This window comes from Nitrospirales bacterium (assembly GCA_031315865.1).
Lineage (GTDB): Bacteria > Nitrospirota > Nitrospiria > Nitrospirales > UBA8639 > JAGQKC01.
In genome coordinates, this window is the sequence record JALDRJ010000002.1 from 2,702,963 (window position 1) to 2,759,661 (window position 56,699).

Here is a 56,699-nt window from a genome sequence, read left to right on the forward strand (position 1 = left end):
GATAGCGAGGGATCATTCTTTCACACCGAGTTCTGTTCTCCACTCGAGGGATTGAAACCAGTACTTATGAGCGGAGGCTAACCAGGTATCGGCTTCACGTGCCGTAATCCACGCATTCAAAAAATTAATGAAATCAGCATCGCCTTTATTGATGGCAAAGCCCGCTTTCGTGGTCAGGAGGGGTTTGGATAACGGTTGATCGACTTTCCCTGGATAATCTATGGTGAGGAAGGTTGGGAGTGGCTCATGTTCGATATATCCATGGACCGTTCCCTTGGTCACCGCGTTTTTCGCCTGTTCGCTCGTCGTAAATGTCTGAACGTTCGCTTTCGGGAAGATCCGACGGGCTAACTCATCAGCCACTGTCCCCGTGACCGCGGCGAGGGTGACCTGTGAGCGGTTCAGGTCTTTGATATGAGAAAATGACCTGGTTAATTCAATATTCGTGGCCAGTCCGATTCCCGATTCGACGTAGGGTTGACTGAAATTCACTTTGAGCGCTCTTGCGGGGGTAATGACCATTCCGGCGATAATGATGTCTATTTTCCTGTGCAGGAGGGCCGGTAGAATGTCTTCCCAATCAAGGACGTGAAATTTTGGCTGAACGCCTAAGTCCTTGGCCAATTGTTTGGCGACGTCAATATCGAAGCCAACGAGCTCTCCTTTCGCGTCTCGTAACGTCCAGGGCGTGAATAACGAGACGCCAATTTCCAATGTGCCCTGTTTGAGCACATTTTTTAGGATACTGTTCGGCTCCTGTGCGTGATTCTCCGCATACGTCATCGGCGGGGTACGAACCACGACACAACATATGGCCAAAAGAAGCAATACGAGAGCGGTTTTCCAGGCTATTCGAAGAATGTTCATGATGTCCTTCATTTCATGATAAGAAGATGGGTAATGGTTGAATGTATACCATAATCGATCGCGGTGCGGCAGCGAGAGATAACGACGCCCCTGATTGAAACGTGAACGTGATGGTCCATCCTGGAGCAAACGATTGTCAATGAATGAACAGCAAAATACCAAAATCCGGGCACGAGCCTTCGCGATATTAGGGACCGGCTCGGATGTCGGGAAAAGTCTTGTCACAGCCGGCCTATGTCGTCTGTTCTTTCGCGCCGGCGTGCGGGTTGCGCCCTTTAAGGCTCAAAATATGGCATTAAACTCCTTTGTCACTCCTGAAGGCGGTGAGATGGGACGAGCGCAAGTGCTGCAAGCCCAAGCCTGCGGGCTGAAGCCCCATGTCGATATGAATCCTATTTTGCTGAAGCCAGAAGCGGATTGCCGCTCACAGGTGATCGTGCAAGGAAAAGTGTGGAACACACAAGATGCGCAAACATACTTCCGGAAGAAGTCAGATCTGATGAAGATCGTGGAGGAGAGTTACGAACGGTTAGCCCGGCGCTATGAAGTCCTCATGATTGAAGGAGCCGGGAGTGCGGCCGAGATGAATCTTCGAGAACGGGATCTCGTCAATTGGCCAGTCGTGAACATGGCCGATGCGTCGGTGATTCTCGTGGCTGACATTGATCGTGGCGGCGTGTTCGCACAAATCATCGGAACGATGGATTTGCTTGCTTCAGAGGAACGCCGCCGGGTTATCGGGTTTGTCATCAATAAATTCCGGGGCGATGTCACGTTATTTGAAGACGGCGTGAGAATGATCGAAGAACGGACTGGTGTTCCTGTCCTGGGTGTGCTTCCGTATCTGAAAGGACTTGACCTCGATCAAGAAGACAGCGTTGTCGTAGATCGGTATGCCTCATCACCATTTGGTTCCGACATGGTCAATGTGGCCGTGTTGCTGTTGCCGCATATGAGTAACTTTACGGATTTTAACCCGCTCGCGGCGGAGCCGGATGTCGTCCTTCGTTATGTCCGTCATCCCAAAGACCTTGATGGGGCCGATGTCGTCATTCTTCCCGGTTCCAAAACCACCATGACCGATTTTGCGTATGTACAGCAGGAGGGCTTTCAGGAAGCTATCGCCAAGAGACTTTCCCATGGCGTGGAAGTCGTGGGTATTTGCGGAGGGTTTCAGATGCTGGGGCAACAGATACGCGACCCTCAAGGAGTCGAAGGCGGTGGCACGATAGACGGTTTCGGTCTTTTGGATCTGACGACTGAACTCCTTCCTGAGAAAAAGACGATTCAGGTCACCGCACGACCGTTGCATGACAACATCGGGGGAGCGTGTGTGGTGGAGGGGTATGAAATCCATATGGGGGTGACGACGGGAGCCTGTCTTCGATCATGTTTCCACGTCACTTCCAGGAATGAATCCCAATTTGATGGGTATATGCGGGATGACGGCCTTGTTTGGGGAACCTATATCCATGGCCTGTTTGACCGGCCAGGCTTTCGCCGGCTGTGGCTGAACCGGATACGAGTACGTAAGAACCTGCAAGAGCTTGATATCACGATTTCGGAGGCGGTCTCTCAAAGATTATCTCAAGAGATAGATCGCTGGGCCGATCATGTGGAAACGCACCTTAATGTTGATCCACTCTTTTCTCATATGAAGCTCAAACCGCAATGCGTCATTGAATGCGGGCTGAGTCGGAAAGGATGTTCTCATGGCGAGGTTTGAAATACTTCCAGACTTGATGTTCGTCGACCGTCAGGGGTGGGGAGCCAAAAACTCTTTTCCAAGGCTGGGGCACCGTGTTCCTCGAACAAAGCGGACACATGTGATTATTCATCATACGGTGGTCACCGATCGAAGCGATACTTCACCCGTCGTGTGGGAAACGCTACGGGAAGTGTACCGAAATATGCGTCGATTGCAGACGATTCGTCCGGACTTGGGGAACGATGTGCCTTATAACTTCGTCGTCTATTTGATGGCCAAGAAGAAGGGAATGGTGATCTGCGAAGGGCGGGGCGAGGATCGATCCGGCGCTCACACCAAAGGCCATAATACCGAGGGTATTGGTGTGGCATTCGCTGGTGATTTCGAGGATGAAACGGTGGCTGGAATTGAAGTGAGCAGACGCTTGTTCTTGCTCTCCGGGTTTCTCGGGTGGCTCAAGCATGATCCTAGTCATCCGGATTATGGGATGTATCCTGCGATGAAAAACCTTGGCGTGATGCGTCCATCTGACCGGGCTGTGTATTTTCACCAGGACTTTAAGAGCACGGCCTGTCCCGGGAAGCGCGCGATTCCCCATCTCGCGCAGTTGGCATTTATCAACCCAAAAGATTTTTAATGTCTATTCTCGAGGATCTAGGTGTGAAGCAAGGCCTGCATTCAGTCTCCTGTCTGAGTGGAAGGCGTCACACAGCGAATGCTGTGCGGTCCAAAACATACGTTGCGCATAAAGTCTCCAGAGGGTTGATATTCGGGGAATTGGGTCCGTAGGTTACAGTGTAACTCCGATGATAATTCGTCTTCATCGTTGGAATTGTTGAAAATGTGGGGAATACACAATATGCAAGAATATAGAACCTTTCTGCTGTGCCTCGTTTGTCTATTATGTACCGGAGCGGTTTTGGCTGGAAGTGATGCCGATCGACAGATCGAAAATGTTTTGGCCGACATTGATCGTTACGAGAAGCAATTCGAGGGGAAGCCGGACGTGAATCTCAATACGGTCAAGCGAACCTTGAAACTGCTTGACCTGACTCGTCAACGTCTCGATGGTGTGGCTGATCAATCGACTCCGGCCTGGAAGGAAGCCGATGCCCGGTACAAGGCTTTTTATGAACAGTTGAATGGATTAGCGCAACCAGGCAGTGCTCAGAAATCTCGCCCAGTCTCACAGGACCATACTTCTTCCTCTCCCAAACAGGCGACGAAGCCATTGGGGTCATCCAAGCCGCAAGAAATGCTTTCACAGCATCAAATTCGAGTCAAAAAAATCAAGAGGGACGTCGAGAGCGTGTTTGAGACGATGGATAAAAGTGGCGTAAAACCGTTTCAAGATCCCAAGTATGTTCAGAAATACCAGGAATCGTTGGATCGGTCTAAACAGGCTCTCAAGAAATACGAAGCGTTTTCTTCTCATCCGACGGTCGTGTCCGCTCAAGAGTCCATCGACAAGCTTGAAAACATGATCAATTTCGGAAAACAGCAGGCCGCCAAGGATTTGGAGACTCTCGGTGACGTGCAGTCTCGTTTGCGGGCGATTCACGAGACGACGAAAAAGCTCAATGTTCCACCAGCGCCTCGGATTCCATTAGAAAAAGGGGAGATTGCCGCGTGGCTTGCCGTCCTGAGCGCTGCCCGTCAAGCGGCCATCCAGACCTATCAGCCTCTTCCACAGATCAAGCAACTGGCGTATTTGCCGAACACTCGTTTAACGGTTGAACAGTCTGGAGTCTATGAAATGGATGATGTGGAAAGGTTAGACCGTTCCTTACGTGGGATCGTGGCGCAGGTAGATTCTGGATTAACGCAATTCAACGAGTATCTGCACGTGAATGTCGCGGAAGTCGGGAAATCGTTGAGTCTCTATCAAGGGTACGACCCCACAAAAGAAGAGGATCGACTCAAACATTTTCTGTATGAAGGACGCGCGAAGCAGATCAAGCGTCGTCTGGCTGCCCATCATACTCTTGTGAGTGAAGCCATTATCTTTTCCCGGCAGCTCAAGACGAAGGATTTGGAAGCACGGGTGAATCTGCTTGCACAGATCGAGCAGGTCACGAAACAATATGAATCCAACTTTCACAAAGCGCTCAGCTTGGCAAGAATGCCGAAATCCGTGTCAACTGATGCCGAATTGCTGGACATCGCACGCAAAGCCCTAAAAAGTCCCATGACAACCGGTTACGACGCAGTCGGTGACATCAAGCGAATCGTGATTACATCCCAAAAGGTGCATCGTGCGAATGATGTCACCCATGAAACCTTCGATGATATCGATATTTCAAGCAGTGGAAACATCACGATGAGCGGCACGGCGATTACCAATCATTTCGAGTGGGATGAATTTAAAGTCGCGAGTGCGGAGGCGGTCGGGGACAAACATTATATTTTTTACAATTCACTGGCGTACTACACGCAGGGTGGGCAGAAGACGCCATTGAACCGTTGGGTGATAACTAATCGTTTAAAGGGCGCTGAAATTCAGGAAGAACATATACATGCTGAATAGGATGTTCCACTGTATGGCCACCAGCCAGAGGTGTAGGCGCGTGAGGGGACGTCTTGCGAAAACATCACGAACTTACGTGGGACATGAGGAAGGAGCCGATCGGTCCAGCCAAAAGGGGACCAAGGATGACGCCAATTTGCGGTAATTGTTCTCCCAACGTAATCGAAAAATGATTGTCGTGCAGCCAACGTTGTGGGTCTTGAATGGTCCCGGCTTGTCTGGCTCGTTCGGCAAAGTCTCGAGCTTGAAAACTCAGGTAACTCGCAGCCGGTCCATACGTTGTGATGAGCATGAGTGTGAAGGTCGTCCCCCAAAACATCGTGATGGCAAGGGCGGCGCCGGCATAAGCCGACTGGACGTTTGAATCGAGGACTAGCCCTGTTGGCCACCTCAGCCAAGCGTGCATGTTGAGGGTCCCGCCAACGAGAATAGCCGAACCAATATTTAACACGCCCCTGAGGTGACGCATTTGTATCGTGAGATGGGCGAGGTGATCCTGGGTCTTGTCGACGGGTGGTGCGAGAGTGCTGGACGCGGCGAGTAAGACGAGGCAGGGCACGATGACGGCTAAGGCGTTGGCCAGTGCCAGTAACGCGTCAATATGACCAAGAAATGTGGGACCATAGTATTTTGTGTGTTCAAGCGTATGAAAACTGAAATAATAGATGAGCTGAAACATCATATTTTTGGTCATCGCACTATAAATCAAACTTCCGATGCCCGCGATAACCAAGACCAGGCCAATCGCCTTCATCAGCATTAAGCGTCTGACGGAATGTGATCGGTAGATGATCGTGCCGCACAATACCGCGGCATAGAGACAGACCGTAAAATTTACGACGGTTGTGGCAAACCACATGTATCGAACCTTCATTTCAGTAAGCTGAAAGGACAAGGTGGTGAGATTTTGCGAAGCGATCAATGCCCCGATTTTGCTAGGCAGATCCCCTGAACGGTTTGTAGCGCTCAGTTCGAAAAGGACTGTTGCGACGAGATAGACGAAGATTGGCGGCAACATGAGCAGAAGATAGCCATGTTTCATTTGATATGTAGAGAATGCTCTTCGCATGAGATGGCATAGGGTGAAGGAATTCGTCGTTGAGGTCAAGTCAGGCGACGTGCGGCAGGGCCATGGCTCATGGGTTGGACATCGCAGGTGGGCTTGCCCACGTGACGGGATGGTTGCACGGGACATGCACTCAGGCGACGTGCGGTAGAGCTATGGCTCTTGGGTAGGACATCGCAGGTGGGCAAGTTGACAATGCTTTTGTTGCTGACCTACAGTCGAGCTTAACATATATTCGGAATGCATGGAGGGAAGCGGGTGTGAATCCCGCACGGTCCCGCCGCTGTAACTAGGCTATAGCCGCTTCCGATAACTTTCACAGCTTGAAGTATTTTATGACGCTGCGTCAGTTTAGGTGAGCTGACTGAGAAGTTCATTGGATTCGCTATAGTCCAGAAGTCAGAATACTTCTTCATTCTATGACCGTCTTTCCTTCGTGGGCTGAGGAAAAGGGTGAGGATGATGATACGGGTGCAATCCTCAAGGTCCGTCAGGCCTTGGGGATTTTTTATTTTGCGAACGATCCGGTGTCAGCGAAGTTTTTCCAAGGGCCTTCTTTATTTGACGGCTCTGTGTCTTATTGGATGTTTGCAACATGCTCTCTTGACACCCCTGTTTGCGGGAGACGGTGAATCCATGAACAAACGTCGCCAACAAGGAATTTTGACTGGCATGCCGTTTATGGCGAATGTGGCGCCCCGGACGTTTATTGACGACATGGGCCGGAAGCTGTTTCTGGCCAAGCATCCCAAGCGGATTATTTCTCTTGCCCCCAGTATTACCGAGATGTTGTATGCCATTGGGTCCGGTGGGGAAATTGTTGGCGTGACGGAATTTTGCAATTTTCCTGAGGAAGTCAAAACGAAGCCCAAAGTGGGGTATGCTCAGCCGAATATTGAATCGATAGTCTCGCTCCAACCCGATTTGATCTTAGCCCCAAAATCGTTCGTGCGCGTCGATCTTTTAAAGAAATTAGAGCAACTGAAGATTCCGACTTTTATCCTTGAAGCTCATACGGTTGAAGAGATCATGGCGCATATCAAGCTGTTGGGACGGATGGTGGGACGCTCCGATGCGGCAAATGAGCAAACGACGGCCTTGCGTAAACAAATATCTGAACTTTCTGACCGTCTGAAAGGACGAACGCGGCCTCGAATACTCTATGTATTGAACTCTGACCCGCTGATCACGGTCGGACCAGGAAGCTTCATCCACCATTTGATTGAATTAGCCGGTGGGCAAAATGTCGCCGAGCGGACGGCGACACCGTATCCGCGCCTCGCGATGGAAGAAGTCTTGCGGCAAAACCCTGAAGTCCTGTTGTTCCCTGTCGGTCGATTTGAGGGCATTCCACCAGCCGAACAAGATCAATGGAAACGCTGGACCACCCTCACGGCCGTCAAAGAGGGAAAGCTTTTTCAAGTCGAGAGCGACTTGCTGAATCGTCCGGGGCCGCGAATCATTCAAGCGTTAAGGCAATTGGTCAGCTTGCTCCACCCCGATGTGTTACAGGACGATCGGGTGGCCGTTGAGAGATGAGTGCCGGGCCAGGCGATCAGGTTTTTCATGAACATGACTCTCGCAACGAATTGAATAACCTCCTGTGAAATCTACCATCGATAGGCCTCCATTGCCTTCTTCTCATTCTTCAATGGGTCGTGTGGAGTTGGCCTCTTGCCCCTCTCGCAGTCATCCCACTCCGACGAGTTTTCGCCCACTTACGCTCAGCCGTTGGAGTTTCTGGGTCAGCCTATTTTGTCTGATTACGCTAGGGGTATTGATGGCTTGTCTTCGGTATGGCACGCAAGTCATCGAGTTCTCGACCATCGTGAAGGTCTTCACGCAGGTTATACTAGATCGTGCGGTGAGTAGTGGGGAAACTGACCTGACACAGACGATTCTGCTGGATGTTCGGCTCCCCCGTCTTCTCTTAGCCTTTTGTGTCGGGGGAAGTCTGGCGGCCGTTGGCGTCTCGCTTCAGGCTCTTCTGCGAAACCCGTTGGCAGATCCGTCGGTGCTCGGTATTTCCAGTGGGGCGGCCCTGGGGGCAGCGGTGGCCCTCCTGTTCGGAGCGGGTGCCTCGGTGTGGAGTTTATCATCTCTTCCCATTTGCGCCTTTCTTGGAGCTGTGGTAGCACTCTTGATCATTTATCGGATTGCCGCGACACACTATGGATTTTCGATTTATACCCTATTGTTGGCAGGCGTCGTCCTGAGCATGATTTTTTCTGCGCTCATTACGTTTCTCACCAGTATCGCTGACCCGAATCGCGCATTCGGCATGATGGCCTGGTTGCTGGGCTCACTGACCGGGCCTGATTATCCGACTCTTATGGTTTTGATCTTGTATCTTGGCGTTGGCCTCTGTGTGCTGGGTTCTCAGGCTCAGTCATTGAATCTCTTAACCCTCGGCGAGGAAGCCGCACGCTCTCTCGGAGTCGAAGTGGAACGAGTCAAGAAACTGGTGTTCTTCGCGACGGCCTTGATGACTGGAGCTGTCGTGGCTTTTAGCGGTGTCATCGGATTTGTGGGGCTCATTGTCCCACATGCCGTACGTTTGGCAATCGGGGCCGATCATCGTTTATTGCTCCCAATCGCCAGTTTGACAGGCGGAACCTTTCTCATGGTGGTTGATACGGTGGCCAGAACGGTCTTGAGCCCTGCGGAAATTCCAGTAGGCGTGGTCACTGCGCTCGTGGGGGGGCCGGTGTTTTTATATCTGTTAATGAATCGCCGGGCACAATTGATCACATGAGAAATAGAGAAAACGTCAGAACCATGCCGGCGATGTCCGTCTCGAATCTCACGTTTCGGTATCCCTCTCGGTTTGTGAAGAATCCTGAAATGGTCTTGACCGGCATAAACCTGAGTATTGAGGCCGGGACCATCCTCGGTATTCTTGGTCCCAACGGTTCCGGGAAAAGTACCTTACTCAAATTGCTAGCTCGAGTATTCTCTCTTCAAGAAGGATGTATTGAATTCTACGGTCAAGACATGCAGGGGCTCTCGCAAGCCTCCATCGCCAAAACCGTGGCCTTTGTGCCACAGGAAACACAGCAAATTTTCCCCTTTACCATCGGCGAAATGGTCTTGATGGGCCGTTTTCCGCATCATGCCGGGTGGGGTGGCTGGCACTGGGAAGATTCTGAAGATCAGAAGATTGCGGAACGTGCGATGGAGGATCTTGATGTGGCGCATCTCGCTGATCGGCTCATCACCGATGTCTCGGGTGGTGAACGCCAGCGTGCGATTATCGCGCGGGCTCTCACTCAAGAACCCAGAATTTTACTCTTGGATGAACCGACGGCGTTTTTGGATCTGCATCATCAATTGGATATCGCGAGAATTCTTCGGCGATTCAATCAAGACCGTGGGCTCACGGTCGTTCTGGTTTCACATGATCTCAACTTAGCGAGTCAATACTGTGATCAATTGCTGCTTTTGGATCGGGGACAGATCGTGACAACAGGGACGCCGGAGGACGTGATTCGGCCTGAGGTCTTGGAACAGGTCTATGGGTGTGAGGTGTTAATCGATCGGCATCCGCAATCTGGAATGCCAAGGGTTTCGTTGCCAATGTAGCGTATCGATGTTTGTTGTTCGCGATCCGTCTCTCGATTGCTTGTCCTGCGAGTGTCGAGTGACGAGATGCGTTGTGATGTAACCTTAAACATAAGGAGGAGGGGAATTTAAGGAGCAACGCTGGTTGTGACGGGGAAGCTGGTGTGAATCCAGCACGGTGCCGCCACTGTATGCGGGAAGCGACTCTGCAACAAGGTCACTGTGGATGAATCGTCCATGGGAAGGCGCAGGGAAGTGATGATCCGCGAGTCAGGAGACCCAACGGCCAGATCATTCCATAACACCCTTCGTGCCAAAGGGAGGTCGGTGCATGTGGTTGCGTGATGATCAAATTCGTGTGGTTTTACGGTTTTTCTGGGTTCTTCCTGCCTGTGTATTTTTTCCGTGCATGGTCTTTGCCGCGTCTGAGCCTGACCCCGAGGTGATTCAGAAGCTTGAGCCGGTTGTGGTAACCGACACAAAGACCCCGACGCCTATCAGTGAAGTCACGAGCGCAGTGGAGATGATCACAGAAGAGGACATTCGTCGACGGAATGATCGAACGCTGGTTGATGCGCTTGGGTTGAGTCAAGGTGCCGCGATCTTCTCCACGGGAGGATACGGGGGCACATCAACGTTTCGGATTCGCGGCGGAGCGTCTGGGCAAACCCTGGTCTTGATCGATGGCGCTATCATTAATAGCGCAACATTGGGTGAAGCCAATTTCGGGACGTTGACGACCGACAATATTGAATCCATTACCGTGCTCCGTGGCGCTCAAAGCATGTTGTATGGTTCGGACGCCATGGGAGGCGTAGTCGATATCCGGACGAAGCGAGGGGAAGGGGCGCCAGTCGCACGGATTTTCTCAGAGTATGGCTCGTTTAATTCTCTGCGTGAAGGAGGCAGTTTTTCAGGTCAGATGGGGCCAGTCGATATGTCGATTGCCTTATCCCGTTGGGATATGGCGAAGTTTTCTTCAATCAATTATCGGCGTGGGGCAGGCGAGCGTGATGCGTTTCGAAATTGGCAGGGATCTTCCCTCATCGGCATGAATCTGCCATGGAAGGGGCGATTGGAGTTGGCCTTCCGGTGGGTGAATCAAGATATCGATATCGATAATCCGAGTACCTTTGGCGGACCCTTTGATGTGTACAAAGCGAAGTCAACGAGCCGTCAGTATATCTACAGTGGTACCTATCATCAGCCAATGACCGATTGGTGGGACCAAAAAATTACATTGTCACAAGCTCGCGAAACCGGCATTAATCAAGCCGGGACGAATCAAATGAGCATCGCGACCGGGGCGATGAGTGTCCCGCCCGATTTCGGAAATTCTGATATTCGAACGAAAAGTAATCGCATTGAATGGCAAAGTAATTTTTATATTGGAAAACCAGTTATCGTAACGGTCGGGTATCAATTCCGTGAACAACTCGGCAAAAATAAAGGAAATTTTTCTGAGCATGTCATCTCCAGTCATGCCGGGTTCGCCCAGATGCAAGTGAAATTGTTCGACCGGCTATTCGGCACGGCCGGGTTTCGTCAAGACTCTCATAATACGGCCGGGTCGAAAACGACATACCGATTCACGGGCGGCTATTTGCTCAAAGAAACCGGGACCAAGGTTCGGGGAAGCTACGCAACCGGGTTTCGCACGCCTGATATCAATGAGCTCTACTTCCCAAATTTTGGGAATCCGACATTAGTGCCTGAAACCAGCAAAAATTTCGATGTAGCGGTCGATCAGACCTTCTTGAACAAGCGTGTCACGATAAGCGCCGGATATTTTTGGAGCCGGTATAAACAGTTGATCGTGACGGCGTTCGATCCGGTAGGCTGCGCGCCATTTACGATCTTTGGATTTTGTGCTCAGAATGTGGGGAAAGCCAGAGCCAAAGGTGTCGAGACGAGCCTCAAGATTCTTCTCATTCGAGAATTGCCGTTCCTGAAGCGGCTTGATTTCGATGGACAATATACCTATACCTCGACGCGTGATCTTGAGACCGGAACGCGATTGGCCCGATGGCCGGTGCATCAAGCGAGTGCGACGTTGACCTATCAACCGGTCGAACCGCTCAGAGTGACGGGAACCTTCCGATACGTTGGTTCGCGATTCAGTACGACGGGGAACCAAAGCCCGTTACCTCATTTTTACCTGTTTAATCTTGCGGCGACCTATCAGGTGAATAGCCACCTCGAAGTCTATACTCGTGTAGAAAATCTTGCAGACCGCAAATACGAAGAGGTCCTGTTTTTTGGCACGCCAGGTCGCTCGATCTGGGGGGGGGTGCGTGTCAACTTTGAAATACCGGTGTCGTCCGAGTCAGATACGAACGAATAATTTATTCGAGTGTCCATGAAAATCGAAGGATATAACACAGTGTACGTCAAAGGAGTTCCTTTGGATGTCTGACCAAGATCATCAGTCACGAATGCAACGACTAAAAGCCTCAGTTGATCGGCGGATTGAAGCCGCGCAAGAAGAAAAGGGCTTGCTGATCGTGTATACGGGAGCGGGGAAAGGCAAAACCACTGCTGCACTCGGTATGGCCATGCGAAGCGTGGGGCATGGGATGCGTGTTGCCGTCGTGCAGTTTATCAAAGGGGCGATCGATACGGCGGAAGAACGCATTTTGAAAGGTTTTGGTGAACGAGTCACGTTTCTCCGCATGGGAGAAGGCTATACATGGGAAACGCAGGACCGGGAACGCGACAAGCAATTTGCGCAAGAGGCATGGAGAACCGTTCTCACAATCTTGCATGATGAGCGGTATGGCATGGTCATTCTCGATGAATTGAACATTGCCATCCATCACGAGTACGTCACTCTTCAGCAAGTGTTGGATGGCCTCAATGAACGTCCTCCGATGATGCATGTCGTGATTACCGGGCGTGGGGCGAAGAATGAGCTGATCGAAGCGGCTGACCTTGTCTCGGAAATGAAGATGATCAAGCATCCGTTTCGAAAGGGAGTGAAAGCACAGAAAGGTGTGGAGTTTTAATAGTTTCTCTGGATAACAGGACTTTGGATAACCAAAGACAGAAATCGTGCAGTCGATGTGGAGCCACGTTTGAGTGTCTGTCCGGCCATGGATGTTGGTGTCAGGATGTGTCGTTGACGTGCGAACACCTTCGATGGATTGAATCACACTATGACAATTGTCTCTGCCCGGCATGTTTGAAGGCCGTGGGGCAGGAGCAAGGCAGCGGTGTTGACGGAAACACGGTGGTAGTTCCAGATGAATAAGCATATGTTTTCCACGATAGAACGTGATGCAGTCTATCGCGCGATCTTTGAACGTCGTGATGTCCGACGAGACTTTCTCTCGAAATCCATACCCAAAACGACATTACACAGAATTCTCAACGCGTCTCATCATGCGGGCTCCGTCGGGTTCATGCAGCCGTGGGATTTTCTCGTGATTCGCGACTCAGGCACCAAACAAGCGGTCAAGCGATTGTTTCTGCAGGCGAATGAAGAGGCGGCGCGGCGGTATCGTGGAGCGAAAGCCACATTGTACCGTGGCCTCAATCTGGAAGGTATCGAGGAAGCCCCTATCAATCTTTGTGTGACCTGCACCAGGCAGCGCGGCGGTCCGCACGTGCTGGGACGATCAACCATCCGTGAGACCGATTTGTACAGCACGTGCTGTGCCATTCAAAACCTCTGGTTGGCGGCCAGGGCCGAGGGAATCGGAATCGGCTGGGTGAGTATCTTGGATTATGAGGCATTAAAAAAACTGGTGGGTATTCCACGGCCCGTCAAGCTCGTAGCTTATTTGTGCATGGGGTATGTCAAAGAATTTTCTTCTCATCCAGAATTGGAGAAGGCCGGCTGGCGAAAACGATTGCCGCTCGACCAATTAGTGCATTATGAGACGTGGGGCCGAACATATAGCAATGGCAATGGAAAGAGAGCTGCGAAACGGTCATGAGCCCTCACGATGATCGTCTTTTACGTTGAGGAGTCGAGCCAAGCCGTAAATTTGGACCGGGGCCATGGCTTATCCATCCATGAGGTATCAGGAAGCGGGCGTTTCATGGCTTCGTTGACCGAGAGCCAACCCGAGGGAATATCGAGGCAGGCAGTCGTACCTTTACGCGTGATCCACCGGAAAGCTTTGTGTTGTTCGCTCGATTCGGCGATGTCCAGGGTCAGGCGGCAGTCTTGAGCCACGTAGTCTAAGACCTGTCCATGCTGGCCGTCTTTCCATAATTGCGGAGCGACGGAACCATCGATATTTTCTGGCTTACTGAGCCCTATGGCTTTCGCGGCGGCGTTCAGCCCCACGCCAAAGCCCTTTTCGCAGAAAATATGAAACAACATATCAACGTGGGTTCGTGCCAAATGCCGGCAGTCATCCCAACGATTGGATTCTTCGGCGAGAACATCGAAGTCAAAGCCTAATCCGTTCAGTGTGAGGATGGTGTACCCGTTGGCGGTTTGGGAAAGAAGAAAGTCGACGAATGCGGATAAATCCTGTTGGGTCATTTGCCCATCCGGAGTGCCGTCAGGCTTTTTCGAGTAGAAAAGGGCGGGCGATTGGTTGTGGCTGGCCCATGTGGCGGCACAACAAATGCCTAGCGGGCGGTGCGCGAGTAATTCCCCAAAGTCCGGGGGCAGAATTTTCGCGGTTTCGATATCAAACGCTAGATATTTTCGATCCATGCTGATCGTTCACCTGTCAGAATGGTCAGCATTGTAATGCACTCTGGTAGGATGTGTCATTCAGCTCGATTCATACGGAATGTTTGGAGAATATTGAGGTGAGGAGGCGATGATGAGGATATCGAAGGTCTATACACGAACAGGAGATGCCGGAAAAACGCGTTTGGCCGGAGGCCAGGAGATCTGGAAGGACTCCTTGCGAGTCGAAGTGTATGGGACGGTCGATGAGTTGAATGCTGTCGTGGGGTTAGCCCGTGTGTTTCATGAAGCAGAAGAGGCGGGCGAGAATTCGGCGATGCGTTTGGAATGGGCACTTCGCTGGATTCAGAATACGTTGTTTGATCTGGGAGGAATCCTGGCTACGGCCCCAGGAGACGCGTTCAATAATATGCCGTCGATCACGGCTGAGCACGTTCAGTATTTAGAAAATCTCATCGATGATTGCCAGACAGACCTCCAGCCATTAAAGGAATTCATCCTGCCCGGCGGCGGAAAAGTCGCTGGTTTCCTGCATCTTGCGCGTACAACGTGCCGTCGTGCCGAGCGACTGTGTGTGAAACTCGCACGAGAAGAGCCAGTGGATGAACATCTTGTGAAATTCTTGAACCGGCTCAGCGATGCGTTCTTCGTACTGGCCAGGTGGGTGGCTCACACGCGAAATGAGCCAGAATATTTGTGGGAACGGGAGACGGGAGCAGACCGGAACAAACCGGAAAAAACGTGATGGATAAGAGATTGAGTTATTCGATAATCGTCGTGTGGCAAGTCAAATGACAAAGTTTGTCGAACCAAAACGCTCTTCGAAGAAACGCTCTGTGCAAGGCGGACGAAAAAATGAGTTCATCTTCATACTGGGAGGAGCGCGATCGGGGAAAAGCGACCTGGCGCTTCAACTCTGCCGGTCGTTTACGCCGCGGGCATTTGTCGCGACGGCGGAGCCTTTAGATCAGGAAATGGAGAGCCGCATTCGGACGCATCAACGCCATCGTCGTGGAAAGTGGGATACGGTCGAGATTCCGGTGGAACTAAGCGCCTGGTTTCGAACCCAGGGAAGAAACTATGAAGGCGTTGTGGTCGATTGCCTGACATTGTGGCTGAACAATGTTCTTGGAGAGAAGACCCTTCGAAAAAAAATCCCTTCTTTGCTGAAGGATTGGCTGCAATCTGTTCGTGAAGTCCCTGGCCGAGTCATCGTGGTCAGCAATGAAGTGGGGCTTGGCATCGTTCCTGGTGAGCCTCTCGCTCGAAACTTTCGGGATGTGGCCGGTCGCATGAATCAACAAGTCGCCTCAGTGGCCGATGAAGTCTACTTTGTGGTAAGCGGCATTCCTCTTCGTCTTAAATAATGAAAGCGATCACGATGAAGACGATTCTTCCGATAGACCCACGACTCATCACCCGAGCGCAAGCCCGGTTGGATCGGTTGACGAAACCACTGGGCAGTCTGGGGCGTTTGGAACACCTGGCCGCACTCTATTCGGCCATTTCTCAAGAGGAAAAGCCTCAATGTCCACGGGGGAGAGTGTTGACGTTAGCCGGTGATCATGGAGTCGTTACGGAGGGCGTCAGCGTGTATCCCAGTTCTGTGACCGCCCAGATGGTCGTGAATTTTCTGCATGGTGGTGCGGCCATTAATGTGTTGGCTCGTCAAATGGGAGTAGAGGTCCAAATCGTGGATATGGGTGTGGCGAGTGACCTTGATCACCTTGATGGCCTCGTTGTGCGAAAAATCGGCCCAGGCACAAAAAATATGGTTTTGGGACCAGCCATGACTCGCGATGAGGCTATTCGATCTGTCGAAACCGGCATTGAATTAGTCGAACAGGCCTTTTCGGATGGCGTGCGTCTGGTGGCTACCGGGGAAATGGGTATTGGCAATACCACATCGAGTGCAGCCATCACGGCGGTGATGACGGGACAACCCATTTCCCGTGTCACGGGACGGGGCGCCGGTTTGGACGACGATGGATTGCGTCGGAAAAGACATGTGATCGAACAGGCTCTGCGAGTCAATGATCCTCAAGCCGGCGATGCCTTTGATGTGCTGAGCAAGGTTGGCGGGTATGAAATTGGCGGGCTGGTCGGTGTCATACTTGGCGGGGCGAGTTGCCGCATACCCGTGATCTTGGATGGGTTCATTGCCGGAGCGGCGGCTCTCCTTGCGGTGACGCTTTCACCGACGTGCCGGGAGTATCTGATCGCCTCTCATCGCTCGGCAGAAGACGGTCACCAACTGGTGTTGGAACATTTGCGACTGGATCCGCTCCTCGATCTTCAGCTTCGTCTAGGCGAGGGGACAGGAGCATGTCTGGCGATTGGGTTGCTGCAATCGAGCATTTTGCTCATGACGCAAATGGCCACTTTTGATGATGCCGGTGTCGATCAGGCTTCGTAAGAGGCGAATCGTCGATGCGAAACCTGTGGATGTCATTTTCGTTGGCCTGGAATTTTCTCACCATTCTTCCTTGGCCATGGGGGACGCAGGCCCACGTTTCAACCTCACAGTTGGCTCAGTCGATGAGATGGTATCCGTTCGTCGGCTTTCTTCTTGGAGGCATGCTGGCTGTGAGTGATTCAATTCTCCTGTCGGCGTTCTCTGAATCAGTGGCGAACATGATGGTGATCGTGATTCTGGTGTGTATAACCGGAGCGCTTCATCAGGACGGATTGGCCGATACGATTGACGCGCTGGTTGGAGGTAAAGAGAAAACGCAACGCTTGACCATACTTCGGGATAGTCACATCGGTGCCATCGGGGCCACCGGACTCATGTTGGCGCTCGGGCTTCGGTATGCTGGTCTGGTGAGTCTTCCTTCGGGGAGCCGGGAGTGGGTACTCCTGTGTTTTCCTGCCCTTGGCCGTTGGGCCATGGTGATCGGAACATGGAAGGTTTTTTATGCTCGGCCTGACGGAGGTGTTGCGGCCGCTTTTATCGAATACCTTTCGATACGGGATGTCATCGTGGCCACGCTCATCCTCGCTGCAGGCATGTTCTGGTCACTTGATCCCTTAAGAGCTATCTTTCTTTTACTGAGTATCGTGGTGGTCGTACGAATCATCGTATGGGGAGCGACGCGTCTCTTTGGAGGGATGACTGGTGATATTCTTGGTACGATCAACGAGATTGTCGAAATCGGATTTCTTCTCTCGGCGCCATTTTTAGTGCGGAATGTGTAAGGCCAGCGAGGATGTCATGAAACGAAGACTCCCCAAGACCTGTGAGCGATGTCACCGGACCTTTGTCTGCGGTCTGTTCGGGTGTTGGTGTCGTGAATTACCAATCACAGATCAGCAGTATGTGGAGATCACCGAACGGTACCACGATTGTCTCTGTCCCTCATGTCTTGCCGAATGGTCGGGGAAACCTCTCAACGCAGACCTGCTAAAGCTGAGCTCTCCCGCTTCCGAGTCATGACCCTTGCCTTGAAAGTTCTGGCGGTCAGCGGTCTGGATTTGCTGGCAGGCGATCCACGATGGATTCCCCACCCGGTACGATTCATGGGGCGGATGATCGCTGGATATGAACGAGTCGTATTGCAACGGACGCAAGGCCGGATAAGTCGCTATGTGGCTGGAGGCATACTCGCACTGGGTCTTCCCTGCCTGTTTTATGCCGGTGCAGCATGGCTCATTGAAGCCGTGACCCAACTGCATCCATGGGCCGGTCATGCGGCATGGATAGTTCTTGGGTACACGACGCTGGCTGCCCGGGACCTTGCAGATCATGCGAGTGAAGTCTACAGGAGGTTACAAGACGGAACGTTCGAGGAGGCGCGAAGAGCCGTTTCTCAGATTGTCGGACGGGATACTGCCAGCCTCTCTGAACAAGACATTGTTAAGGCAACCGTAGAATCAGTGGCCGAAAGTACTTCTGATGGCGTGATCGCACCTTTGTTCTACCTGGCCATTGGAGGGCCTCCATTGGCTCTTGCATATAAAGCGGTCAACACCTTGGACTCCATGATTGGGCATCGAACAGAGGACTATCAGTATTTCGGGTGGGCTGCGGCACGCTGTGATGACGTCATGAATTGGGTTCCAGCCCGGCTCAGCGGCCTTTATCTCGTCGTGGCCTCGGCATTGTGTTTGAAAAGCGGTCGAACGGCAGCGCGGGTTTTGCTGCGTGATGCCCGTAAACATTCGAGTCCTAACAGTGGATGGCCGGAGGCCGCCATGGCTGGCGGACTTCGAGTTCAGCTTGGGGGAGTAAATGAGTATGATGGCAGAAGTCTTGAGCGACCCTTCCTCGGTGATGCGATACGCATCTTGAAACCACAGCAGATTCCACGCGCTATTCAGTTGATGTACACGGCATCGGGATTGATGCTGCTTACGGTCCTTGGGGTTGTTGCCTGGTGAGTGCAGAGGTTTTGCATGGAGGACAAGTACATCAGGCTTCGCTAAAACGAGGTAAAGCACTCGACAAAATTCTTGACTTTAGCGCGAGTATCAACCCATTGGGGCTCTCTTTGGCCGTCCGTCGAGCCATCCACGGCGCGGTTCCTTCCCTTGTGCATTATCCAGATATCGAGGCGACAGTCTTAAGGCAAACGATCGCTGAGACTTATCGAATTTCTGAAGACATGATCCTGGTCGGCAATGGATCTGCCGAGCTGATTTCTGTCTTGCCCCGTGCGCTCGGTAGCCAGCACGGTGTAATCGTAGGGCCGACTTTCATGGAATTTGAGCGGGCGCTGATCGTCGCTGGAGCTTCTTGTTCCTACGTTCATGCCCGGCGCGCGACACAATACCGTCCACCTATTGATGCTGCCTGCCGCCAATTGTCGAAGGCAAGAAAGCGTCCTTCCCAACATAAAACGTCCCGCTCAGGGAGCCTTAGCCCTCCGGTCGATATGGTGTATTTGTGCAATCCCAATAGTCCAACAGGGCAACATTGTTCGCGACGCCAAATCCTTCAATTGTTAGGCATGACTGAGAAGGCAAATATCTATCTGGTTGTCGATGAGGCGTTTATTGAGTTCTGTGCACGTGGCTCTGTCCTGAATGAAGTCAAGAAGTATCAACGATTGATCGTGCTGAGGAGCCTCACGAAATTTTATGCAATGCCGGGAATACGAGTGGGATTTTTAGCGGGGTCACCAGGGATCGTTCAACGGCTGGCGGAGTATTTGCCTCTTTGGTCGGTGAATACTGTAGCCCAAGTAGCCGCGCGAGCTGCACTTGTTGATGAGACATTCCGTGTTCGTTCCCGTGAATTCATGAAACGGGAGCGAAAACGATTCTCCCAGCGTTTAACGCATTTGCCGAACGTGCGAGTCTATCCATCCGTTGCAAACTTCGTGATGGTCGAGCTTTCGTCCTACGAGCAGGTTCGAGTGATAAAGGCTGGCCTTCTCGAGCGCGGCATCTTGATTCGGGATTGCCAAAATTTTTCGGGTATCAAGGCTCCGACGATACGTCTTGCGGTTCGAAAACCGAGAGACAACGATCGACTCATTAAGGCTCTCCACTCTCTTTTGATATGACCTCAACATCGACGATCGATGCGTCCAGAACTTCCTTGCGATCGTTGATACTACGGAAGATGCCCCACGCCTACAGGTGACCAAATATCGGGTCTTAAGTGTACGGGAAACCCTACACTTGCGTTGAATAATAAAGGCAAAAATTATCCCATTTCATCGCGACAGTGTTGTTTTCAATCAACAAGTTACCAGGAACTCATGAACGGGAAACTCTACAAGGCATAAATTGTGCTGTTCATATAAGTTGGTGAACGTTTATCTCTGACCAAGGAATGCTCAATACGCGGGGCATGTGCTTGCAAGGGTTGGGGCGGCCAACTCTTTTCTTTGTCATGATCTTAGATTTGGAGGGGGCTCTATGCACAAGAGATCGCTTTTCATGTATGCGACGGTTTTTTTCGCGGTTCTTACTATCATTGGAATGGGTTCCGTGCCTGTTCAATCAGAGATGTCCTCGTCAGAGGCGTATGTTGATAAAAACATAGGTGCGAAAGAGATTTTCGTTGTGAAGCCAATTCTGGTCAAAGAAGAGCCGATTTGTAGTCCGAATAAACGACCGCATATCGATGCTGTCGAACCAGATGAGGTCAAGCCCGGTGATAAGATGATCGTGACTGGCCGTTTTTTTGGAGAGAAAAAAGAGTGCCTCTACAAGGTCATTATTGGGTCGGAAGAAGCCAAAAACCTGACCTACATTAACGAGCAAAAGGTTGAGGTCATTGTTCCAGATTCGGCGAGACCAGGGATGACTTTTTTAAACATTCAATCGGGTGGCGGAGCGGCACGTTCTGCCATACTCGTACAGCGTGCTCAGTAAATGCCGGGTCGAGTATGCTAACAATATTGACGTCGTCGATATCAAAAACGACATAAAAGCTTCACTTCTTATTGACTGACGCTATGGCGGTCGGCGGCTACGTTCCTTCTCTGCGAGCCGCCAACTTCCACAGTTTTTCTTTCCCGCTTCGTTTCATTACAATTCTCAACACGCTCCTTCCTGGGCAGGACGAGTTTTCGCACTGAAATCTATATAGGTTTTCCTCTACATTTTTAGCTATGGTTCAACGTCGTACCGCGCGGGGTTTGTCGTCTGTATCGATTGGAACTTATTAGGATTCCCTGTAAAAGTTGAAATCTCAATCTTGGGGTTTCTCTTCGTGATCTAGCTCCATGCAACTCGAACACGTCGTTCCCTTCGGGCGGTCGTTGAATGAATATCGGGCGATGTTCGATCTGTCACAGGATGATTTAGGCAGAAAGATTCTTGGGGTGGGCGATGGTCCTGCCAGTTTTAACACAGAAATGCGTGAACGGGGGCACAGCGTGATATCCGTCGATCCGCTCTATTCGTTCACGGGGAAAGAAATTCAACGGCAGTTCGATAAGGTCGTTAACGATGTATTCGAACAAGTAAAGTGTACTCCATCGGATTGGGTTTGGACGTATCACAAGAGCGTCGATGACCTGCGAATGCATCGAGTCTCCACTCTAGAAATGTTTTTGTCTGATTATGAAATCGGGAAAGAACAGAAACGGTACCGGATCGGGGAATTACCGCGTTTGCCTGAATTGTCCGATCACGTGTTCGATCTCGCGTTGTGCTCACATTTTCTCTTTTTGTTCTCCGAGCATTTTGATGCGCAATTTCATGTCACATCCATGATGGAGATGTGGCGAGTCGCCAAGGAGGTGAGAGTTTTTCCACTGTTGACATTGGGGGGGGACTCGATCAGCACATGTTGGTCCAGTGATTCAGGAGTCAACACAACGAGGGTATGCCGTTGAGGTCAAACATGTGCCCTATGAATTGTAACGCGGTGGGAATGAGATGCTCGTAGTTCGACACCGTGAATGATCTTCTCAGGACCACGATCTTTACGGATTGGGGTATCGCCTGATATAGAGAGTACACGTCATGTCAAAACCACTTCTCTTCGCCATCGCTCTTCTCGCATTTGGGGTGCTGTGGGTGTTTTCCACTCAGCCACCCAAGGGGCCTCAACTTCCCGATGATCCAAAAGCCCTCGAAGCCTTAGAACGAGTCAAGACCCATCAATCACGTGACTCAAGCACGATTGAACAGGCCTTGGAGCACGTCATTGCAGATATCAAGGCGCTTGGACATCCGATCCGTGTCGGGAATTGGCGCGTGGCCGTCGCCGGCGATCCATCGAAAGAAACCTACGTGGTCAGCCGGTTGATTCGAGAAAAGGGGGAGACCGGGTGGATCGAACGAGATTTCGCCTGGCGAGTCAACTTGAAAGAAAAGTGGATAAAGGTCGTGACCCTGGCCGCGAGCAGCGTGATGCCGTTGCATGAATTGGCCCCGCTGCCGCACTCCGACGAGATATCTTAGGAATTGTGTTGTTCAGTGGCTGGAAGCAAGACCTGTATCTGTCCATCCGATTCACGGACTTCGTACCGTTTGACTCTCCACGAATCGATCGGGTTCTTCATGCAAGTCCCTGTCGGAATATCAAATTTCCATCCATGCCAGGGGCATGCGACAAGCTGACCCTCAATCGTGCCTTCCCCGAGCGGCCCGCCCGCATGAGGACATGTGTTGTCCAGCGCGTAGATCGTACCGTCGAGGTTGAACAGCGCGAGACTTCTCTCTTGTAACTCGACAGACCGGCAACTTCCGGGTGCGATTTCTTCAGTTTTGGCCACAGTGATAAATCGTGTAGTCATGAATGGAAGGGGATGATCAGCCGGGAAACGAATAGTGTAGCAAGGGGATAGCCTAGCATCAAGACGATCAATTGGCCTGTTGATTCCTCACTGTGGAGGGTGCTATAGAAATATTATGTGTCATTCGGGTCGGTGATAGTTTTTGACTCTCATTAGTTACCCCCATGGAAATGACCTTACTCCTCAATGCTACCTATGAACCACTGCGGGTAGTCGATTGGCAAAAAGCCATTACGCTCCTGTGGCAGGGAAAGGTGGAAGTCCTTGAGTTTCACGACCGTGATATCAGGGGCGTGTCAATTAGTCTGAAACTGCCTTCGGTCATGCGGCTCCTCAAGGTTGTCAAACTCCGTGGCAACTATCATGCGGTAAAGTTTTCCCGCATTAATATTTTTACCCGCGATAATTACACCTGCCAATATTGCTGCAAACGGTTTCGGACCGAAGAATTGACCTTTGACCATGTCAGGCCTATCGCGCAAGGCGGGAAGAAAACCTGGGAAAATATTGTCACGGCCTGTTGGCGGTGTAATAACCGTAAGAGTGGGCGCTTGCCGCATGAGGCAAACATGAAGTTATTGAAAAAACCTGTCAAGCCCCGGTGGACGCCCCGCCTTACGTTAATGATCGGCATCCGTCATGCCCCGGAAAGCTGGCGGGATTATCTCTATTGGAATATGGAGTTGGATGCTGAGGGTTAGCGATTTGCTTCATCCTTTCTTCAATTTTGTTTCTTCTTGTTTTTCATCATCTCGTTTTCATCGTTGATTCACATTTCTTTATATTGACGTTCAGGTTTTCGAATTATTTCGTCCCACGCGAGTTCTCTGTTCGCTGGAAGAACCCGTCACAGGCTTCGATCGCTTGTAAATGGGGCGGCTGAAGGAAAGCTTCGAGGCATGGAGATCCTCGAAGCAAGGATGGGCAATGGATGAGCATTACGGTGTTGGCTCGGAATGAATCACAGCGAATGGGTACGGCCTGTTCCAACATGCAATAGACGCGATGTTTGAAAATCTACCATTTCGGTAATCATCCTGATTGCGTAATAGATATGCAGCCTGGGGTTAGGTCCGAACGAGTGGGTTTGGCGTCTGTTCTGCTTGCTTTCGACGACCACAATTAATACACACAAAAACCATTAAAGCCATGCCTGCTTCCATGTCAACTTCGCGATCGAGAATCATCGTGCCGTCACATTTTTCGCAACTTCGCATCAAACTGTTCCTTTCCTGACTTGAATAAATGAAAAAATGAAAAACAGGTAATCATGCGACAGAGAACAATAAAAACTGCTTTTCGTCTTGCGCACAATAAAGTGCTGACACGCTAACACAGTCCGATGCCCTTACGCTATAGTGCCAATGAGCCGTACGTCGAGGCTGTCAGGATGCGTGATCAGTTCTGTATGAGTCCACGGTGGAGTAGATCACGATGATGTCGTTTTTGAGGTTGTGGGGCATGAGACCGGTATCGTCATTGAGAAGAATGCCGGATGTACGGGATGTGTCGGGCGTAATTGCATGACTGTGATGAATCGAAAGGCCAGCGCTTGCGAGCGAGAGTCGGTGGCGACGGCGAGGGAAGAGAGCACCGTCATCGAACCGGAATGGGCCGAATGGTCCGATAGGCAACTCTTGGAGTTGCGTCTCTGTGATCTTCATGTTCAAATCAAAGGTACATCTCTCGCCAAACAGATCAAGCAACTTCATAGAGAACTCGCAACGCAAAAATTACTGTTTCGTCCGCACTGTTGGCTGTCGGATGACTGGTACTGCCCGGACGGCATCCCGGGTATCGCCATACCGTTTTACATGGGGCATCCACGGTTAGCCAAGTTGGAGCACAGTCAAATGCTTGAGGTTGAAGGAGGGACTGCAGAGTGGTGCATGCGCATTCTTCGACATGAGGCCGGGCATGCGATTGAAAATGCGTTTCGATTGCGACGGCGTACCCGGAGGCAGCAGCTCTTTGGCAAAACGTCCGAGCCGTATCCGGAGAATTATCTGCCAAAACCCTACAGTAAAAGCTTTGTCTTACATTTAGACACCTGGTATGCGCAGAGTCATCCCGATGAAGATTTTGCTGAAACTTTCGCGGTGTGGCTGACTCCCGGTTCGGATTGGAAAGAACGATATAAGGGGTGGCCAGCGCTCCGGAAGTTGAACTACATGGATAGTCTGATGAAGGAGTTGGCTGGCGTGCCTCCTCCCGTCACGAACAAGCAACGTCTGGATCCATTGCCGGCGCTCTGTAAGACACTTGGGGAACATTACCGACAAAAGCGTGAACGCTACGGCCTCGACTATCCGAATTTTTACGAACGAGATGTGCGACGATTGTTTTCAGACTCGAAGGAATACCAGGGGCAGCCGACCGCTGTGAGCTTCATTCGGCGGTTTCGAAAAGAAGTCCGGCGAAAAGTGGCTGATTGGACCGGGGAATATCAATATACCATCGATCAGGTCCTGGAAGACATCGTGAACTATTGTCGCGATCGACAGCTCCGCCTTACCATTCCTGAAGATCAGGCGAAACTCGACTTTACGATCCTGCTTACGGTTCAAACGATGAACTATCTTCATGGAGGAGGCCATCGGGTCGTGTTATGAGAAAACTTCGCGTTCTGGCGCTCATGCATGAAGCCCTAGTTCCCCCAGACAATCCGGGGGACGTGGATTTGGCGACCGTGGAGTGGAAAACGGAATTTGATGTCACCACAACCCTTCGGGATATGGGACATGAAGTGCGGAGTGTGGGCGTACGAGATGATTTGGAGGGTATTCAAAAAGCCATTCAAGAATTCAAACCGCACATTGCCTTTAATTTACTCGAAGAATTTAACGGACTTGGAAGTTTTGATCAGAATGTCGTGTCATACCTGGAACTGCTGGGGGTCCGGTACACCGGGTGTAATCCTCGCGGGTTGGTGCTCACACGCGACAAGGGATGGTCCAAAAAAATCCTGACCTACCACGGGATTCTCTGTCCGGAATTCGTGGTGTTTCCACATGGTCGGGCCGTGAAGTGGAATAATGATATCCCGTTTCCAGTCATCGTGAAATCAATATCAGAAGAAGCCTCGCTCGGGATCTCGCAGGCCTCTATCGTGAATGATGCCGAAAAGCTCGAAGAGCGGGTCAAGTTCATTCACGACAGTGTCGGTAGCAGTGCGATCGTCGAACAGTTTATCGAAGGACGAGAGCTGTACGTGGGAGTGTTGGGGAACAAGCGGTTGCAGGTGTTTCCAGTTTGGGAACTTATCTTGAATAATCTTCCGGAGGATGTCCATCGAGTGGCGACACAACGAGTCAAGTGGAGCGTTAAATATCAAAAGAAGTACGGCATTACGTCACAGGAGGCTAAGGATCTCACCAAGTCGATGATGCAGAAGATGAAACGGTTGGCCAAACGCGCGTATGGAATTTTGGGGTTGAATGGCTATGCGCGATTGGATTTTCGATTGGACAAGGATGGAAACCTGTATTTTTTGGAAGCCAATCCCAACGCGCAAATCGCCTATGGCGAAGATTTAGCGGAATCGGCTGAACATGCTGGCATGTCGTATGAGCAGTTGTTGCAATGCATCGTGAACCTGGGGCTGCGCTGGAAACCGGAGCATGTTCGTTAGTGATGGCATGGACTCCGAATGCACGACCGTAGAATTTGTCGAACTGGAATGGTTGTCGTTCATGAACGTACACATTTTTTTGAAAGCCCGATGAATGGTTCGCATACCGATTGGTATTTATTGATCGTGTGCCTATTGGTTATTGGTGCTGGGACCTATATCGTATCTATGGATGAAGTGGTATTTACGTTGACACACACGTCCACTGGTGGTTACCAAGACACTCCTCACACAGGGTGGTTCAAAGATCTCGTCGGTTGGACTCTGATCGTTGGTGGTGTTTATTTTGGTTGGAAAGCGGTGTCAACTAATGACTAGGTTATGTCAGGCTTCTTCTTTCAAGCCGACCGTTGTGCTTACTTTAAAGCTCCACTTCGCCTTAGTTGAAAGCCAGGAATCGGTCGCAGCCGGTAATGATGTTTGAGAGGACGACCAATCCGCAAAACGTCACTTCTTTCGGATACCCCTCGGTAGAAACCTTGTGTTGTTGGCATCCGTAGGCGCAAACAAAAAACTTGACCCCCGACGATGCCAGCTTCAGTAACGGCGGGTTATGTAGATTTTTCACGCCTTCGTCGATCAGGTACAGGTACACATCGACTCCAGCGGTTACCGCTTCTTCACTCAGTCGCGTCACGGAATGGGCGTTAGGGTTTTCCGGTGGGGTGGACAATAAAATCCCCAGTTTTTTGCCCTGAACCGAAAACCCTTCTGGGAGTGGAATCGCCATAACATAATACGTGGTACAAGCTATCGGTATGGAAATGACCGTAAAAACGATGAGTGAATCTACGCGGAACGGAAGGGGCTGTCAAGGGTTTGTGTTCGATGATTTGCTTGACGATGTTTTTCGGCCAATGTCATAATGTGGTACCTAATTTTTCTGTTTTTATAAGGGGTTTCTGGGGTTTTTGAGGCAAGATATGGGAGAATTCACACATTTCAACGAGTCGGGCCGCGCAAGAATGGTCGATGTGTCTCAGAAAGCCTCGACCGACCGAGTCGCCACGGCGACAGGAAAGGTGTTCGTTCTGCCAGAAACCCTTGAAAAGATTCAAAAAGGACGAATTGCGAAAGGCGATGTGCTGGCGGTCGCGCAAGTTGCAGGGGTGATGGGAGCGAAGCGTACGCCGGACCTCGTTCCCATGTGTCATCCTTTACTCCTGACCAGCATTGACGTGAATTTCGAGGAAGAGTCGCAACCTGACGATTCAGGGAGATGTTCGATCTCTATTTCTGCCACGGTCAAGACGACTGGAGGAACCGGCGTTGAAATGGAAGCGATGACCGCTGTGTCCGTCGCGGCATTAACGATTTATGACATGTGCAAAGCGATCGACAAAGGCATTCGTTTTGGCGATATTTGTCTGCTCACGAAGTCTGGCGGGAAGTCAGGAACGTATACGCGTGCGAGTTAGAGGGAAAGGGGAGGAACGATGCTGACGGTCAAACTGTTTGGGATGGTGAAAACCTTGGCGCAACAGCAAAAAGAACTGGTCATCGATTTCCCTTCAGAGAAGACCGTGAAAGATTTGGTCGAATATTTCCATCTTGAATATCCGAAGATAGGAGACTTGCTCAAGACGAAAAAAGTCTTGATTTCCGTGAATCAAGAAATTGCGCATCCGGATATGATCGTGAACGCCGCAGATGAAATAGCCTTATTGCCCCCATTCTCAGGTGGCTCCTGAATCTGTAGCGACAGGCAATATACATAAAATAGCGAGCACGCAAATGCACGAAACATCTAAGTCCGCGCCATACGATCGGACGTGGACGAGTTCACATTCCGTGTTTACCCAAGAGGAGTTCTGACGATGGCTGTTGAGACTGAAGAAACCATGTTGGTTCGTGTGCAAGCCGAAGATTTTTCTGTGGACGCAGAGATCGATCGCGTACGGGCTCGTTCGACTCGGATTGGCGGGATTGCTACGTTTTTGGGGACGGTACGGGATCGATCGAAAGGAAGAGATGTCAAGCTGCTGACGTTCGAACATTATGAAGGCATGGCGCAGAAAAAACTGCGTGAAATTCGAGAGCGGGCACTGCACGATTTTGATGTGATTGAAGTGCTGGTGCTGCATCGTTATGGAGCGATTGACATCGGTGAAAATGTGGTCTTAATCGTCGTTGGCGCGGAACATCGAGCCGATGCGTTTCGGGCCTGTGAATGGTGTATTGATGAACTCAAAAAAATTACTCCGATCTGGAAGTTGGAAGAGACGCCGGATGGCGAGGTGTGGGTCGAAGAACATCCTTAGTCTGTGTGGTTAACCTATAAGTTTCGCGAGCGAGAATGACGTGAAGGGGCCTTTGGAAGAAACGGTGGCGGGTCTATTGGATACCATGAATCGTCCGTTGCGGGCGTTACGTGTATCAGTCACCGACCGGTGTAATCTCCGTTGTCAATATTGCATGCCGGAAGAGGATTATGTCTGGTTGCCACGCGAAACCCTGTTGACCTTCGAGGAAATCGCACGACTTACGCGAATCTTTACTGCTCTAGGAGTTGATAAGGTCAGGATTACCGGAGGAGAACCGTTACTCAGAAAAAATCTTCCCGCGTTGATTCGTTTACTGAAGCAGAATACGCAGATTAAGGATATCGCGCTCACGACCAACGGCATCCTGCTCTCGGAACAGGCGCCGTCCTTATATGAGGCTGGGCTGAATAGAGTAACGGTGAGTCTTGATACGCTCAAGAGCGAGCGATTTAAGGCCTTAACGAAACGATCCACTTTTGCCCAAGTTCTCGAAGGGATCGAGTCGGTCGGGAAGACAGGCTTTCAAGACCTTAAACTTGATACCGTTGCGATGCGAGGATTTAACGATGATGAACTGGTCGATTTAATCGAATATGGAAAACGTGTCGGCGGTGAGGTGCGATTCATCGAATACATGGATGTTGGAGGAGCGAATGATTGGTCGGCTGATAAGGTGATCTCTAGCGCGGAAATCATACGGACCCTGACAGGCCATTATGGTTTGATCGAGCCCATTATCGAAGACTCTTGGGCTCCGGCCAATCGATACCGACTTCTTGATGGCACGACGTTTGGTATTATTGCTTCCACGACGCTTCCCTTCTGTTCCACGTGTGATCGAAGCCGTCTCACGGCTGACGGCATGTGGTATTTATGTCTCTATGCGAAAATCGGAGTCGATCTTCGGCGGTTTGTACGATCCAACTCGAGTGAAGATGAGTTGCTGAACCTTCTGCGTTCCACTTGGCAAGCCAGGAACGATCGTGGAGCTGAACAACGTAAAGCCCTTGAGCGTGATAACTCGCGAGGACGGTTTGTAGAGATTGAACGACTCCGTCAAGATCCACATTTAGAAATGCATGCTCGTGGTGGTTGAGTGACGATTGTTTGTTGGTTCTGTTCTCCCCTGTATTTTTCTTCTTCTGCTCGATTTTCCATTCATCAAATCCGTGTTGCTGCCTCTTGAGGGCTATGATATGGTGAAGCTTTCTGGGGAGATGAACCTTCTTGCGTCCAGTCGTTAACGTGATGAAGCGAATCCTGAACTATTCAATGTTTCTGACGTGCCTGGTGACGATTTTCCTTGGTGTAATCGAGGGCTAAGCAATGGGATGGTTTAAACGACAAAAATCCTCGGATGACCGCGAAAAGTCGTCAAAAGTTGTCGAGGGCATGTGGTTGAAATGCAACTCGTGTCGAGCCATTATTTACGCCAAAGAAGTCGAACGCAATGAAAAGGTCTGTCCTAAATGCAATTACCACTTTCCCTTAACCGTCGAGGAACGTATCGCGCTTATCGCTGACCCTGAGTCGTTCAGAGAATGGGACGCAGAGTTGGTTCCCGACGATCCTCTCGAATTTACTGATACCGTCTCCTATACGGAACGCCTGGAGACGGCACGACAGAAGACCGGTCGAAATGAAGCCATTGTCGTCGGTGAATGTGCCGTTGGAGGACGACGTGTCGGGCTGGGCGTGTTTAATTTTCGGTTCATGGGGGGAAGTATGGGGTCGGTGGTGGGAGAAAAAATTTGTCGAGCCATTGATCGTTCCCTTGAATCCCGGATACCCTTTGTGTTGGTCACGACGTCCGGAGGAGCCCGGATGCAAGAAGGCGCCTTATCCCTGATGCAAATGGCCAAGACCGCATCATCGCTGGCTCGCCTCGATGAAGCTCGTCTTCCCTTTCTTGTCTTGCTGACTGACCCGACCTTCGGTGGCGTGACGGCCAGCGTCGCGATGTTAGGCGATGTCATTTTGGCCGAACCCAAGGCGTTGATAGGATTCGCCGGACCTCGTGTCATCGAGCAAACGATCAAGCAGCGACTGCCGGAAGGTTTTCAACGCGCAGAATTTCTGCTGGAACACGGGATGATTGACCGTATCGTGTCAAGAAAAATCCTGAAAGCCGAACTTCAGACGATCCTCGAACACTTGATGATGTAAGGGGTCTCCTTGTGATGGTCTGGCTTTCACGATGCATCCTGTCACGATTTAACCCGCCGCCAATATTTCCGACTACCATACTCGTCTTCTCCTTCGTCAACGGTTGTCTTGTCTGGTATGGATTATAAAGATACGATTCAGTTTCTTTATGGTCTGTATCGACATGGAATTCGGCTAGGGCTTCAGTCAATCTCGGTCGCGCTCGAAGTCCTGCACAACCCTCATCTTCGCTACCCTTCCTTGCACATCGGCGGGACAAATGGAAAAGGATCAACGTCCGCAATCGCGGCGGCGATACTCCAGGCTTCCGGGTATCGAGTAGGATTATACACGTCACCTCATTTAGTCGATTTTCGTGAACGAATTCGTGTTGATGGGCAACGTATTTCAGAAATGCAAGTCGTGAACCTTGCGCGACAAGTGCAGGCGACGTCTCCTGTCCCTTTGACGTTTTTTGAATTCACCACGGCGATGGCATTCCAATATTTTTCCGACCGTGAGATCGATATCGCGGTTGTCGAAGTGGGAATGGGGGGACGATTCGACGCGACGAATGTTCTCTCTCCTCGGGCAGTCGCCATTACCTCAATCGCCCATGATCATGAGTCTTACCTCGGACAGCACATTTCCGAGATCGCATTCGAGAAAGCCGGGATCATCAAGCCTAATACTCCGGTAATCGTGGGTGAGTTGCCGCCAGACGCCGAGGTGGTCATACAACGTATCGCGGCGGAAAGACAGGCTCCCTACTTTGCGCTGGGGCGTGAGTTCCGGATTGATGGAGCCGAGCCAGGATTCTTTAGGTATGATGGGGTGCGGCAACGATTTCCGCATCTCTCCTGCTCGCTGCTGGGAACACACCAACGAAAAAACGTTGGATGCGCGTTGGCGTTGCTGGAACAGCTTACGCTGCAAGGATTTGAACTGCGAGAGGCAACGGTGCGTTCGACGCTTCCCGAGGTCGTGTGGGAGGGAAGGCTTGAGGTTCTTGAAGACCAGCCACGCCTGTTGATTGATGGAGCCCATAATGTTGCTGCGGCGCAGGCTCTTGTCGAGGCCCTAGCGCCTATGGTTGAGATGCAGGGGGGCAGACTTATTACCGTTCTCGGAATGATGCGGGATAAACATCATGCGCAGTTCATGAACACTATCGCGCCCTACGTGAGCTGCCTCATTTTGACCACCATGTCTGTTTCGCGTGCCGCCACCGTCGATGAGTTGAAAGAAAGTGTGCCTCATGGATTGTTTGAGGTTTTGACGTCATTCAATCCAACAGAGGCCTTGCAATTGGCCAGACAAATAGCGAAGCCAACAGATGTGATTTGTGTAACGGGTTCGCTGTTCTTGGTAGGTGAGGTGCGTCATCTTCTCGTACGCACGACAGAATCCACATCGATCCGGGCTTGCGAGTGATGATGAGTCGGATGTCCGTTGTGTTTTGGCCAATTCTCATGTGCGTGATGATCGGCCTTGTGACGCTTCCTGAGGTGTTTGCTCAGGAACCGCTTCCTGAAAAATCCTCGAACGCTGAATCGACATCTTCCCCTGTGGAGTTGACGGCTGACAGTCTTGATTATGATCAGGTTACCGAGGTGTACGTGGCGGATGGATCAGTTGAGATCGTGCAAGGGACCGTGCAGTTAACCGCTGATCATGTGACTCTGCATAAGCTGTCTGGAGATGTGAAGGCACGCGGCCATGTGCATCTTCGTGATCGACAGACGGATGTGTGGTCCGAGGCATTAGACCTGAACCTGAACACAGAGAAGGGAATCGTGACGGACGGTGAGGTCTTCATGCGTGAACAAAATTCCTTCGTGACCGGACAGCGTCTCAGACGATACTCGGAAACGCATTACCGCGGGACTGAAGGGTCATTTACCAACTGTGACGCCAAAGATGGCGAGGTGCCAGCCTGGCGTTTTACCTTTCGCGAGATGAACTTTGACTGGGATGATAGCATTTATGGGGAGGGGGTGTGGTTTAACATCAATGACGTGCCGATCCTGCCGCTTCCGCCCTTTCGCTACCCGCTCGGCAGCAAGCGAAAAACCGGTCTGTTAATTCCTACCGTCGGAGTCGACAACGTCTTTGGTTTCCGGTATCGACAGGGATTTTTCTGGGCGATCACGCCAAGCCAAGACTTCACGGTGAGCCCTCTCATCCTGAGTAAGCGCGGAGGCGGCAGTGATTTTGAGTACCGGTACATCATCGACCGTCAGTCGAAAGGAAACTGGATCCTGAGCACCTTGTACGATACGGAGCAAAATCGGGGGCGGGCTGATATTAACGGTGCTCATATTCAAGAAGTGAACCCCGATCTATCGCTGAAATTACGGGTCAACTACTCGACCGATCGTTCTTTTTTGCAGGATTTGAGCAATACGGGAGCTCTGCGAGCCCTTCCCAGTCAGGAATCTCTCATCAATATCAATCAACGATTACCCTATGGAAGCGCATACTTACTCGGTCAATACCTTCAGCCGTTGTCCGCTGGAGGGACGACGACGTTTCAACGTGTTCCCGAGCTTGGAGTCCGACTCCCCAGTTACTCCCTGTTTGGGAGTCCGCTGGCCATCAGCATGGACTCAACATTCGTTCATTTTTTCCGCCAAAAGGGCTATCAGGTCAGCCGTTTAGACCTTATGCCCGGTCTTGAACTCACGGGACTTCATCTTGGTCACGTGGTGGGCCTCAAGCCTCAAATGAAATTTCGTGATGTCTCCTATACGCGAGGAACGACCTCCAAGCAGGTTCAAAGCCGTGAGACGTTTTGGGCGGCTCTGGAAGCTAGTACCTATCTGTCTCGGCGTTTCAAGTTTGGACCGGAGACGCGAATACGTCACTCTATCGAGCCGAGCGTGATCTATGAGTTTGTTCCGCCCACCGATCAGTCAAAGCTGGTGCAGATCGATGCGGTCGATGATTTGCAGAAAAAAAGTCTCGTCACCTATTCATTGAAAACCCGGCTCAGCGAACAAAATCTCTCACAGGGATCCAGTACCTGGGTAGATTTCTTTATTGCTCAGAGCTACCACGTCGGGACTCCGCCGTCTCCGGCCAAACGATTTTCCGATATCTGGGGTTTGGTGCATTTGAATCGGCCAATCGCCTTCACCCAGGTCTTTTCGGATTTTCAAGCCTCCATAGACGCGTTTTACGATCCCCATCGTAAGCACTTTAGTCAGTGGAATACAGATGCCAGAGTCCTATCTAATCGATCCTGGTACCTTGAAGTCGGTCAACGGTATACGAGGTCTGGCCCACGCGTTCGGCGTGGGGATATCTGGAACCCCATCTCCTTTAATGAAGTCTTGTCCTCCGAAGATGAAATTCTCTTTCTCACGGCTGGCGGGGCTATTCGATTGCCTTTTGGCCTGTCTGTGGGGTCGAAGATTTATCGGGACATAAAAAAAGATGAAACGTCCGAACTCGATATCGTGGGATTTTATCAGAATCCTTGTCGATGCTTTTCACTCGGATTGTACTATATCCAATTTCCTGACCGGACGCAGTTTAACTTTTTGTTTAGTTTAACGGGTTTGTGGGCTGGGGCAGGAGAAGGACAGGGATTAATGAAAACAATCTTCGAGCCCATCTTTGGCGGCGAACGAGGGGTACCCTGGTCCATGAATTGACACCGGTTTTAATGCGGTCTTCATTTGGCTATAACACGATATGCTGCGGCACCCTCAAGGCAGAGGCAAGTGGTTGGTCATCATTCTGATCGGCGCCATGCTGTCTCTTCCCTATCTTTCCTGGTCTCAAAGTCCGGTGACGGATCAAGTGGCCGTCACGGAAAGTCAAGGGATTATCTTAGGTATTCATCAGGGGGAAGGGATTGCACGGGTTCCATTAGCGGCTGGGGAGACGATCATTACGAAGCAGGCGAAGGGAATCACCGGTTTTGTGCAGACTTCGTTGCGGTTACTCGGCTATTCTGGGAGGCTTCAACGATGGAGTCCCCAAGAATTCGATGTGTCGGAACGTATGCTCGAAACATTTGTCTCGCCCAGATTGATATTGGTCGTGAGTGAACGACGGCTATACGGGTTCCAGACTGAGATTGGAAGATGGAAAGTCCAGGACCTCCGTCCACGCGATTCCATGCAGCAAATCATCGTCAAAGATCATGTCGCGGTCTTGGTGGGTTCTGATCGAGTGTTTGGGTTTTCGGCATTTACTGGCGGGTTTTTTTTAAAAGACCTTCCACTTTCCGAGGAGATAACGAATATTCAGGCGAACGATAATATCGTGATACTCCAGTTCCAGGAAAAACAACTCATCTTTCGATCGGGGCTGGCCCTATGGGCTGAAATTCGATAGAGGCGGGTGACAACGAAAGGATGGATACACAGTCTATGTTCGTGTTGGACCGAACGTATATATGCAGCCTTGCTGGGCTGTTTGTCACCTTGGAACTCGTTGGGAGACTCTCCGCTGCGTTAATTCGAAGAAAGTGTGTTTGAAGTGAGGCTGGTTTGGGTGAGCCCCGGATAATCGACCCCAATCGGGCTAGTAGAGCAGTGTGTTCCCCACCATTCCACGACTTCATGCAAAAAGGGATCTTCTGGCCCAGTGGCGAAGAGATGTCCGTAGAGATATCCGGTCTTCGTGTCGAATAGAATGAAGATCGGCATGGAAGCGTTTTTAGGCACGATTCATTCCTCTGGTCAATCTGAAGCGGTCAATGCTCCTGGTATTTCCCTAGGATGCTTACTCCCCTCTTCGGTCAATCTGAAAAATTTCTTTAGGCCATTTCCTTGCTTTTTCTCAAGAAATAGAGATGACATTTCAGGTGTTACACGATCAAATTCGATGGTGTCAGAGAACGATTTCACCCATGAATTGCCTAGAAGAAAACTAACAATATTGTATGTTTGGAGAGGATTGAGACCATGATCTCCAGGAATTGACTTGACCTTTATTGCATGAATAATGTTAGCTACACGGTTAACACTAAGTCTTGCCGTTAAGTGTTTCGAGTATTTCAGTAAAAAGTTCTGAAAAAAGGAGGGTTTATGAGCTCCTCTGACTCACGCACTTCCCCACATTGTTCTTCTCCTGCCCATATCTTGCTCGTTGAAGACGAAAAAGACGTTCGCGAGGCGCTTAGCGCACAACTGCAAGACGAAGGCCATCAAGTGGTCGAGGCAGAGACAGGAACCGAAGCCCTCTCGTTGTTACAACAATCGCCATACGACATTCTTCTGACAGATGTCATGATTCCCGGAATTAGCGGGATTGAGCTCGTAGAACATATCACTGATCTCGAACATCAACCGGTGACCATCGTGATGACTGGGTACGGGTCCGTGGAAATGGCAGTGAAGGCCATTAAGGCTGGAGCCTTTGATTTTTTGCAAAAACCGTTTTCCGTCGAAGTCTTAAGCGCGACGATTGAAAGCGCTCGACGGGTAAAATCCTTACACAATGAAAATGTCGAATTGCGTCGAACCGTGAAAGGCCAATTTGGGTTGGGTAATCTCGTGAGTTCAAGCGAGGTGATGAAAGAAGTGTTTCGATTGATTGAATGTGTGGCTGATTCAGACAGTACGGTTCTCATCCTTGGAGAAAGTGGGACGGGGAAAGAGTTGATCGCCCAAACGACGCACTTTCACAGTAACCGGAGAAAAGGCTGCTTGATTCCTGTCAATTGCGGCGCTATTCCTGAAGCCTTGCTTGAAAGTGAATTGTTCGGCCATGAGAAAGGGGCGTTTACCGGAGCGGTGGCCACGCGTGTTGGACGGTTTGAACTCGCGGCTGGCGGAACGATTTTCCTTGATGAGATCGGCGATTTGAGTCCGCCCTTGCAAGTCAAGTTGCTCCGTGTGCTGCAAGAAAAGACATTCGAGCGTGTAGGGGGAAGCCGAACGTATAAAGCGGATGCCCGGGTTATTGCGGCGACCAATCAGGACCTTGAAGAATTGGTGGCCAACAAACAATTCCGAGAAGATCTGTATTATCGACTGAATGTCGTCCCGATCATGGTCCCGCCCCTTCGACATCGAACGGAAGACATTCCCTTACTGATCGAACATTTCATGCAACAATTTAACGACCGTCGGGCATCGAAATTAACAGGGGTGTCCGAAGAAGCCATGACGCTTCTTTGCCGGTATCAATGGCCAGGAAACGTGCGCGAACTGGGGAACATCATCGAACGAATGGCGATCTTAAAACGAGAAGGGCAGATTGACATCTCCGACCTTCCCGAGAAAATACGATCTCCTCATCCCATGGCGGTCGCCGAGGTGCCGGCGGCCATTCCAGTGGGTGGCATCAACCTGTCGAGTACGGTCGAAGAATTTGAAAACCGGTTAATCCTCGAAGCGCTCGAACGAACCAATTGGGTCAAGAGCAAGGCCGCCCAATTGCTCCACATCAATCGGACAACCTTAATTGAAAAGCTGAAAAAAAAGTCACTCGCTGAGATTGTCGCAAGCCGAGCCGGTAAAGAGCCCGACCCCGTGACGCCCTTCTGATTATCCTCGTCATCGGCAATTTTTTCCTAGCTTTTTACCTCCTGAAGCGCTTGCCACGCAGACCAAGTTTCTGACCATAACGTCAACCGATTGACGTTTTTCTTTCCTTCTAAAACCCACACAATTCACGTCAATTCTTTGAAATGCCAAAGAGTTCAATTCTTTCCGTTCAAATCTGACTTGTTCTGAAGCTCGGTCTGGTTTTTGCTCAACTGTCGTACATTTGAGAAGTGCAGAGGATCGAATCCTGTGAAGGAAACACTGATGGCCTTGGGACTTTTGATGGTACCGATGCTCAGCTATGCCTCGCCGTGTTCGGAGTTTCAATGGCACTATCCCCACGAGATGAACGTGCCTGAAGCTTTCGAGCACGGGAGAGAGTCTTTACAGCATTTCGAGTATGCCCATGCTCGCGAATACTTTAGCGAATTTTTGAGGGAACAGCCTGAGGGTGTTTTGGCCGAGGCCGCAGCGTATGCGTTGGCATCCTTGCCGGCCGAAGATGATCCTCCTGATGAGCAAGCCTTGAATGTCATTAAACGTCTGTCTGTCCAGAGACAAGCAACTCCGCAAAGCCCATATGCGCCATGGGCACTATGCCGTATGGGAGAACTCTATCAAGAAAGTGGGTGGTCGACAGAGGCCAAAGGGGCGTTTGAGGAGTTCCTTGCAACCTATCCCGAACACCCTCTCGTGGGTGGCATCTTGTTAAACGCGGGAAATAGTTTTCTGAAAGATCGACAATACATCGAAGCGTCCCTCGTTTATCGACGCATCGTGCAAGAGCCTCGGTGGTCTCGCTACCAAGTCCAGGGGGCACTTGGTCTTGCCGATGCCACAGCGTTTTCAGGAGCCTGGGATCAAGCGTATTACTGGTACCAAGTCGTCGACGCGGAGAATCCTCGATTAATCCGCACGTCAGCGGCTTCTTCTTTTTATTATGGTTTGACGAAAGCCAAAAAGAATCAACCCTTGGACGCTGTAGACTGGTATCTCATCACCTATAACCTCCATCCTCAAGCAATCGAATCAGGATACGCCTTAAATCACATAGGGCAGTACCTTCTCAGTCAGCATCGTGAACTGGCAGCATTGTGGTTTTTTCAGGAATCAGCTTCGCACTATGCACAGGAGGAGCCAGGCCGTCGTGGAAAAGCCGGGATTATCCGGTGGATGGTGTCTTATCTCTCCTCAGAGCATACCCGTGACGAGTGGAAAGCGCTGCATGACCGCTTAGACGCGCTCGACCTCTTTTTGCTGGTGTCATGGGACGGGGTCATAGAGGCCGCCAGGTCGTTGGTGAATTCACCAGAGCCGGAGTTAGCAGAGGAGGCACAATTTTGGCTGGGGAAAGCACATGAGGGGCTTGAAGATCAAGAGGGCGCTATAGCCGCGTATGGGGAACTCGTGATATCGGGACAATACGAACCCTGGAAGACTCACGCTCAAGAGATTTTGACGGCCATGCTCTTACGTGAGTTTCGTGCATTGTCGAAAGAGAAAAAATGGGTAGAGCTGCTTCGGTTTTACGATACACAACAATTGCGCTTACGTTTCCTGCCTCAAAAGCAGGAATGGATGAGGCTTTTGGCCAATGCATACGATCAGATAGGGCTCTCTAGGCAAGCACTCAAATGGTATGACGCGATTCTCCAACTTGCACCCCCCATCGAACAACACGACGAAATTCTTTTTCGATCCGTGCGTCTCGCTCAAGCCATTCGCGATGATGCGCATGTGCGTCAAGCGGCTGAAACGTACCTGCAAGCGTACCCCACGGGAACGCGACGCGACGACGTATTGCTGATATTGGGGCATCTCGATGCGGCAGACAAACGGTATAAGGAGTCTGTCCAACATTTTTCGAGCATCGTGGATTCCGGTCATGACAAGACGGCGCAGCGACACGCACGTCATGCCCGGGCCAGAGCGCATGTCGCGCTCAAACAATTCAAAGAAGCCATCGACGATTATCGATACCTCGTCGAACACGGCCCAGCACCGTTGGCCGTGAAGTTTGCGCTCGCTGATCTGTTGTATGAGCAACAGAGGTACGCGGAGGCCATTCCTGTCTATCGAGGAATCGTCGATTCAGAAGCCCCCGTTGAAGCCGACACTTGGGCGACGTTCCGGTTGGCGCTGTGTTTTCAAAAGACCGGGAAATCGGGCGAAGCTACGAAGTTGCTTGAAAAAATCAGAAAACCAGGTCAAGAAGTGAAAGACTTGGAGGCGACGATACGAGCCGCTGCGGCTGCCGTGATCGAAGAATACCTCCCAATCAAGGAGACGAGTTAATGCAGGAGATCGCAAGGTCATTCTCGATGGACGAACATTCAGGAAATTCCGTGATGGGTCAGGTTGATGATGTGCATCAACGGTTGCTCGATAGAGTACGGTATTTAGATTTGGAATTACGTGCAGTCTCCATCGGCCTTAAAAGCAAACTTGAAAAAACGTGCCTCATTCGAGATCAATTGACACAATGCATGGAAACTGTGCCGGTGGGAGTGATTCTGGTCGATCAAGACGGGCATGTACAACGGGCCAATGGGGCCGCGCGAATCATCTGCGGGTGGGAGGTGAGTGACTACGAGGGAAGATCTCTTGAAGCGCTGTGGAAGTGTCTAGGATGGCCGCCTGCGCCTTTTACCGACCTTCCCGTTGAGAATCGTATCTTGAGTTGTTGGGAGGAAGTGCTCGGAACACCGGGAACCGTGCCATGTTGGACCGCGCGATTTCTGTCGGACAGCGGCCGTGTGCTCAACGAGACGAAGGAACATTCGAGAGAGCGAAGCTTGAAGTCATTGGGTGAACGAGTCGCAAAAATTGCTCATGACCTTCGAAATTCCATGTCGAGTGTTGAACTGTTGGTTTCGCTCGTCGAACGACGCGTTTGCGGTGACCCGGGAGCCCATAAAATTGCCCAACAACTTTCACGATCAGTGCGATCACTCGAGTTATTGGTCGACAATCTTTCCACATCGGCAAATCCTCGAAAGCCGAAGATGAAAATGATATCCGTGAACTCGTTGTTTGACCAGATTGAGCTCTTATTAGCTCATCCGATTCAGAGTCATCAGATTGTCCTGAATCGGACGATCGACTCGGGTGCAGAAAACATCCTTGGCGACCCCATATTACTCACTCAAGCATGTTTGAATCTGGTCAATAATGCGATTGCCGCGTCACCGCGTGGGGGAGTGATTAATGTCGATAGCCGCATCACGTTTCCGCCTTCGAATGTCGTACCGCCTCTGACTGACCAAGGTTACGTACGAATTCAGGTTCAGGATTTTGGGTGTGGAATTGACCCAGAAGATCTTCCGCATGTTTGTCAACCGTTTTACTCAAAAATGAAGAGTGGGACTGGCCTTGGATTATCGATCGTCCGCGATGTGACGGACGTACATGCTGGAACCGTCGACATCCAAAGTCAGAAAGGGCAGGGGACAACGGTGTCCTTATATTTTCCACGACAGAGGAGACTCGCATGACTCAATCAGAGTGGTACGAAAAGCAATCGATCTTAGTTGTGGAAGACGATGTTCATTTGCAAGAGGCGTTGTCTCAAACATTGGGAGAGCATGGGTATTCGGTTTCCGTCGCGAAAGATGGCTATGAGGGGATGGATTGGCTGCAACGACATGGAGCGAGCCTGATATTGGCTGACGTCAATTTGCCGGGGAAAAGCGGTATGGAAATGTTGCGGGATATCCGGCTGTCTGGAAACCAGGTGCCAGTGGTGATGATGTCGGCGTATGGGACACTCGAGACGGCCGTCGAGGCGGTGAAGTTGGGTGCAACGGAATTCTTGCAAAAGCCATTTGCCACTGAAAAACTCGAGGCCATCATGTCTCGGATCAAGGGTGAGGAAGATGGCCAGAAATCGGAGCTCCCTCAGATTGCCAAAAACGACGTGGCGTCAGTCGGGTTTCTCACACGAAATGAACGTGTCCTGGAAACATTGCGAACGTTAGAGACCGTGGCCGTTAGTCAGGCCACTATCCTGATTCAAGGAGAAAGCGGGACAGGAAAAGAAGTGCTCGCTCGTTATGTCCATCGAAATAGTCCTCGCGCCAACCAGCCGTTTGTGGCCGTCAACTGCGCAGCGCTCCCTGAAGGCCTGCTGGAAAGCGAATTATTCGGGTATGAGAAGGGGGCCTTTACAGGCGCGTTGGCTCGACGATGTGGGAAATTCGAACTTGCGCATCAAGGTACCCTCCTGTTGGATGAGATTGGAGAGATGACATTGGGCCTTCAAGCCAAGTTATTGCGTGTCTTGCAAGAGCGTGAAGTTGATCGTTTGGGATCTCGAAGTCCCATCCATGTCGATGTTCGAGTAATCGCCACGACGAATCGGAATCTCTTACAGGAAGTGCAGGCTGGACGATTCAGAGAAGATGTGTACTACCGGCTGAGTGTGATGCCGGTTACGATTCCTCCTCTTCGTGAACGGCCAGAAGATATTGAGGTGTTGGTTGAACATTTTGTGCGGCAGTCTTGTGAACGAAACGGTCGTCCCAAAGTGCATATTTCGGAAGAAGTCATGAGCTACCTCAAGACCCGTCGATGGCGAGGCAATGTCCGAGAATTGGAAAACGTCATCGAACGAGCGGTCTTGTTGTCCGATGCCGGTTCCTTGCGCATTCAACATGTCACCTGTGAAGAGCCAGTCACGGCAATCCCGATCGCCTCCAATCAACCAACGGGGTCAATCTGGGAAATGGAGCGGGACCTGATCTTCCGGGTGCTCGATCGGCACGGCGGGAATCGTACGCACGCCGCCAGGACATTGGGTATTAGCATTCGAACACTACGTAACAAGCTGCGAGAGTATCGGCAGCTCAATGGCGGAGAGAATCTTGAACTCTACAATGATTGAGGGAAGAAGGGCAGCGATGAATAGGTAAACATTGCCGATAGGAACATTATGACTCCATACCGCATTGCCCTTCAGCACCAAAAATGATGATGCGAGCTCAAAGAGACGGGGAAATCCCGGGACGACTGCCGTTACGGAAGAATTTTCCTTTCTGCTGTTGGGTTTGGCAGGTTGGTATGAGGGTTGCTCAGTCTAGACGAATGGTACGTTGAATAGAAAGGAAGGAAAACAGCGATGGTGAGCTCCATCTGGGATAGTGGAACTGTACTGTACGAACGAGCGCTCGATGTCCGAAGTGCCGTTCACGAAACCATAGCCTCGAATCTCGCCAATGAAGAAACGCCTGGCTATAAACAACGAATACTGCCGTTCAGGGAGACCCTTGCTGCGCTGCAACGGGGAGAAACCCCGTTGGATATGAGTCAAAGCAACGCTCGACATCTGTCGCTGTTCAATCCTCAGACTCACATTTTTCACCACGTCAACATCGTGCACTCTGGTGGCGGCTTGGATGGAAATACCGTGAATCTCGAGCAAGAAATGACGAACATGGCCGAAAATACCATGATGTACATGGCGGTAAGTCAATTTTTAAAGGGGCGTTTTGATGGGTGGCGAACGGCCATCGCTGAAGGACGGGGATGATCGGGGGAAATATGAACGGAATGATGAGCCCTGTCACGCGTATCGAGGCTTCACGGGAATAAAAAGGAGCAGTTCATGAATGTCAATCGACTTTTTCACGTGGTTGGATCAGCATTGAATTCTCAACGGCAACGGCTCAATATCATCGCCGGGAATCTGGCCAATGCGGAATCTACTCGCGCTCCGAATGGGGGGCCTTACGTACGGCGAGATGTCGTCTTTCGGGCGAATGTCCCATCTTCTCCCTTTGCGACGGTGTTCTCGCAGGCTTTTGGCCGACCGGCGGAACCGCATGGGGTCAAGATTGAAAAGCTTGTATTCGATCAACGTCCTCCTCGCGAAGTGTATGACCCCCATCACCCAGACGCCGACAGTAAAGGCTACCTCCATCTGCCGAACGTGAACGTGATCGAAGAAATGACGAACATGTTGTCCGCTTCCCGCGCTTACGAAGCCAATCTGGCCGTCTTGGAGACTGGTAAATCGATGACCATGCGAGCGTTACAGATGGGGCAGTAGAACGGCATGGCTATCAAAGGATAGAGAGAAATGGAAGATTTTTCTATTCGTGGCTTTGATCCCATCCTCGAATCCGTCGCCAAAGATGCGTTGCGAGGTTCATCGTCGACGCATGGACCACGTTTTGGTGAATTGCTGAAGAATGCCGTGGAAGCGGTCAATCATCTTCAGCATGAATCGGACAGACTCGAGACTGCGGTTGCCAAGGGTGAAGATATCAGTATTCACGAGGCGATTATCGCAGGAGAAAAAGCAGGGCTGTCATTCCGGCTGATGATGCAGATGCGCAATAAGCTTCTGGAAGCCTACCAAGAAGTTCTTCGCATGCAAGTCTAATTCTGAGAAGGAGTCATGCATGAGGAGTCAACGTGATGAGTCGAGAATCGGTGATGATAGCAGGCTCGACGTGTTTTCTAACTCACTCGTAAATTGCTCGATTTATGGCTGAAGCGACGAAACGCCCACAATCACTACCTGAGACGATCCTTCACAATTTCCAGTCGTTGACGATGCCTCAACGCATTGGATTAGTGGTGGTATTGGCCTTGGGGATTGCAGTGATTCCCGTTCTGGCTCTTATGGGAAAAGACCCGGAAATGGGCGTGTTATTCTCCAAGTTGGAACGGGAGGATGTCCAGGCCATCGTGTCAAAGCTCGATCGTCAAGGTATTCCCTACCGAGTTTCAGAGAGCGGGGAAAAGATAGAGGTTCCTGCTGAAAAAGTGCATGAGCTGCGTCTGCAAATGGCATCCGATGGTTTGCCTGAGGCCGGAGGAGTCGGATTTGAAATTTTTGATCGAACCGGATTAGGCGTCACGCAATTCGTGCAGAAGATGAACTATCGCCGTGCGCTGCAGGGAGAATTAGCGCGCACGATTTCGCAGATACGTGAAGTCGAGCGGACACGGGTACATCTGGTGTTGCCGGAGCGCCGTTTGTTCACCTCGGATCAACAGCCCGCACAGGCGGCTGTGGTTCTCACGCTCAAACGAGGAGCAGCCCTGACGCAAGGGCAGGTACAGGGCGTGATGCATTTGGTGTCGAGCAGTGTGGAAGGTCTCGATCCCGCAGACGTCACGATCGTGGATAATCATGGACAAGTGTTGAGCAGCAGCACGGCCCAAAAAGATTCCCCGTTGACGACGTCGCAAGTGGAGATGCAGCGGGATGTCGAGCAGGATTTAGAGCGACGAGTGCAAACCATGCTGGATCAAGTCTTAGGGCGAAATAAATCCGTCGTGCGCGTGACGACGGAACTCGATTTTCGTCAGGTGGAAGTCACGGAGGAGACCTACGATCCTGAGAGTCAAGTCGTGCGTAGTGAAAATCGTAGTCAAGAAAAAGTCGTCGAGGAGAATGGTCCTGTTGAGTCCGGTATCCCTGGCGTTCGCAGTAATGTTCCCAATGATGGAGACGTCACGGTCGACAATGGACGGCCGAAAGAGGCGAAAAGAAAAAATGAGACGTTAAATTATGAGTTGAATCGAAAAGTGAGCAAAGTCGTGGAAGCGACGGGTTCGATCAAACGATTATCCGTAGCCGTGCTGGTTGATGGGACCTATACCGCGGGAGAAGGAGCTGAGACTGCGACATCCGGAGATAATGCCGACTTGAAATACGTTCCACGTTCGGAAGAAGAAATGGGGAAATTGGTCGACATCGTGAAAAAGGCCGTCGGTTTTTCCGAGGCTCGAGGGGATGAGATCGAAGTGGTCAATACTCCGTTTGAAGCCACTTCGGTCAAAGAAGGCGACGAACATATTTCGACCGTTGTTCACTCATTTCTTGCGACGTGGGGGGGCGTGATCAAGCCTGCGGTCTTTTTACTGCTCGGGCTGCTCGTACTGCTTTTCGTCGTGCGTCCCATGGTGACGAGCCTTATCACGCCTCCCCCGGAACCCGTACAAATCCCTCAAGATGGACTACCGGTTACGGTGGCGGACTACGAGGCGGAAATTTCTGAATCTCCAGAAGAGAGCGCGATTAAGCTAGCTGCCGATAATCCGACCACTGCCGCGCAGGTGATTCGTACGTGGATCAAAGGCGAACAGGAAGAAAAGATGGAGAAGGTTTAGGATGGCGAGTGGATTATCGGGGTATGAAAAAGCGGCGATTTTACTCCTGGCGATCGGGGAGAGTGCGGCCATCGAAGTCCTCAAGGTTTTGGACCAAAAAGATATTCGTGCGATTGGGGCTTATCTGGGAGGGATGGTCAATGTGGGGCAAGAAGAGCATAAAACCGTCTTGCGAGAATTTGTCCAAGTTGCTGGTGCATCAGGTCTCTCCGTTGAAGGGAAAGCCTACCTGGCGAAGATCCTGAATTCTGCGCTTGGAAAAGATAAAGCGCGTCGAATTTTGAGTTCTCTGAACACTTCCGAGAACGCGGGGTTTGAAACCTTAAAATCCATGGATCCGGCCTCGATCGCCAACATGCTGACCTATGAACATCCACAAACCAGTGCGCTTCTTCTCTCCAATCTGGAGTCTGACCAGTCCGGACAAGTGTTGGCTCTTTTGCCGGCTCACAAGCGGGATGCCATCGTCTATCGGATGGCGACGACGGAGGAAGTTTCCCCCAACATGCTGGAAGAATTAAACGGCGTGTTGCAGGACGAACTGCGCGCAGGCTCCTCCAAAAATGCCGTGGCCGTGGGCGGTACCGGCTTAGTCGCTGAAATCCTCAATACCGTGAAACGAAACGTCGAAGGTGAAATCATGTCGGCCTTAGAGGAGAAAAATGCTGAAATCGCAGAAGAGATACGGTCGAAAATGTTCGTCTTCGAAGATCTCGAGGATATTGATGATCGTGGCATGCAGGAAGTCTTGCGGGATGTGAGCAAAGAAGAATTAATCCTGGCGCTTAAGGCCGTGGACGATGTCTTGAAGGAAAAATTCTTTAAGAACATGTCCAGTCGCGCTGCAGAATCCTTGAAGGAAGATATGGAAAGCCGTGGTCCGGTCAAGCTGAGTGATGTGGAAGCCGCCCAGCAAAACATCCTGAAAATCGTGCAGAAAATGGCATCGGAAGGTCGTGTCGTTCTTGGAGGTAAAGGTGAAGAGCAAATGGTCTAAGGTGATCAAGTCCGAGACGCATGGGTTGGCCGTTCACGCATTCGAGATGACGGAGCTGATTCCGTTGCTGCCCAGGGAGATGGCCCAACGTCTGACTCAATACGACGAGGAAGAGGATCGTGAGCCGCCTCATGATTGTTCCGCTCTTCAACGACAAGCATTTGAGGCTGGGAAAGACGAAGGGAAAAGAGAAGGGACAGCTGAATGCCGAGAAGAGGTTCATCGAGAAATGCAGCGCGCGCTCGGTTTGGTCAAGCAAGTTGAAGAGGCCAAGGTCACGCTCTTGCGGCAGGTTGAGGGCGATTTACTTACGCTGGCCTTTGCCATCGCTAAGAAAGTGATCCATCGCGAAACCCAGATGGATCATCATATCGTCGCTGAACAGGTTCGACGGATTGTTCAGCATCTGTCGACAGCAAGCCATGTCCGTATACTGGCTCATCCGGACGAAGTTGAATCTTTGAAGACATTGCAATCCACATTGGTCGATCAGAATGGTGAAACGCCTACTATTCGAATCGAAGCTGACGCGACTGTCGGTATGGGAGGCTGTATCCTTCAGACCGATGGTCTGTATATCGATGCCACGATCCAGCAGCAGCTTGAGGTAATCGGGCAAGCACTCGAGTTGCAAAGCGAGCCACATGAATCTTCCCTGCCTGCTTCCTCTTCTTAACGACATTCATCCCGTGACGATATACGGGAAAGTTGTGAATGCGATTGGACTGACCATCGAAGGGACCGGTCCCCATGTGGCACTCGGACAGAATTGTCGAATCCTGAACCGAGCGGGAGCGACGGTGACCGAAGCGGAAGTGGTAGGCTTTCGACACAACCGTGTCATGCTTATGCCGTTCGGGGAAATGCAGGGAATAGGCCCAGGCGACAAGATTCGTTATGACTGTCGGCCCTCGCGAGTCGAGGTTGGCCCTGGCCTCCTAGGCCGCGTATTGGATGGATTGGGCCGGCCGATCGATGGTCGTGGTCCGATTCCGTTCGTTGAAACCTATTCGTTGACAGGGAACATTCCGAGCCCTCTTGAACGTGATCGAATCTCCCAGCCCATGGATCTCGGTATCCGTTCCATGAATGCCTTATCGACTTGTGGCGTCGGGCAAAAGCTTGGAATTTTTGCGGGAAGTGGAGTGGGGAAAAGTGTGTTATTGGGCATGATCAGTCGTCATGCTACCGCCGATATTAACGTGATTGCCCTTATCGGTGAACGTGGAAGAGAGGTGAAGGAATTCATCGAACGAGAACTGGGGCAAGAAAGTTTACAGCGATCCATCGTGATCGCCGCCACCTCGGATCAATCTCCATTGGTACGGTTGCGCGGTGCGTCGATCGCTACCGCCATCGCTGAATATTTCCGTGATCAGGGCAGGCATGTCTTGTTGATGATGGATTCTGTCACGCGGTTGGCTCATGCTCAGCGAGAAATCGGTCTGGCTGTCGGTGAGCCTCCGACCGCCAAGGGGTATCCTCCGTCGGTGTTTCATCTGTTGCCCAAAATCTTGGAGAGGGTTGGCCCGGCTCGGGGGGGATCAATTACCGGACTGTACACTGTGTTAGTCGATGGTGACGACTTGACCGATCCGATTGCCGACGCGGTACGTGCCATCTTGGATGGCCATATCGTGTTGTCCAGAAGTCTGGCCTCTCAGGGGCATTTCCCCGCCATAGACGTTCTCGGCAGTCTGAGTCGCGTGATGTCGGATGTGGTTTCTTCCGAGCATGTGGATGCTGCGAGGGCCTTTCTGGAGATCATGGCGGTGTATAAAAATTCAGAAGAACTTATCAACCTTGGCGCTTATCAACCAGGAAGCAACAGGAAACTCGATGTCGCCATCGCGATGCATGAACCCTTTCAAGAGTTTTTAGCGCAGAAACGGGATGTACGAATAGGTCTTGCTGCAAGTCTGGAGAATCTTCGGCAGGTCTTACAGCACGCCAGGAAGATGGCCTCTGGAAAAATGAAGGGAACTCCTTAGTCATGAACTGGTCAACACTCTTGCGATTTCGGAAACAAGTTGAAGATGTCATTCGGGAAGAAGTGGTAATGGCCGAACTGGAGCAATCTCGAGAGGAAACCAAAACGGCTCAACTACGGTCTGAAATGAATCGCCTATCGGAGGATATCGATCGGAGTCTTCGGACCGGAATCAGTACTATTTTCCTCGAACAACGATTCAGGTGGCTCGAAGAGAGTGGGAGTGCTTTGGAAGTTCAGGCGAACTGTATGCAAGAGTGGAATCGAAAACTGGCTGAATTACGAAAACGCCTCAAGGCCGCCTATCACGCTCGACGAATCGTGGAAATCGTTATCGAGAAAAAAGAAACCGCCTACATGCGAAAACTGGCCAGGGATGAACAGATGCTGATGGAGGAGGTGACCGCGCATAAATATGCGGATGTGATGGTCAATGAATGACAGGGGAGGAGCCGAAGTGCGAGGAGGAAAAGATGTAGGGGTTCTCTGTGGCTATCCAAAACACGACATGAGGAATAGGCATGAAGACATTTCAGGAACGCACAGGACAAGATCGTGTCAGGATCGATGTTGAACAGATCCGGCGTGAGTATCATCCTATGAGGTATGGACGTTCGTCTTCTCGTACTCGTCCAAATGCTTTAAGGGCATGGTTCCCGAAGCATACGATGGACAATTTCAGGCTATGGCATGTATGGGAGAAGATCAATGTTTTGTCTTGGCGACCGGCGGGGCTATCTGGCTGGCCATTCACGTTGGTGACGAACAAGAGTAGGCCACAGGAGTTCAAGAGAACCATGCAAAATTCGCCTGGGCGACCAGCGGGGCTATCTGGCTGGCCATTCACGTTGGTGACGAACAAGAGCAGGCCACAGGAGTTCAAGAGAACCATGCAAAATTCGCCTGGGCGACCAGCGGGGCTATCTGGCTGGCCATTCACGTTGGTGACGAACAAGAGCAGGCCACAGGAGTTCAAGAGAACCATGCAAAATTCGCCTGGGCGACCAGCGGGGCTATCTGGCTGGCCATTCACGTTGGTGACGAACAAGAGCAGGCCACAGGAGTTCAAGAGAACCATGCAAAATTCGCCTGGGCGACCAGCGGGGCTATCTGGCTGGCCATTCACGTTGGTGACGAACAAGAGCAGGCCACAGGAGTTCAAGAGAACCATGCAAAATTCGCCCAGTAGAACAATGTTGCCGCGTTTCCTGATTGTCCCGTGGTGGATGGTCTTTGTCGTGCTTGGGGCGACAGCGGTCGTATCGGTCTCGTACTCCGAAGGCGAAGAACCTCAAATTGCGGAGAAAACTTCTCAAGAAAAACAAGATGTTGAGGTTCATGAGCCAGATACTGCGATGACTGAGGAGGGATCGCTCATTCAACAATTACAACATCGGCTCAAAGAATTAGATGAGCGGGAACAACGTTTGCAGCAAAAACAACAACGTATCGAAGGGTTACAACGTGATGTAGAAGACTTAGCTGCACGACAGGCCAAAGAAGCCGAACGTTTGCAGAAGAAAGCAGCCGAACTTGAGTCCAAGCGTCAGGGCAAAAAAAAGGATGATCCTTCCTTGAGACATTTGGTGAAAGTGTATGGCGCGATGGACCCTGAAGAAGCGGCTTTGAGGATAGAAAAGATGGATGAGCATCTGGCATTGGAAATACTGTCAGGCATTAAAGATAAGAAGGCTGCCGTGATACTGGCAGGGGTTAATCCCCAAAAGGCTGCGTCGCTTTCCCAGGGATTGCGTCGGTTTAACGCCATACCGAAAGAGTCGAGTCAGAAACAACGATAAGGACGAAAACAAGAACGCGTACCGCCGTGTGTGTATAATGGACAGTTTTCTTTTTCCTCTCATTCCCAACGAACCGAATATCGCGCCAAATACGGTGAAGACCGGTCCTAAGCCGTCTGGTACGAGTTCCGCATTGGATACAACCTATGAGGGTACGTTTCTTGATGTGTTAGGAGGATCTCAATCTGCCATCGACCAGAGCGCCATACTGTCCTCTGATTTCGATGGAGACAGCTTGCTGCAATTTACCGCATCCACGAATCAAGAGAATCTGGAGGACCCGCTTCTGCCGGTTTCATCTTTGGGTGATGGGGCTGAAGTCGTTCTGAGACAGGTCGATGCGGGATTCACAAACCAGGTTCTTGTACACATTCCAGTCAATGTGAATCCATCGCAGGATTTGCCTATTGACGTGACGCGAGCCGATCTGGGAGCGCAGCCTCCAAGTCGTATTCCTCAGTCTGTGCCGGTAACTCAGACTCCTCTCCTGACTATCGGTGATGAACCGAATGCATCTCTCCCTCCACAAGTATCCCGAGGGACAACGGAGGCGGGAACGCTTTCGCCGAGCACGGCATTGCTCCATTCATTGAATGAGGAGCCGGAAAGTGTGGCACGGCGCATCATCGCTTCTCCCTCTGAGCAATCTGGAAAGAATCAAGAATCCCGGGTACAACCTTTATTGAATCAGCCCGTTTCTCCGGCTGCTCACACGCTGTCGTTCATAGCGCCTGCGGGCTCGCCGTCGCCGGGAATCGATACAAATGCGCAACAGGTTCATGCTCAATTCGACGTGTCTTCCCAACTCAAATCGGATGTCAGCGCACACTTCCTTCAAAGCGGACTTTCTCAAGCGCGCGATGACCTATCCTTGCCTTTATCCCGGATTGATGGTGATGGAAAGAGCTCAGCCAGTCTTGGGATCTCAACGGGTGGAGAGTCGGGCGTCGGAAATGGAAGCAGTGGTCTTACGTTTGGAAGTCAATCCGGTCAGACTCACGGACAATTATTGGATGCTTCACCACATACTTTGAACGCGACGGGGCATGCTCATACCAGCGTGAGAGCGGGAAATTTTGACGAGCGCCTGAATCTGATCAATGCATCGGTGCCTCATCGATTGCAAATAGACGTTCAGCTATCTGAGACGTCTCGCGTACAGGTGGATGTGGGTGTTCAGCAACGACAAGTGTTCGCAGGCGTGCTGATGGATAATCCTGTGTTACGAAATTTGGCCATTCAAAATGTCCAGGACTTGGATCAGCAGTTGGGGCAGGCAGACATGGATCTGGAAGAATTTGACGTCCATGATGAGAATGAATATTTAAAAGGAGCCACTGATGATCATGGTTTCGCTCAAGGAGGAGCCTCTCAAAGGGCGAGACACGCCTCCGGGCATGAACATCTCACGGCCCCGCTATCTGAACGCTCTCAAGGCAGGCTTGGGCATGAACGGGGTTGGCATGTGGTGGCCTGACGTGACGAACAATCTCTTCAATATGTGAGTGTGCGTAGCTAACAAGGGAGTAGGAGAAATGGATGCAGTGACCTCATTGTTTGAGACGACGCCCCCTCCAGTCAATAATATTACGTCGGCCAATGTTCAGGAACTGGGGCGAGATGTGTTTCTCAGACTGCTCGTCACACAATTGGAAAGCCAAGACCCGACAAATCCAGTTCAGAATGAAGATTTTATCGCTCAATTGGCGCAGTTCACCTCATTAGAGCAAACGACGAACATCAATGAAAACCTGGAAAGTCTGATCGGGCAAAATGATCAACAGGCAAAGCTCGATTTGGTGAATTTGATCGGAAGAGAAGTCAGTGCTCAAGGCAATGTTATCCCCCTGAAGGACACGGGGGACGTTTCGCTCGCCTATGTGCTGGAGGAAACTGCCGCGAACGTGGGGATTGATGTAGTCAATGAAAACGGAACCGTGGTTCGAAGGTTCAGTAATCTCGGCGTGCAGGAGGCTGGCCCACACAATATCGTGTGGAACGGAGAAGATCAGAATGGAGATCGAGTCGATGCGGGTGTGTATAGTTTTCTACCCACGGCCGTGAATCGGGATGGCGGCCCGGTGGTCGCCAGAACATACATGCGTGACATCGTAAAAAGCGTGATGATTAGCGAGGAGCAGCCGCTGGTCACTTTGGAGAGCGGGAAAACTCTCCAACCAAATGAAATACTGTCGGTCCAAGCTTTGTAATTGATGTTCATCGTTGATAAGGCATTTTTCAGCCGTAGGAGGAATGAAAGAATATGGGTATTACCTCTGCATTTTTTACAGCCACTAGCGGGATTAATGCGACAAGTCGCGCACTGAGCGAGATCGGCAATAACATCGCGAATGCGCAAACGACTGGGTATAAAACCCGGACCATTACATTTGGTGATCTCTTTGGAGCTTCCATAGGCGGGGGAGGGACGACGAATGCTCTCGTCGAAGGTCGAGGCGTTCGTGTGCTGGGCATCGATCCGAGCTTTAGTCAAGGATCGTTGCAGACAACGTCCAACGCCTTGGACCTGGCAGTCGACGGAGATGGGTTTTTTCAAGTCGTCGATCCGAATGGAGACAATTTCTACACTCGAGCAGGACAGTTTGGGACTGATGCTTCGGGCAATATCACCAATCCGGCAGGACTGAAGTTGCAAGGATACCAAGCGGATGCGAATGGCGTGATCACCGGGACAATCGGCGATTTAGTCCTCACGACGACTCAACAAGTGGGCACTGTCACTTCTGTCGTTGACATGTCGGGCAATCTTAACGCTGGAGAAACGGCCACGACATTCGATATTGACGACCCGTTGACGACTTCGTCATTCAGCACAGGATTTCAGTTGTATGACTCCCTCGGATTTGGACATGGAGTGACGATGTACTTTACGAAAACCGCGAACAATGCGTGGCAATACAATATTGTAGGAAATGCCTCGGAGTTCACCGTGGTGGCAGGCTCCACGTCCTCGGACGGCAATAGTGATTTGATCGCGACGGGGTCACTGGGCTTTACCAGTGGCGGTCTGCTCGATACGGAAAGTGCCGTGACCTATTACAATTCCGGAACCCCGACGGGCATTACATTTACGAATGGGGCCGCGGATATACTCTCCGCTAACTTGACCTTTGACTTCGGCACCAGCGTCACGACGGACAGCGGCCCAGGGACCGATGGAATGTTGCAGCAGGGCGGGTCTTCTGTGATTCTTACGCAGTCGCAAAACGGTTTCGCGAATGGGACGTTAGCTGGAACTTCGATCGGAGAAGACGGCACCATCTCGGGCCGATTTTCGAATGGAACGACGAGAAACCTTGGACAGGTCTTGCTCACGAGGTTTAGTAATCCTGACGGATTGCAGCCCATCGGACGGAACCTGTTTATCCAAAGTGCCGACTCAGGGGATCCATTAGATGGGAGCCCAGGGACTGGGGGATTTGGGAAAATCTTCGCAAACACCTTAGAAGCTTCGAATGTCGATCTTGGAGACGAGCTCGTCAACATGATTACTATGCAGCGTGGATTTCAAGCCAACGCTCGAATCATCACGACGACCGACACCCTTCTGGGCGAACTGGTGAATCTGTCGAGGTAATCGCCGTCAACAGCAGATATACACGGCAATCCAACGAACGTGAGAGGGGAACGGGCAGACCGATTCCCCTCTTTTGTTTTCTTCCCTGAGTTCTTTGTTATAATCAGCAGTACTTACCTCGATTGGTGTTGGTCTCGTCTTTTTGTCTTCCTTTTTTCACTGTTTTCAATCGCATTATCCTTTTGTTTCACGAGATACGTTATCTTATCGCCCCGACCATGGTGGTCGCCAATGTTAAGCCTCTGTTCTTGGCCTGATCCGTCGCGGATGGTCAGGGAATTTGATTGTCCCTCATTGACTGAAACTTGTCGCGTTCATCTCTTGAAAAAGCATAAGCACGCGTCAAAATTTGCGACGAGCTGCTGGCGCTTTTGACAGGAGCACGCTGAGAAGGTGGGCAAAAAATGACTCTCACAGAATTTCTATGTGTCCTACGTAATGCTCGATGAACCGTCTCCCCCCGAAGCGACTGTGAAATAACGGTTATTTTGATGTTTGCTGGAGAGGAATCTTGAGGCTCAGGCAGGCAAAAGTTGCCCATAAAAAATATGGCCATGGCATGAACGTTGCTCGCTTACATTCCAAGGAAGTCGCCAAATTGGAAACCGTGAAAGAGGGCAAGCTATGGCTGAAGAAGAGAAAAAAGAAGAGGCCGATGTTGGAGGAGGATCGAGCAAGAAACTTATCTTGATGATTGTCTTGGCAGTGGCGATTTTAGGTGGTGGCGGTGCCGCCGCTTGGCTGATGCTGGGATCAGGTGGAGGAGAAGAGTCCCACGCCACACAGCAATCACATGATGAGGAGGCAGCAGACGGCCATGCTGCTGAACCAGGACCGATCGTTGAGTTAGACGGTTTCGTCCTCAATTTGGCGGATCGTGAAGAATTGCGTTACTTGAAGATGACGATCAAGCTTGAATTAGACCGGCCGGAAGAAAAAACGGATTTTCCGAGCAAAGTTCCCGCGATCAGAGACTCTCTGCTGGTGCTGCTCTCGAGCAAAGAATCTCACATGCTTCGCACGACGAATGGAAAGCGTCGTGTCCGGGAAGAGATCTTGGAACGCGTGAACGGTATCATGAAAAAAGGCAAAATCGCGAATGTGTTCTTTACAGACTTCGTGATTCAATAATACATCACGGAATGTCAGTGGTGAGTCATGCATATCGAACATAGATGGCTTTTTCTCTAACCAAGAATTGATATCTTTACTTTTGCTTCGAAATTAAATGGAAAAAATTCTCTCACAAGATGAAGTCGATGCGCTCCTGCGCGGGGTTTCTGGCGGAGATGTCGAAGAAGCCCCTCCTGAGGTCGAAGAACCGACAGACGGCCCTGTCCCGTATGATCTTGGCAATCAAGAGTGGATTGTTCGCGGGCGCATGCCCACGCTTGATGTCATTCATCAGCAATTTTCACGGCTCTTCCGTATCTCCTTGGGGGAAGTTCTTCGGAAGACGATCGAAGTTACGGTCACGAATCAATCGGTGCTCAAATTCAGCGAGTTTACTCGCCGCTTGCCGGTGCCGGCCTACCTGCAAATCATTTCTCTGGAGCCGCTTCGTGGATACGCGATGGTCGCAACCGACGCGGCAACCGTCTATCTGCTCGTCGACCACTTTTTTGGAGGGATGGGGCAAACTCATGTCAAGCCTGAAGGCCAGGATTTTACGCTGATCGAACAGCGTATTATGCGAAAGGTCATGCTCATGGGGTTGGCCAACCTTGAGAAAGCGTGGGAACCGGTCCATAAGGTGATGATTAAAGCCGTTCGTGCAGAAATGAACCCGCAATTGGCTTCGATTGTGTTGCCATCCGACATCGTCATCGTGATCACCATCGGGATCGAATTGGGTGATGCGGTTGGAGATCTGCATTTGTGTATACCCTATGCGATGCTTGAGCCACTACGCGAGCGTCTTCAAGTCAGCTTCCAGAGCGATTTTTATGAAGTCGATCAAGGCTGGGTTCGTCGATTTTCCGACCGGATTCGCGAAACCTCCGTCACGATGTCGGTTCATCTTGGTTCGACGAGAATTTCTGTAGAGGACCTGATGAATTTTTCGGCGGGAGACGTCATCGTTCTGGAACAGGCGACGGATACCCCTCTCGTGGCGACGATAGAAGGCGTTCCCAAATTTTATGGTTATCCTGGTGTCACGAAGGCTTCTCAATCCTTTCAAATCGAGTCCATGATTACGACCAAAGATTGAAGAGGAGAGTAGATGAATCAGGAATTCCGACAGGGTGAAAGACCGGACAATCAAGGCAGATCGCTGGCTGAACATTCTTTGAAAAGGAAACAATGGCATGAGTGAAGAACCCGATGATTCATTTGACCCGGAGATGGACGCTGAAGCGGAAATGGCCAAAGCCATGGCGGAAGCTGAGGCGACTCAAGCCGTGCAGCCGGTCAACGCGGCTCAACCACCAGCAACCACGAGCCTGCCAGCCACGAGTCGCGAAGAATTCAATGATGCCAATCTGGATCGTATCCTAGATATTCCCCTGATGATTTCCGCGCAGCTGGGGAGCGCGCGAATGTTAATCAAAGAGTTGCTCCAATTAGGACCAGGTTCTGTGGTTGAGTTGGATAAATTGGCGGGAGAGCCGTTAGAGGTGTTGGTGAACGAGAAACTGGTGGCGCGCGGGGAAGTGGTCATGGTGAATGAAAAATTCGGCATACGGCTCACCGATGTCGTCAGTCAAACGGAACGTGTCAATCATCTTTCCTGAGCGAGAACGCCTTGCGTGAAACGCGTCAGTCATGTCAAACCGGTCGTGACGGAGCTATGCGTGACAACCAACGAACCGTGAGCTGATTCATGGATTTTGCGGATCAAGCCTTGAAAATGGCCGGAGCGTTAGCGGTAGTCGTGACGGCGCTCTTGAGCGGCACGTATCTCGTGAAGCGGTTTCTTGGGGACTCTTGCATGAGTTTTGGGAAAACCATGGTGCGACTGTTAGGGGGATTACGGTTGGGTCAGGGCAAGTCCATCATGCTGGTTGAAGTCGCGGGAGAAGTCCTGGTCCTTGGGGCAACGGCTCGAGATCTTACTCTCCTGACTCGC

58 protein-coding genes and 2 riboswitches (2 of these 60 running past the window's edge) are annotated in these 56,699 nt (G+C 51.1%); of the genes, 50 read left to right on the forward strand and 8 right to left on the reverse strand.

The window, feature by feature from the left end; translation table 11 throughout:
• Both MRJ96_12320 and MRJ96_12325 read right to left on the reverse strand, forming a co-directional pair.
• On the reverse strand, positions 1 to 16 hold the beginning of the coding sequence (locus tag MRJ96_12320; GenBank protein ID MDR4502227.1) for a hypothetical protein. 377 nt of this gene lie to the left of the window's left edge; 16 of the gene's 393 nt are visible here — the first part of the coding sequence; the start codon lies at positions 14 to 16; the stop codon falls past the left edge of the window.
• Positions 13 to 867 (reverse strand): transporter substrate-binding domain-containing protein, encoded by an 855-nt coding sequence (locus tag MRJ96_12325; GenBank protein ID MDR4502228.1) that lies wholly within the window; start codon positions 865 to 867, stop codon positions 13 to 15. Before MRJ96_12325 ends, MRJ96_12320 begins: the two co-directional genes overlap by 4 nt.
• Positions 868 to 1,006: 139 nt before the next feature.
• On the opposite strand from MRJ96_12325, the gene MRJ96_12330 reads away from it, so the two are divergent.
• From MRJ96_12330 to MRJ96_12340, 3 genes are all read left to right on the forward strand, one after another.
• Entirely contained in the window at positions 1,007 to 2,593 is a 1,587-nt protein-coding gene (locus MRJ96_12330) for a cobyric acid synthase (protein ID MDR4502229.1), read from the forward strand.
• Positions 2,580 to 3,212, forward strand: coding sequence for an N-acetylmuramoyl-L-alanine amidase (locus MRJ96_12335; protein MDR4502230.1), 633 nt, complete (start codon positions 2,580 to 2,582; stop codon positions 3,210 to 3,212). Before MRJ96_12330 ends, MRJ96_12335 begins: the two co-directional genes overlap by 14 nt.
• Positions 3,213 to 3,434: 222 nt before the next feature.
• On the forward strand, positions 3,435 to 5,102 hold the full coding sequence (locus MRJ96_12340) for a hypothetical protein (GenBank protein ID MDR4502231.1): 1,668 nt from the start codon (positions 3,435 to 3,437) through the stop codon (positions 5,100 to 5,102).
• Positions 5,103 to 5,166: 64 nt separating this feature from the next.
• Here the strand turns inward: MRJ96_12340 and MRJ96_12345 are convergent, their stop codons facing one another.
• A complete protein-coding gene (locus MRJ96_12345) occupies positions 5,167 to 6,144 on the reverse strand; it encodes a hypothetical protein (GenBank protein MDR4502232.1) in 978 nt (325 codons plus the stop codon).
• Positions 6,145 to 6,416: 272 nt separating this feature from the next.
• Positions 6,417 to 6,578, forward strand: a riboswitch (cobalamin riboswitch).
• A 226-nt stretch (positions 6,579 to 6,804) separates the two neighbouring features.
• Here MRJ96_12345 and MRJ96_12350 point away from each other — a divergent pair.
• The 6 genes from MRJ96_12350 (at position 6,805) to bluB (ending at position 13,667) form a co-directional block, all read left to right on the forward strand.
• Positions 6,805 to 7,707: a cobalamin-binding protein gene (locus tag MRJ96_12350; GenBank protein MDR4502233.1), complete on the forward strand. Its 903-nt coding sequence runs from the start codon at positions 6,805 to 6,807 to the stop codon at positions 7,705 to 7,707.
• 241 nt (positions 7,708 to 7,948) lie between these two features.
• Positions 7,949 to 8,923, forward strand: a complete 975-nt coding sequence (locus tag MRJ96_12355; protein ID MDR4502234.1) for an iron ABC transporter permease — start codon at positions 7,949 to 7,951, stop codon at positions 8,921 to 8,923.
• Complete coding sequence (locus MRJ96_12360) at positions 8,920 to 9,750, forward strand: ABC transporter ATP-binding protein (protein MDR4502235.1); 831 nt, start codon at positions 8,920 to 8,922, stop codon at positions 9,748 to 9,750. Before MRJ96_12355 ends, MRJ96_12360 begins: the two co-directional genes overlap by 4 nt.
• A gap of 104 nt (positions 9,751 to 9,854) precedes the next feature.
• Positions 9,855 to 10,031, forward strand: a riboswitch (cobalamin riboswitch).
• 29 nt (positions 10,032 to 10,060) lie between these two features.
• On the forward strand, positions 10,061 to 12,073 hold the full coding sequence (locus MRJ96_12365) for a TonB-dependent receptor (protein MDR4502236.1): 2,013 nt from the start codon (positions 10,061 to 10,063) through the stop codon (positions 12,071 to 12,073).
• Positions 12,074 to 12,137: 64 nt separating this feature from the next.
• Positions 12,138 to 12,734 (forward strand): cob(I)yrinic acid a,c-diamide adenosyltransferase, encoded by a 597-nt coding sequence (cobO, locus tag MRJ96_12370; protein MDR4502237.1) that lies wholly within the window; start codon positions 12,138 to 12,140, stop codon positions 12,732 to 12,734.
• Positions 12,735 to 12,983: 249 nt separating this feature from the next.
• Positions 12,984 to 13,667: a 5,6-dimethylbenzimidazole synthase gene (gene bluB / locus MRJ96_12375; GenBank protein ID MDR4502238.1), complete on the forward strand. Its 684-nt coding sequence runs from the start codon at positions 12,984 to 12,986 to the stop codon at positions 13,665 to 13,667.
• Positions 13,668 to 13,687: 20 nt separating this feature from the next.
• Here bluB and MRJ96_12380 read toward each other — a convergent pair whose 3' ends face one another.
• Complete coding sequence (locus tag MRJ96_12380) at positions 13,688 to 14,401, reverse strand: ribonuclease H-like domain-containing protein (protein ID MDR4502239.1); 714 nt, start codon at positions 14,399 to 14,401, stop codon at positions 13,688 to 13,690.
• A gap of 109 nt (positions 14,402 to 14,510) precedes the next feature.
• Between MRJ96_12380 and MRJ96_12385 the strand changes: the two genes are divergently transcribed.
• From MRJ96_12385 to MRJ96_12425, 9 genes are all read left to right on the forward strand, one after another.
• Positions 14,511 to 15,125, forward strand: a complete 615-nt coding sequence (locus MRJ96_12385) for a cob(I)yrinic acid a,c-diamide adenosyltransferase (GenBank protein MDR4502240.1) — start codon at positions 14,511 to 14,513, stop codon at positions 15,123 to 15,125.
• 91 nt (positions 15,126 to 15,216) lie between these two features.
• Complete coding sequence (gene cobU / locus MRJ96_12390) at positions 15,217 to 15,747, forward strand: bifunctional adenosylcobinamide kinase/adenosylcobinamide-phosphate guanylyltransferase (GenBank protein MDR4502241.1); 531 nt, start codon at positions 15,217 to 15,219, stop codon at positions 15,745 to 15,747.
• 14 nt (positions 15,748 to 15,761) lie between these two features.
• Complete coding sequence (gene cobT / locus MRJ96_12395) at positions 15,762 to 16,796, forward strand: nicotinate-nucleotide--dimethylbenzimidazole phosphoribosyltransferase (GenBank protein MDR4502242.1); 1,035 nt, start codon at positions 15,762 to 15,764, stop codon at positions 16,794 to 16,796.
• Between the two features lie 14 nt (positions 16,797 to 16,810).
• Positions 16,811 to 17,578, forward strand: coding sequence for an adenosylcobinamide-GDP ribazoletransferase (locus tag MRJ96_12400; GenBank protein MDR4502243.1), 768 nt, complete (start codon positions 16,811 to 16,813; stop codon positions 17,576 to 17,578).
• A gap of 162 nt (positions 17,579 to 17,740) precedes the next feature.
• Positions 17,741 to 18,760 carry an adenosylcobinamide-phosphate synthase CbiB gene (gene cbiB / locus MRJ96_12405; protein ID MDR4502244.1) on the forward strand — a complete coding sequence of 340 codons (1,020 nt, stop codon included), beginning with the start codon at positions 17,741 to 17,743 and terminating at the stop codon, positions 18,758 to 18,760.
• Positions 18,757 to 19,887: a threonine-phosphate decarboxylase CobD gene (gene cobD / locus MRJ96_12410; GenBank protein MDR4502245.1), complete on the forward strand. Its 1,131-nt coding sequence runs from the start codon at positions 18,757 to 18,759 to the stop codon at positions 19,885 to 19,887. The genes cbiB and cobD overlap by 4 nt, the downstream gene beginning before the upstream one ends.
• Before the next feature lie 505 nt (positions 19,888 to 20,392).
• Entirely contained in the window at positions 20,393 to 20,704 is a 312-nt protein-coding gene (locus MRJ96_12415; protein ID MDR4502246.1) for an IPT/TIG domain-containing protein, read from the forward strand.
• Positions 20,705 to 21,057: 353 nt separating this feature from the next.
• Complete coding sequence (locus tag MRJ96_12420) at positions 21,058 to 21,672, forward strand: SAM-dependent methyltransferase (GenBank protein ID MDR4502247.1); 615 nt, start codon at positions 21,058 to 21,060, stop codon at positions 21,670 to 21,672.
• A gap of 130 nt (positions 21,673 to 21,802) precedes the next feature.
• The gene (locus tag MRJ96_12425; GenBank protein MDR4502248.1) at positions 21,803 to 22,243 is read left to right on the forward strand and encodes a hypothetical protein; all 441 of its coding nucleotides are present in this window, start codon (positions 21,803 to 21,805) and stop codon (positions 22,241 to 22,243) included.
• Here MRJ96_12425 and nirD read toward each other — a convergent pair.
• Positions 22,240 to 22,578 (reverse strand): nitrite reductase small subunit NirD, encoded by a 339-nt coding sequence (gene nirD / locus MRJ96_12430; GenBank protein MDR4502249.1) that lies wholly within the window; start codon positions 22,576 to 22,578, stop codon positions 22,240 to 22,242. The two genes, MRJ96_12425 and nirD, sit on opposite strands and share 4 nt — an antisense overlap.
• Before the next feature lie 164 nt (positions 22,579 to 22,742).
• On the opposite strand from nirD, the gene MRJ96_12435 reads away from it, so the two are divergent.
• A complete protein-coding gene (locus MRJ96_12435) occupies positions 22,743 to 23,279 on the forward strand; it encodes an HNH endonuclease (protein ID MDR4502250.1) in 537 nt (178 codons plus the stop codon).
• A 366-nt stretch (positions 23,280 to 23,645) separates the two neighbouring features.
• Here MRJ96_12435 and MRJ96_12440 read toward each other — a convergent pair whose 3' ends face one another.
• Positions 23,646 to 23,795 carry a hypothetical protein gene (locus tag MRJ96_12440; protein MDR4502251.1) on the reverse strand — a complete coding sequence of 50 codons (150 nt, stop codon included), beginning with the start codon at positions 23,793 to 23,795 and terminating at the stop codon, positions 23,646 to 23,648.
• 306 nt (positions 23,796 to 24,101) lie between these two features.
• Here MRJ96_12440 and MRJ96_12445 point away from each other — a divergent pair, with 306 nt between their 5' ends.
• From MRJ96_12445 to MRJ96_12455, 3 genes are read left to right on the forward strand one after another with little or no spacing between them, the layout of a single operon-like run.
• Positions 24,102 to 25,190 (forward strand): putative zinc-binding metallopeptidase, encoded by a 1,089-nt coding sequence (locus MRJ96_12445; GenBank protein MDR4502252.1) that lies wholly within the window; start codon positions 24,102 to 24,104, stop codon positions 25,188 to 25,190.
• On the forward strand, positions 25,187 to 26,209 hold the full coding sequence (locus MRJ96_12450) for an ATP-grasp domain-containing protein (protein ID MDR4502253.1): 1,023 nt from the start codon (positions 25,187 to 25,189) through the stop codon (positions 26,207 to 26,209). The genes MRJ96_12445 and MRJ96_12450 overlap by 4 nt, the downstream gene beginning before the upstream one ends.
• 18 nt (positions 26,210 to 26,227) lie before the next feature.
• Entirely contained in the window at positions 26,228 to 26,527 is a 300-nt protein-coding gene (locus MRJ96_12455) for a hypothetical protein (protein MDR4502254.1), read from the forward strand.
• A 61-nt stretch (positions 26,528 to 26,588) separates the two neighbouring features.
• On the opposite strand, the gene MRJ96_12460 is transcribed toward MRJ96_12455, so the two are convergent.
• The gene (locus MRJ96_12460) at positions 26,589 to 26,939 is read right to left on the reverse strand and encodes a DsrE family protein (protein ID MDR4502255.1); all 351 of its coding nucleotides are present in this window, start codon (positions 26,937 to 26,939) and stop codon (positions 26,589 to 26,591) included.
• Positions 26,940 to 27,132: 193 nt separating this feature from the next.
• On the opposite strand from MRJ96_12460, the gene moaC reads away from it, so the two are divergent.
• The 8 genes from moaC (at position 27,133) to MRJ96_12500 (ending at position 34,965) form a co-directional block, all read left to right on the forward strand.
• Positions 27,133 to 27,627 carry a cyclic pyranopterin monophosphate synthase MoaC gene (gene moaC / locus MRJ96_12465; GenBank protein MDR4502256.1) on the forward strand — a complete coding sequence of 165 codons (495 nt, stop codon included), beginning with the start codon at positions 27,133 to 27,135 and terminating at the stop codon, positions 27,625 to 27,627.
• An 18-nt stretch (positions 27,628 to 27,645) separates the two neighbouring features.
• On the forward strand, positions 27,646 to 27,900 hold the full coding sequence (locus MRJ96_12470; GenBank protein ID MDR4502257.1) for a MoaD/ThiS family protein: 255 nt from the start codon (positions 27,646 to 27,648) through the stop codon (positions 27,898 to 27,900).
• Positions 27,901 to 28,026: 126 nt separating this feature from the next.
• Positions 28,027 to 28,470, forward strand: a complete 444-nt coding sequence (locus MRJ96_12475; GenBank protein ID MDR4502258.1) for a molybdenum cofactor biosynthesis protein MoaE — start codon at positions 28,027 to 28,029, stop codon at positions 28,468 to 28,470.
• A 40-nt stretch (positions 28,471 to 28,510) separates the two neighbouring features.
• Positions 28,511 to 29,569 (forward strand): GTP 3',8-cyclase MoaA, encoded by a 1,059-nt coding sequence (moaA, locus tag MRJ96_12480; protein ID MDR4502259.1) that lies wholly within the window; start codon positions 28,511 to 28,513, stop codon positions 29,567 to 29,569.
• 230 nt (positions 29,570 to 29,799) lie between these two features.
• Complete coding sequence (gene accD / locus MRJ96_12485; protein ID MDR4502260.1) at positions 29,800 to 30,639, forward strand: acetyl-CoA carboxylase, carboxyltransferase subunit beta; 840 nt, start codon at positions 29,800 to 29,802, stop codon at positions 30,637 to 30,639.
• A gap of 117 nt (positions 30,640 to 30,756) precedes the next feature.
• Positions 30,757 to 32,052 carry a bifunctional folylpolyglutamate synthase/dihydrofolate synthase gene (locus MRJ96_12490; GenBank protein ID MDR4502261.1) on the forward strand — a complete coding sequence of 432 codons (1,296 nt, stop codon included), beginning with the start codon at positions 30,757 to 30,759 and terminating at the stop codon, positions 32,050 to 32,052.
• Positions 32,053 to 32,063: 11 nt separating this feature from the next.
• Complete coding sequence (gene lptD / locus MRJ96_12495; GenBank protein ID MDR4502262.1) at positions 32,064 to 34,277, forward strand: LPS assembly protein LptD; 2,214 nt, start codon at positions 32,064 to 32,066, stop codon at positions 34,275 to 34,277.
• A 40-nt stretch (positions 34,278 to 34,317) separates the two neighbouring features.
• Positions 34,318 to 34,965, forward strand: coding sequence for a hypothetical protein (locus tag MRJ96_12500; GenBank protein ID MDR4502263.1), 648 nt, complete (start codon positions 34,318 to 34,320; stop codon positions 34,963 to 34,965).
• Positions 34,966 to 35,084: 119 nt separating this feature from the next.
• On the opposite strand, the gene MRJ96_12505 is transcribed toward MRJ96_12500, so the two are convergent.
• Positions 35,085 to 35,297: a hypothetical protein gene (locus MRJ96_12505; GenBank protein MDR4502264.1), complete on the reverse strand. Its 213-nt coding sequence runs from the start codon at positions 35,295 to 35,297 to the stop codon at positions 35,085 to 35,087.
• 363 nt (positions 35,298 to 35,660) lie between these two features.
• On the opposite strand from MRJ96_12505, the gene MRJ96_12510 reads away from it, so the two are divergent.
• The 20 genes from MRJ96_12510 to MRJ96_12605 form a co-directional block, all read left to right on the forward strand.
• Complete coding sequence (locus MRJ96_12510; protein ID MDR4502265.1) at positions 35,661 to 37,124, forward strand: sigma-54 dependent transcriptional regulator; 1,464 nt, start codon at positions 35,661 to 35,663, stop codon at positions 37,122 to 37,124.
• A 249-nt stretch (positions 37,125 to 37,373) separates the two neighbouring features.
• Positions 37,374 to 39,419: a tetratricopeptide repeat protein gene (locus MRJ96_12515; protein MDR4502266.1), complete on the forward strand. Its 2,046-nt coding sequence runs from the start codon at positions 37,374 to 37,376 to the stop codon at positions 39,417 to 39,419.
• A gap of 26 nt (positions 39,420 to 39,445) precedes the next feature.
• On the forward strand, positions 39,446 to 40,618 hold the full coding sequence (locus MRJ96_12520) for an ATP-binding protein (protein MDR4502267.1): 1,173 nt from the start codon (positions 39,446 to 39,448) through the stop codon (positions 40,616 to 40,618).
• Complete coding sequence (locus MRJ96_12525; protein MDR4502268.1) at positions 40,615 to 42,006, forward strand: sigma-54 dependent transcriptional regulator; 1,392 nt, start codon at positions 40,615 to 40,617, stop codon at positions 42,004 to 42,006. Before MRJ96_12520 ends, MRJ96_12525 begins: the two co-directional genes overlap by 4 nt.
• Positions 42,007 to 42,240: 234 nt before the next feature.
• Positions 42,241 to 42,651, forward strand: a complete 411-nt coding sequence (flgB, locus tag MRJ96_12530; GenBank protein MDR4502269.1) for a flagellar basal body rod protein FlgB — start codon at positions 42,241 to 42,243, stop codon at positions 42,649 to 42,651.
• Positions 42,652 to 42,726: 75 nt separating this feature from the next.
• A complete protein-coding gene (flgC, locus tag MRJ96_12535; protein MDR4502270.1) occupies positions 42,727 to 43,170 on the forward strand; it encodes a flagellar basal body rod protein FlgC in 444 nt (147 codons plus the stop codon).
• Positions 43,171 to 43,200: 30 nt separating this feature from the next.
• The gene (gene fliE, locus MRJ96_12540; GenBank protein ID MDR4502271.1) at positions 43,201 to 43,506 is read left to right on the forward strand and encodes a flagellar hook-basal body complex protein FliE; all 306 of its coding nucleotides are present in this window, start codon (positions 43,201 to 43,203) and stop codon (positions 43,504 to 43,506) included.
• Positions 43,507 to 43,610: 104 nt separating this feature from the next.
• Positions 43,611 to 45,245, forward strand: a complete 1,635-nt coding sequence (fliF, locus tag MRJ96_12545) for a flagellar M-ring protein FliF (protein ID MDR4502272.1) — start codon at positions 43,611 to 43,613, stop codon at positions 45,243 to 45,245.
• Between the two features lies 1 nt (position 45,246).
• A complete protein-coding gene (gene fliG, locus MRJ96_12550) occupies positions 45,247 to 46,242 on the forward strand; it encodes a flagellar motor switch protein FliG (protein ID MDR4502273.1) in 996 nt (331 codons plus the stop codon).
• Positions 46,223 to 46,918 (forward strand): hypothetical protein, encoded by a 696-nt coding sequence (locus MRJ96_12555; GenBank protein ID MDR4502274.1) that lies wholly within the window; start codon positions 46,223 to 46,225, stop codon positions 46,916 to 46,918. Before fliG ends, MRJ96_12555 begins: the two co-directional genes overlap by 20 nt.
• Positions 46,887 to 48,233 (forward strand): FliI/YscN family ATPase, encoded by a 1,347-nt coding sequence (locus tag MRJ96_12560; protein ID MDR4502275.1) that lies wholly within the window; start codon positions 46,887 to 46,889, stop codon positions 48,231 to 48,233. Before MRJ96_12555 ends, MRJ96_12560 begins: the two co-directional genes overlap by 32 nt.
• Positions 48,234 to 48,235: 2 nt before the next feature.
• Positions 48,236 to 48,673, forward strand: coding sequence for a flagellar FliJ family protein (locus tag MRJ96_12565; protein MDR4502276.1), 438 nt, complete (start codon positions 48,236 to 48,238; stop codon positions 48,671 to 48,673).
• 728 nt (positions 48,674 to 49,401) lie between these two features.
• The gene (locus MRJ96_12570; protein MDR4502277.1) at positions 49,402 to 50,031 is read left to right on the forward strand and encodes a hypothetical protein; all 630 of its coding nucleotides are present in this window, start codon (positions 49,402 to 49,404) and stop codon (positions 50,029 to 50,031) included.
• Between the two features lie 37 nt (positions 50,032 to 50,068).
• Positions 50,069 to 51,508: a hypothetical protein gene (locus MRJ96_12575; GenBank protein ID MDR4502278.1), complete on the forward strand. Its 1,440-nt coding sequence runs from the start codon at positions 50,069 to 50,071 to the stop codon at positions 51,506 to 51,508.
• Between the two features lie 58 nt (positions 51,509 to 51,566).
• A complete protein-coding gene (locus MRJ96_12580; GenBank protein ID MDR4502279.1) occupies positions 51,567 to 52,241 on the forward strand; it encodes a hypothetical protein in 675 nt (224 codons plus the stop codon).
• 53 nt (positions 52,242 to 52,294) lie between these two features.
• A complete protein-coding gene (locus MRJ96_12585; protein MDR4502280.1) occupies positions 52,295 to 53,629 on the forward strand; it encodes a flagellar hook protein FlgE in 1,335 nt (444 codons plus the stop codon).
• A 624-nt stretch (positions 53,630 to 54,253) separates the two neighbouring features.
• On the forward strand, positions 54,254 to 54,760 hold the full coding sequence (locus MRJ96_12590; protein MDR4502281.1) for a flagellar basal body-associated FliL family protein: 507 nt from the start codon (positions 54,254 to 54,256) through the stop codon (positions 54,758 to 54,760).
• A gap of 97 nt (positions 54,761 to 54,857) precedes the next feature.
• On the forward strand, positions 54,858 to 55,841 hold the full coding sequence (gene fliM, locus MRJ96_12595; GenBank protein MDR4502282.1) for a flagellar motor switch protein FliM: 984 nt from the start codon (positions 54,858 to 54,860) through the stop codon (positions 55,839 to 55,841).
• Positions 55,842 to 55,938: 97 nt separating this feature from the next.
• Positions 55,939 to 56,364 (forward strand): flagellar motor switch protein FliN, encoded by a 426-nt coding sequence (gene fliN, locus MRJ96_12600; protein ID MDR4502283.1) that lies wholly within the window; start codon positions 55,939 to 55,941, stop codon positions 56,362 to 56,364.
• Between the two features lie 89 nt (positions 56,365 to 56,453).
• On the forward strand, positions 56,454 to 56,699 hold the 5' portion of the coding sequence (locus MRJ96_12605; GenBank protein MDR4502284.1) for a flagellar biosynthetic protein FliO. The gene runs 174 nt beyond the window's last position; the window shows 246 of its 420 coding nt (coding positions 1–246); it begins with the start codon at positions 56,454 to 56,456; the stop codon falls past the right edge of the window.

What these genes read in the sequence shown, in the direction of transcription:
- MRJ96_12340 (MDR4502231.1), top strand. Translation starts at nt 3,435, where the DNA reads ATGCAAGAATATAGAACCTTTCTGCTGTGCCTCGTTTGTCTATTATGT.
- nirD (MDR4502249.1), bottom strand. Translation starts at nt 22,578, where the DNA reads ATGACTACACGATTTATCACTGTGGCCAAAACTGAAGAAATCGCACCC.
- MRJ96_12520 (MDR4502267.1), top strand. Translation starts at nt 39,446, where the DNA reads ATGGACGAACATTCAGGAAATTCCGTGATGGGTCAGGTTGATGATGTG.
- MRJ96_12565 (MDR4502276.1), top strand. Translation starts at nt 48,236, where the DNA reads ATGAACTGGTCAACACTCTTGCGATTTCGGAAACAAGTTGAAGATGTC.
- MRJ96_12425 (MDR4502248.1), top strand. Translation starts at nt 21,803, where the DNA reads ATGTCAAAACCACTTCTCTTCGCCATCGCTCTTCTCGCATTTGGGGTG.
- MRJ96_12325 (MDR4502228.1), bottom strand. Translation starts at nt 867, where the DNA reads ATGAACATTCTTCGAATAGCCTGGAAAACCGCTCTCGTATTGCTTCTT.
- MRJ96_12450 (MDR4502253.1), top strand. Translation starts at nt 25,187, where the DNA reads ATGAGAAAACTTCGCGTTCTGGCGCTCATGCATGAAGCCCTAGTTCCC.
- MRJ96_12355 (MDR4502234.1), top strand. Translation starts at nt 7,949, where the DNA reads ATGGCTTGTCTTCGGTATGGCACGCAAGTCATCGAGTTCTCGACCATC.
- MRJ96_12345 (MDR4502232.1), bottom strand. Translation starts at nt 6,144, where the DNA reads ATGAAACATGGCTATCTTCTGCTCATGTTGCCGCCAATCTTCGTCTAT.
- MRJ96_12585 (MDR4502280.1), top strand. Translation starts at nt 52,295, where the DNA reads ATGGGTATTACCTCTGCATTTTTTACAGCCACTAGCGGGATTAATGCG.
- MRJ96_12460 (MDR4502255.1), bottom strand. Translation starts at nt 26,939, where the DNA reads ATGGCGATTCCACTCCCAGAAGGGTTTTCGGTTCAGGGCAAAAAACTG.
- cobT (MDR4502242.1), top strand. Translation starts at nt 15,762, where the DNA reads ATGAAGACGATTCTTCCGATAGACCCACGACTCATCACCCGAGCGCAA.
- MRJ96_12475 (MDR4502258.1), top strand. Translation starts at nt 28,027, where the DNA reads ATGGCTGTTGAGACTGAAGAAACCATGTTGGTTCGTGTGCAAGCCGAA.
- MRJ96_12365 (MDR4502236.1), top strand. Translation starts at nt 10,061, where the DNA reads ATGTGGTTGCGTGATGATCAAATTCGTGTGGTTTTACGGTTTTTCTGG.
- MRJ96_12400 (MDR4502243.1), top strand. Translation starts at nt 16,811, where the DNA reads ATGCGAAACCTGTGGATGTCATTTTCGTTGGCCTGGAATTTTCTCACC.
- MRJ96_12580 (MDR4502279.1), top strand. Translation starts at nt 51,567, where the DNA reads ATGGATGCAGTGACCTCATTGTTTGAGACGACGCCCCCTCCAGTCAAT.
- MRJ96_12420 (MDR4502247.1), top strand. Translation starts at nt 21,058, where the DNA reads ATGCAACTCGAACACGTCGTTCCCTTCGGGCGGTCGTTGAATGAATAT.
- flgB (MDR4502269.1), top strand. Translation starts at nt 42,241, where the DNA reads ATGGTGAGCTCCATCTGGGATAGTGGAACTGTACTGTACGAACGAGCG.
- MRJ96_12445 (MDR4502252.1), top strand. Translation starts at nt 24,102, where the DNA reads ATGACTGTGATGAATCGAAAGGCCAGCGCTTGCGAGCGAGAGTCGGTG.
- bluB (MDR4502238.1), top strand. Translation starts at nt 12,984, where the DNA reads ATGTTTTCCACGATAGAACGTGATGCAGTCTATCGCGCGATCTTTGAA.
- MRJ96_12385 (MDR4502240.1), top strand. Translation starts at nt 14,511, where the DNA reads ATGATGAGGATATCGAAGGTCTATACACGAACAGGAGATGCCGGAAAA.
- MRJ96_12570 (MDR4502277.1), top strand. Translation starts at nt 49,402, where the DNA reads ATGCAAAATTCGCCCAGTAGAACAATGTTGCCGCGTTTCCTGATTGTC.
- MRJ96_12455 (MDR4502254.1), top strand. Translation starts at nt 26,228, where the DNA reads ATGCACGACCGTAGAATTTGTCGAACTGGAATGGTTGTCGTTCATGAA.
- lptD (MDR4502262.1), top strand. Translation starts at nt 32,064, where the DNA reads ATGTCCGTTGTGTTTTGGCCAATTCTCATGTGCGTGATGATCGGCCTT.
- fliF (MDR4502272.1), top strand. Translation starts at nt 43,611, where the DNA reads ATGGCTGAAGCGACGAAACGCCCACAATCACTACCTGAGACGATCCTT.
- MRJ96_12575 (MDR4502278.1), top strand. Translation starts at nt 50,069, where the DNA reads ATGGACAGTTTTCTTTTTCCTCTCATTCCCAACGAACCGAATATCGCG.
- MRJ96_12590 (MDR4502281.1), top strand. Translation starts at nt 54,254, where the DNA reads ATGGCTGAAGAAGAGAAAAAAGAAGAGGCCGATGTTGGAGGAGGATCG.
- MRJ96_12330 (MDR4502229.1), top strand. Translation starts at nt 1,007, where the DNA reads ATGAATGAACAGCAAAATACCAAAATCCGGGCACGAGCCTTCGCGATA.
- fliG (MDR4502273.1), top strand. Translation starts at nt 45,247, where the DNA reads ATGGCGAGTGGATTATCGGGGTATGAAAAAGCGGCGATTTTACTCCTG.
- fliN (MDR4502283.1), top strand. Translation starts at nt 55,939, where the DNA reads ATGAGTGAAGAACCCGATGATTCATTTGACCCGGAGATGGACGCTGAA.
- MRJ96_12380 (MDR4502239.1), bottom strand. Translation starts at nt 14,401, where the DNA reads ATGGATCGAAAATATCTAGCGTTTGATATCGAAACCGCGAAAATTCTG.
- MRJ96_12525 (MDR4502268.1), top strand. Translation starts at nt 40,615, where the DNA reads ATGACTCAATCAGAGTGGTACGAAAAGCAATCGATCTTAGTTGTGGAA.
- cbiB (MDR4502244.1), top strand. Translation starts at nt 17,741, where the DNA reads ATGTCTTGCCGAATGGTCGGGGAAACCTCTCAACGCAGACCTGCTAAA.
- cobO (MDR4502237.1), top strand. Translation starts at nt 12,138, where the DNA reads ATGTCTGACCAAGATCATCAGTCACGAATGCAACGACTAAAAGCCTCA.
- MRJ96_12510 (MDR4502265.1), top strand. Translation starts at nt 35,661, where the DNA reads ATGAGCTCCTCTGACTCACGCACTTCCCCACATTGTTCTTCTCCTGCC.
- fliM (MDR4502282.1), top strand. Translation starts at nt 54,858, where the DNA reads ATGGAAAAAATTCTCTCACAAGATGAAGTCGATGCGCTCCTGCGCGGG.
- MRJ96_12490 (MDR4502261.1), top strand. Translation starts at nt 30,757, where the DNA reads ATGGATTATAAAGATACGATTCAGTTTCTTTATGGTCTGTATCGACAT.
- MRJ96_12470 (MDR4502257.1), top strand. Translation starts at nt 27,646, where the DNA reads ATGCTGACGGTCAAACTGTTTGGGATGGTGAAAACCTTGGCGCAACAG.
- flgC (MDR4502270.1), top strand. Translation starts at nt 42,727, where the DNA reads ATGAATGTCAATCGACTTTTTCACGTGGTTGGATCAGCATTGAATTCT.
- MRJ96_12350 (MDR4502233.1), top strand. Translation starts at nt 6,805, where the DNA reads ATGAACAAACGTCGCCAACAAGGAATTTTGACTGGCATGCCGTTTATG.
- MRJ96_12360 (MDR4502235.1), top strand. Translation starts at nt 8,920, where the DNA reads ATGAGAAATAGAGAAAACGTCAGAACCATGCCGGCGATGTCCGTCTCG.
- moaC (MDR4502256.1), top strand. Translation starts at nt 27,133, where the DNA reads ATGGGAGAATTCACACATTTCAACGAGTCGGGCCGCGCAAGAATGGTC.
- fliE (MDR4502271.1), top strand. Translation starts at nt 43,201, where the DNA reads ATGGAAGATTTTTCTATTCGTGGCTTTGATCCCATCCTCGAATCCGTC.
- accD (MDR4502260.1), top strand. Translation starts at nt 29,800, where the DNA reads ATGGGATGGTTTAAACGACAAAAATCCTCGGATGACCGCGAAAAGTCG.
- MRJ96_12560 (MDR4502275.1), top strand. Translation starts at nt 46,887, where the DNA reads ATGAATCTTCCCTGCCTGCTTCCTCTTCTTAACGACATTCATCCCGTG.
- MRJ96_12335 (MDR4502230.1), top strand. Translation starts at nt 2,580, where the DNA reads ATGGCGAGGTTTGAAATACTTCCAGACTTGATGTTCGTCGACCGTCAG.
- MRJ96_12435 (MDR4502250.1), top strand. Translation starts at nt 22,743, where the DNA reads ATGGAAATGACCTTACTCCTCAATGCTACCTATGAACCACTGCGGGTA.
- MRJ96_12440 (MDR4502251.1), bottom strand. Translation starts at nt 23,795, where the DNA reads ATGCGAAGTTGCGAAAAATGTGACGGCACGATGATTCTCGATCGCGAA.
- MRJ96_12500 (MDR4502263.1), top strand. Translation starts at nt 34,318, where the DNA reads ATGCTGCGGCACCCTCAAGGCAGAGGCAAGTGGTTGGTCATCATTCTG.